Annotated in this window: 25 protein-coding genes and 1 pseudogene; 11 read left to right on the top strand and 15 right to left on the bottom strand. The window is 46.5% G+C overall.

Annotated features, from left to right (window positions below; translation table 11 throughout):
- From QUA03_RS01850 to carA, 4 genes and pseudogenes are all read right to left on the bottom strand, one after another.
- A pseudogene (locus tag QUA03_RS01850) lies at positions 1–346 on the bottom strand (23S rRNA (guanosine(2251)-2'-O)-methyltransferase RlmB); the annotation flags it as partial.
- A 259-nt stretch (positions 347–605) separates the two neighbouring features.
- A complete protein-coding gene (locus QUA03_RS01845) occupies positions 606–1,052 on the bottom strand; it encodes a ribonuclease III domain-containing protein (RefSeq protein WP_333209195.1) in 447 nt (148 codons plus the stop codon).
- A 383-nt stretch (positions 1,053–1,435) separates the two neighbouring features.
- Complete coding sequence (locus QUA03_RS01840; protein WP_333082737.1) at positions 1,436–1,792, bottom strand: STAS domain-containing protein; 357 nt, start codon at positions 1,790–1,792, stop codon at positions 1,436–1,438.
- Between the two features lie 149 nt (positions 1,793–1,941).
- A complete protein-coding gene (carA, locus tag QUA03_RS01835) occupies positions 1,942–3,099 on the bottom strand; it encodes a glutamine-hydrolyzing carbamoyl-phosphate synthase small subunit (protein WP_333209193.1) in 1,158 nt (385 codons plus the stop codon).
- Positions 3,100–3,424: 325 nt separating this feature from the next.
- On the opposite strand from carA, the gene QUA03_RS01830 reads away from it, so the two are divergent.
- Positions 3,425–4,069, top strand: a complete 645-nt coding sequence (locus QUA03_RS01830) for a retropepsin-like aspartic protease (protein WP_333209191.1) — start codon at positions 3,425–3,427, stop codon at positions 4,067–4,069.
- 216 nt (positions 4,070–4,285) lie between these two features.
- On the opposite strand, the gene trpD is transcribed toward QUA03_RS01830, so the two are convergent.
- Positions 4,286–5,401 carry an anthranilate phosphoribosyltransferase gene (gene trpD, locus QUA03_RS01825; protein ID WP_333209189.1) on the bottom strand — a complete coding sequence of 372 codons (1,116 nt, stop codon included), beginning with the start codon at positions 5,399–5,401 and terminating at the stop codon, positions 4,286–4,288.
- 875 nt (positions 5,402–6,276) lie between these two features.
- Between trpD and QUA03_RS01820 the strand changes: the two genes are divergently transcribed.
- Positions 6,277–9,258: a PAS domain S-box protein gene (locus tag QUA03_RS01820; RefSeq protein WP_333209188.1), complete on the top strand. Its 2,982-nt coding sequence runs from the start codon at positions 6,277–6,279 to the stop codon at positions 9,256–9,258.
- A 182-nt stretch (positions 9,259–9,440) separates the two neighbouring features.
- Here QUA03_RS01820 and QUA03_RS01815 read toward each other — a convergent pair whose 3' ends face one another.
- The 3 genes from QUA03_RS01815 to QUA03_RS01805 all read right to left on the bottom strand — a co-directional run bounded on the left by QUA03_RS01815 (position 9,441) and on the right by QUA03_RS01805 (position 17,696).
- Positions 9,441–11,210 carry an adenylate/guanylate cyclase domain-containing protein gene (locus tag QUA03_RS01815; RefSeq protein ID WP_333209187.1) on the bottom strand — a complete coding sequence of 590 codons (1,770 nt, stop codon included), beginning with the start codon at positions 11,208–11,210 and terminating at the stop codon, positions 9,441–9,443.
- Positions 11,207–11,602, bottom strand: coding sequence for a response regulator (locus tag QUA03_RS01810; RefSeq protein WP_333209186.1), 396 nt, complete (start codon positions 11,600–11,602; stop codon positions 11,207–11,209). Before QUA03_RS01810 ends, QUA03_RS01815 begins: the two co-directional genes overlap by 4 nt.
- 475 nt (positions 11,603–12,077) lie before the next feature.
- Entirely contained in the window at positions 12,078–17,696 is a 5,619-nt protein-coding gene (locus tag QUA03_RS01805; RefSeq protein ID WP_333209184.1) for an AAA family ATPase, read from the bottom strand.
- Between the two features lie 94 nt (positions 17,697–17,790).
- Here QUA03_RS01805 and QUA03_RS01800 point away from each other — a divergent pair, with 94 nt between their 5' ends.
- Entirely contained in the window at positions 17,791–18,969 is a 1,179-nt protein-coding gene (locus QUA03_RS01800) for an S-methyl thiohydantoin desulfurase domain-containing protein (RefSeq protein WP_333209182.1), read from the top strand.
- 168 nt (positions 18,970–19,137) lie between these two features.
- Here QUA03_RS01800 and QUA03_RS01795 read toward each other — a convergent pair whose 3' ends face one another.
- From QUA03_RS01795 to QUA03_RS01775, 5 genes are all read right to left on the bottom strand, one after another.
- Positions 19,138–19,821: a ribonuclease HII gene (locus tag QUA03_RS01795; protein WP_333209180.1), complete on the bottom strand. Its 684-nt coding sequence runs from the start codon at positions 19,819–19,821 to the stop codon at positions 19,138–19,140.
- Between the two features lies 1 nt (position 19,822).
- Entirely contained in the window at positions 19,823–22,177 is a 2,355-nt protein-coding gene (locus QUA03_RS01790) for an Rne/Rng family ribonuclease (protein ID WP_333209178.1), read from the bottom strand.
- Between the two features lie 394 nt (positions 22,178–22,571).
- Positions 22,572–22,700 (bottom strand): hypothetical protein, encoded by a 129-nt coding sequence (locus QUA03_RS01785; protein ID WP_333209176.1) that lies wholly within the window; start codon positions 22,698–22,700, stop codon positions 22,572–22,574.
- Between the two features lie 807 nt (positions 22,701–23,507).
- A complete protein-coding gene (locus QUA03_RS01780; RefSeq protein WP_333209174.1) occupies positions 23,508–26,381 on the bottom strand; it encodes a TIGR03960 family B12-binding radical SAM protein in 2,874 nt (957 codons plus the stop codon).
- 143 nt (positions 26,382–26,524) lie between these two features.
- Complete coding sequence (locus tag QUA03_RS01775) at positions 26,525–26,875, bottom strand: STAS domain-containing protein (RefSeq protein WP_333209172.1); 351 nt, start codon at positions 26,873–26,875, stop codon at positions 26,525–26,527.
- A gap of 383 nt (positions 26,876–27,258) precedes the next feature.
- Between QUA03_RS01775 and QUA03_RS01770 the strand changes: the two genes are divergently transcribed.
- Complete coding sequence (locus QUA03_RS01770; protein ID WP_333209171.1) at positions 27,259–27,453, top strand: hypothetical protein; 195 nt, start codon at positions 27,259–27,261, stop codon at positions 27,451–27,453.
- A 461-nt stretch (positions 27,454–27,914) separates the two neighbouring features.
- On the opposite strand, the gene QUA03_RS01765 is transcribed toward QUA03_RS01770, so the two are convergent.
- Complete coding sequence (locus tag QUA03_RS01765; protein WP_333209169.1) at positions 27,915–30,749, bottom strand: PAS domain S-box protein; 2,835 nt, start codon at positions 30,747–30,749, stop codon at positions 27,915–27,917.
- 1,132 nt (positions 30,750–31,881) lie between these two features.
- Here QUA03_RS01765 and QUA03_RS01760 point away from each other — a divergent pair.
- From QUA03_RS01760 to argH, 6 genes are all read left to right on the top strand, one after another.
- Positions 31,882–32,607, top strand: coding sequence for a DUF502 domain-containing protein (locus QUA03_RS01760; protein ID WP_333209167.1), 726 nt, complete (start codon positions 31,882–31,884; stop codon positions 32,605–32,607).
- Positions 32,608–32,957: 350 nt separating this feature from the next.
- Positions 32,958–33,590 carry a transcription antitermination factor NusB gene (nusB, locus tag QUA03_RS01755; RefSeq protein WP_333209166.1) on the top strand — a complete coding sequence of 211 codons (633 nt, stop codon included), beginning with the start codon at positions 32,958–32,960 and terminating at the stop codon, positions 33,588–33,590.
- A gap of 154 nt (positions 33,591–33,744) precedes the next feature.
- The gene (gene ftsY, locus QUA03_RS01750; protein ID WP_333209164.1) at positions 33,745–35,502 is read left to right on the top strand and encodes a signal recognition particle-docking protein FtsY; all 1,758 of its coding nucleotides are present in this window, start codon (positions 33,745–33,747) and stop codon (positions 35,500–35,502) included.
- A 729-nt stretch (positions 35,503–36,231) separates the two neighbouring features.
- Positions 36,232–37,719 carry a PP2C family protein-serine/threonine phosphatase gene (locus QUA03_RS01745; protein ID WP_333082720.1) on the top strand — a complete coding sequence of 496 codons (1,488 nt, stop codon included), beginning with the start codon at positions 36,232–36,234 and terminating at the stop codon, positions 37,717–37,719.
- Positions 37,709–37,948, top strand: a complete 240-nt coding sequence (locus QUA03_RS01740) for a hypothetical protein (RefSeq protein ID WP_333209162.1) — start codon at positions 37,709–37,711, stop codon at positions 37,946–37,948. Before QUA03_RS01745 ends, QUA03_RS01740 begins: the two co-directional genes overlap by 11 nt.
- Positions 37,949–38,236: 288 nt before the next feature.
- The gene (gene argH, locus QUA03_RS01735; protein ID WP_333209161.1) at positions 38,237–39,622 is read left to right on the top strand and encodes an argininosuccinate lyase; all 1,386 of its coding nucleotides are present in this window, start codon (positions 38,237–38,239) and stop codon (positions 39,620–39,622) included.
- A gap of 99 nt (positions 39,623–39,721) precedes the next feature.
- Here the strand turns inward: argH and QUA03_RS01730 are convergent, their stop codons facing one another.
- A complete protein-coding gene (locus QUA03_RS01730; protein ID WP_190738786.1) occupies positions 39,722–39,913 on the bottom strand; it encodes a hypothetical protein in 192 nt (63 codons plus the stop codon).
- A gap of 465 nt (positions 39,914–40,378) precedes the next feature.
- Here QUA03_RS01730 and QUA03_RS01725 point away from each other — a divergent pair, with 465 nt between their 5' ends.
- Positions 40,379–40,708 (top strand): peroxiredoxin, encoded by a 330-nt coding sequence (locus QUA03_RS01725; RefSeq protein ID WP_333209159.1) that lies wholly within the window; start codon positions 40,379–40,381, stop codon positions 40,706–40,708.
- Positions 40,709–40,776: the final 68 nt, after the last annotated feature.

Genomic DNA, 40,776 nt, shown 5'->3' with positions numbered 1-40,776 from the left:
GGAAATTGTTGCGGGTCGGCTGCGGGCTGCTGCTATCTCTGTCTTGGTAATAATTGCCCCTGGATTGCGGGCTGCTGTCTCTGTCTTTGAAATGATTATTTCTGCGAATTTCCGGTTGGCCGTCGGCATCGGATCTCCGTTTGAAAATTGCTCTCACGGGCATTTCTCGTGATTGCGGGGCGAAGGTCGATCGCTTTTGAGGCGCGTCTACTCCGCGAGTATCGGGACGGGGCTTGCGTTCAAAGCGGGGAGAGGATGGTTGTGAGTCCTGACGGCGGCCTTCGCTTTTGAATGGCTTGCTGTCGGAATTGGATCGCGAAAAGTTTGGTTTGGTAAATTTTCTCATTGGTTTCTTGTGGTCAAAATGTTTGGGCTGAAGGCTAGTCGATTGTAGATGTGAGATTCTTGATTGAGGGAGAAATCTTTGGGCTTTGAGATTTGAGATAGTCTAGCGAGGGAGCAAGGATTTTGCTGTGTTCAAATTGCTAGTTAATAACTGATCAATCCTGTTTTGTCGATCAAGATTTTTGCGGTTTTATGTTAGCCGGGCCAGGATGGTTAACTCATCCCTCCCCATTCCCAACTCTTAACTGCTAAATCATCCTTTAAGTCTCAAGATCTAAAAGTGCCAGAAGTTCGGTCAATCTTTCGGGATCGGTGAGATACAAATATCCGATCAAAGTTTCTAAGCTGCTGGCTTGTTGGTATATCTCTGGATCTGCTCGCTTAGAACGGCCCGCTGCAGCATTGCGGCCGCGCTTGACAATTGCTAATTCTGTACTGTTCAAGTAAGGAGAGATAGATCGCAAATGACGCGCTTGAGTTTCGGCTCGTACTTGCCCCACCACTAATTCGTGATAAGCTTGCAATCTTCTGGGTGGCACTAAGTACGAACTCCGAACGTAGAGTTCGTACACTGCATCTCCCAAATATGCCCAGGCTGCGGGCGAAATTCTTTCTATTTCTGCTGGTGTAGCCCTCGCAGGATGCACTCGATTTAAACTGATATCCCTCAGACTCAGTTTGAGTCCGTCATCTGCGATCGGCGACATACTTTTTTAAATAAAACTTCCGCACAGCTTGGTTTTTCTAGTCACTTACTTATTTCGTCTTTCGTTACTTCAGCAATTATAGCTTTCACAGGAGTGTTCGCTGTCCGATCGCGAAGCGAGATATATAGGCAAAGGTTGGCGTGACGATCGCACTCCTAAAAAAGGCTTTTTACCAGATCGGGATGCTCTAATTTTTATACCATTTTTTCGCGTGTTTGCCACACATATTTTACTGCCCATCCACCGAAACTCTAAGCATCGGGGAAATAGCGGCTGGCGCGTGTCGCAGCTTCTGGGAAAATCGGTATTATTTTAACCGCAAAAAAATAAAAATTTGCTATCCAGCGTTGAGAACCGGATAGCTAATTTAATCCACTTTGGCGTCAAGCATCCTTGACGTTTTTTACCGCCTCATCAACCGAAGGCTGCAAAGACAAAAATTTCTCTAAGCGAACCAGTTTAACAGTCTGAGTTACGCGGGGATTTGAGACAATTTGCAATGTCCCTTCCAAGGTTTGGGCTTTTTTGACAAGTTGCACAAGTGCGCCCAAGCCTGAACTATCCACAAAGTCTATCTGAGACAAGTCCAAAATTACGTGTTTTGGGCCGTCGTCAATACATTTGCTTATTACCTTCCGAAAAGTGGCCTCAGAAAAAGCGTCCAGCAGGCCCGTCAGGCGAAATAACTGACAGTTATTCCTGACTTCGCGAGTGCCTCTGAGGCTAACGGTCAGGGTCAATGACTCAGAAATGACACCCTCCTAGCTAGATATGGCTTAAAGTCGAGGCTTCATTATAGGAGTTTTTTTGTTTTTTGTCTACAATTTTTTAGTTGACTGTTGACTGTTGACTGTTGGCTGTTGACCTCTCACGGTCAACAGCCAACTGACTACTTACTGCTGGCTACTTTCTGATTGTCTCGCATTGACTGCACGAATCGATCGAATAAATAGTCGGCGTCGTGCGGGCCCGGACTGGCTTCTGGGTGGTACTGCACTGAGAACAGTGGCAGAGTTTTATGCTTCAATCCGGCTACGGTGCGATCGTTCAAATTGAGATGAGTAATCTCTACTTCGGGGGCTAGGGAATCGGGGTCGATCGCAAAACCATGATTTTGGCTAGTAATTTCTATTTGCTCAGTTAAACCCGCTGGATGATTCAATCCCCGATGGCCGAACTTAAGTTTAAAAGTTTCTGCACCCAAGGAAAGTCCCAAAATTTGGTGTCCCATGCAGATGCCGAATACGGGTTTGTCCGACTTTAATAAAGCTTTCGCAGTCGCTATCCCTTCTGTTACCGCCGCCGGATCTCCAGGGCCGTTGGACAGAAAAATGCCGTCCGGGTTGTATTTGAGAATTTCCTCCGGCGACGTGTCAGCGGGGACAACGATGACCCGACACCCGTAACTCGCCAGACGCCGCAGGATGTTGCGCTTGATCCCAAAGTCTAGCGCTACCACAGTCCACATTGTGCCGTTAGCAGGTTTGACTGTAGGACTGAACTCCCAAACCGAGTCCGTGGCTTCAGACCACTCGTAGACCTCGCGAGTGGTGACTTCCTGGACTAGATTCAGCCCGTCCATGCTGGGGGCGTCTTGCACTAGCTCCAAAAGCTCTGCCTGGTCGAGAATCGTGGTCGAAATGCCACCGTTGATCGCTCCCACCGTGCGAATTTTGCGAGTCAGGGCGCGGGTGTCGATCCCGTAAATTCCGGGGATATCGTACTGTTTCAGGTAGTCTTGCAGAGATTGCGAACAGCGCCAGTTGCTGGGGCGGCTGCATACGTTCCGGGCGATCGCACCCCGAATTTGCGGGCGCGAGGATTCTTCGTCTTCGAGATTTACCCCGGTATTGCCCAATTCTGGATAAGTAAAAGTTACAATTTGACCGCAATAGCTGGGATCGGTCAATACTTCTTGGTAGCCCGTCATTCCCGTATTAAATACTACCTCGCCAACGACGGTGGCGTCAGCGCCAAACGACCAGCCGCGGTAAGCAGTACCGTCAGCCAGGACTAGGAGAGCGGGTTTTGCAGTTGAAAGTGACATGGCATCCTTAATTACTTTCGTTTGGTTTCATTCTTACCACTGCCAGGGATTTGATGCTAGTCGGCAATATACAGATATTATTTTAATTTGTGCAAGGGTTCGGAAAAGCAAGGCACTTAGGCCCGAGGCAGAAGCAACAGGTAATCAAAAAGCAGCAGCAAGTGCAAATTCTCCCAATCCCCACCCTCCGCATCTCCTAGTCTCTCCATCTCCCTCCCGGTCAGCAATTGATCTGCCAGCAGCTTAGGATGCGGGCGAAAATTCTATATCTATACCAAAAGGCAGTTGTCGCTGTTACGATCGAGCTACAGCGTTTAACGAAACTATGGCTAGTAAATCTCCCTTGCCTTTACTCTCAAACTTATACAAGCATCTACTGAACTCTCAAAAACAGTGCAAACCGTTACTGGTTGTAACAACAGTTATTTCCCTGAGCAGTTCAATTTTAGTAGGGAATGTTGCCAACTCCTCGCGAGCAGTGGCTCAAGAAAGTGAGGGATGCTTCATGCGGAGCTCATCAGGTCGAACCGTCAACCTCAGCCAATCAGTCTGTGGTTTTCTTCCCGAAGCATTGAATCCCGCTACTTCGGCGGCCGCAAAGTCGGGAGTGTTTCAGGCAAAAATCAAACGCCGAGAGGCTAATATCCCCGTCATAGAAGTCACGTTTAACGGCAAACAAAAGTTCGAGATGATGGTAGATTCTGGAGCTAGTGGCACAGTAATTACACCAGCAATGGCTAAAGCCTTGGGTGTGGTTCTCCAGGGAACAGTGCAAGCACAAACTCCCAACGGAGTGGCTACTTTTCCCCTCGGTCGCCTGACTTCTATGGAAGCAGGTGGTCTGGCCGTTAACAATGTAGTTGTCGCAGTCTCGCCATCCCTAGAGATCGGACTGTTGGGTCACGACTTTTTTGGTAATAAAGATGTGACTATTAAGCAAGATGTCATTGAATTTCGATCGCGCTCTTAAAAAGAAGTTAGTCGTTAGTTGTTAGTTGCTACAAATAACAATTAATACCAAATCCGCGTTAAATATCCCGTTTATTTCTTAGTCCGCGAAGGCGGACTTTATTTGTTTAGTAGCGGTTTCAACCGCAGAATCAGAATGGGGATGGCAAACCAGGATGTGATATGAAAACGGTCAACTGTCAACTGTCAACTGCCAACTACCAACTGACAACTGACTTCATTTCAAAAACTCAATCAACTGCTGCAACTTCAACCAAGATTCACCGCTCAATAAAATGTCCTTAGCCAGAGAAACTCCTGCGGCGTGAGAACCCATAGGAATTGCACCTCCCACCTGAAAAGCCAAAGAGGCATTCAAAGCTACAACATCCATTTGTGCGGGCGTACCTTTGCCTTGCAAAATGTTCCGCAAAATCTCGGCGTTTTCCTCAACATTTCCGCCTTTTAACGAGCCGATCGCACTTGGTGTCAATCCTACCTTTTCAGGGTCTAAAGTAGTGAGTTCGACTTTGCCATCAGACAAAACCGCCAAATCAGTCACATCACCCAAACCCGCCTCGTCCAATTTTTCTCTGCCGTGAACGACTACAGCTAACTCAGTCCCCAACTCGCCCAAAGCTTGGGCAATAGTTGATACCAGACTAGGATCAAACACCCCGATTACCTGCCCTGTAGGGCGCATAGGATTGACAAGGGGCCCTAAAAGGTTAAAAATAGTCCGCACCTTCAAAGTGCGCCGGAGCGACGCTACAGCCTTAAGTGCGGGATGCCACCCAGGCGCAAATAAAAAGGTGATGCCCACGGAGTCTACCGCAGATCTTACTTTCGCGGGATCGGCGTTGAGGTGGACTCCCAGTGCTTCCAACACGTCCGCAGAACCCACTTTACTCGATGCGGAGCGATTTCCGTGTTTGGCGACTCGAACTTTGCCGGCGGCGGCCACAAAAGCTACAGCAGTGGAAATGTTAAACGTGGAAGCGCCGTCGCCGCCTGTGCCACAAGTATCAATTAATTTGAGATTGGAGATTGAGGATTTGGGATTGAAAACGCTCTCCGACTCGCCTGCAAGCGACTGAGAATGCAATACTTGAGCCATTCCTACCAATTCTTGAGCAGAGATGCCTTTGGCTTGGATGGCCGCTAAAATTGCTCCTGAGATGACGGGGGGAATAGCTTCGGCTAGCCATCCCTGCATCAAGTCGGCTGCTTGGGCGCGTGAGAGAGATTGTCTGTCTAATAGTTGCTGCAGGAGGGCTGGCCAGACAGGAGAATCCGGCGTCTGGGTTGAAGCAGGGGATAACTCTGGCGTTGCTAGTAGAGGAGAATCTGTCATTTATTAGTTTCTAGTCAAATTTAGCTTGATCGAGCTTTGTGGCCAAACCGAGAATCGATCGGGATTTTACCAGACTTGCCGACCACATTTTGCGCGATCGGGCCCCGATTTTTGCTCAAATGCCAGCACCGCTACAGAATTTTTCCGCCCGCAGTAGCAGAATATGAATTTTTTGATACAACAATTACCCTATTGTTGTGCCAACTTTACATAGAAACCCCAAATCGTACAACTGCTAGCAGTCTGCTGTATTATCTATCAGCAATAATACTTAACACTAACTCAGAGCAGCCAAAGACCGATAAAAGTTTCCGACAGGAGTTGTGGAGACCAAAAAATTTTAGACATTAGGGAGCCCAAGATTCATCTGTGGAGTCAATTCTTTAATCTCAAATCTCAAATCTCAAATCGATTGACAGCAAGGACAGCGAGCGTTTAGCTCTTGCAGGCGGGTTTGTGGTATTGGGTAAGAGTCGATCGTCGTACTCTCACCCAAATCCTAAAAATAGGATCTTGCGGTTGTAGAAGTCGCTGCCTTTTATTGTAAGAACATCCTTGCTACTAACTTATTTCAGGGTATTCAACTGCTAATATATTCAGGGAGATTTCAAGGAGCGGGTTTTGCTCGAACACCTGCACCGCAAGCCGATCGATGTGCCAATGCGATCGTGACAGCCAGTCAAGCATCAAATAAATACGGGATTAGCTAAACTTTCCGCAACTATCACTAATAACTAACAGTCCAGTAGGACAGATGAATAAACACACTCGTCTCCGGCTGCGATACACCATCTTTCAGCCTAAATAACGGCTCAAATTTAACAGGCGGTAGACCAAAAATATTCAACTCACACACAAGAGCAGGGTATTCACAAGTGGGAAATCAAAAATTAGGAAATAAAACGATAGAATGCCTGAATGTCGCGGAGGCACTGCACCAAATGGAAGCAAAATATTATAGTATGTTTGAAAATGCTGTGTCGGGTATTTTTCAAACAACCCAATCCGGTCGCTACATCAGCGCTAACCCAGCTTTGGCTCGCATCTACGGATATAATTCCGCCGAAGAATTAATGGGCTGTCTGACGGATATCAGCGATCAGCTTTACGTCAATCCCGATCGGCGCGATCAGTTTGTTTCTGCTTTGCAAGAACAGGGCATCGTATCGGATTTTGAGTCGCAGATTTATCGGCGGGACGGAACAATAATTTGGATCGCTGAGAATGCGCGCGCTGTCTGCGATGAAGCAGGAAAATTGCTCTATTACGAAGGTTTTGTAGAAGATATTACCCAGCGAAAGCAAGCAGAATCTGCACTTCGAGAAAGCGAAGAACGCCTGCGCTTAATAATTGAAGGCGTTAAGGATTACGCTATATTCATGTTAGATCCTGATGGGTATGTAGCTAGCTGGAATTCTGGTGCAGAACGCATTTTGGGATACAGATCTCATGAAATAGCCGGCAATAATTCGGAGTGTTTTTTCACTAAAGAAGATCTTGAAATCGGCAAGCACAAAGAAAAATTAATCCTGGCGGTGGCAGAAGGTCGATACGAAAATGAAGGCTGGCGGCTTCGCAAAGACGGATCGCGATTTTGGGCGAATATTATTGTTACTCCTTTGCGCGATGAAAGGGGAAAGTTGCAGGGCTTTTCTCAAGTAATGCAGGATATTACTGAGCAAAAGCGGGCGGCTGAGGAAAAGATGCAGTTGATTGCTTCTTTGCAGGCGTCGGAAAAAAAGTTTCGCACTTTGTACGAATCGACGACTGATGCGGTAATGCTGCTAGATGAAGAGGGTTTTTTGGATTGCAATCCGGCTACTTTAAACTTATTTGGATGCAGCACTGAGTCGGAGTTTTGCGGCAAGCATCCTTCGGAGTTCAGCCCGCCGTTGCAACCGGATGGACAAGATTCTAGGAATCTTTCTCAAGAGCGAATTAATACGGCTCTGCGATCGGGAAATTGCCGTTTTGACTGGCGGCACCGTCGTTTGGATGGTTCTGAGTTTCCGGCGGAAGTGCTGCTAACTTCTATGGATATCGGCGGCAAAATTGGGCTGCAAGGCGTGGTGCGCGATATCACTTATCGGGTGCAGGCTGAGGAGGCATTGAAGCAGGCTAATGAGGTATTGGAATGCCGGGTTAAAGAGCGGACAAGTCAGTTGGAAGAGGCTATTAAAAAGTTGAGTTTATCGGAAGAAAAGTTTTCTAAGGCTTTTCGATCGAGTCCTGATCCGATGATTATTACTACTTTTGCTGAGGGTCGTTTTATTGAAGTTAATGATAGTTTCTTGTCGATGACTGGTTACGATTTAGAAGAAACGACCTGGAATACAGTACCGGGGTTAAATATTTGGGTAAGGCCTGAAGACAGACTTAATTTTAGGCGAAGTTTGCACGAACAAGGTGTTGTTCGCAATCAGGAATGCGAGTTTCAGATGAAGTCGGGATCGGTGGTGGTATGTTTGCTGTCAGCAGAGTTGATTAATTTGGACGGCGAACTCTGTATGCTGGCGGTGATGACGGATATTACCGATCGCAAACACGCCGAAGAAGCCCTACGGGAAAGCCAGCGGGCCTTGGCGACGCTGATGAGCAATCTGCCGGGAATGGCCTACCGTTTTCGCAACGATGCCGATCGCAGTATGGAGTTTGTCAGCGAAGGTTGCTATCAGTTAGCCGGCTATTCTCCTGAAGAATTTATCGGCACTCGGGAAGTTTCTATATCGGAATTGACTCACCCGGACGATCGCGAGAATTTGTGGAATGCTGTGCAAGTTGCTTTGCAAGAAAATCGACCCTATCAGCTAAATTACCGAATTACTGCTAAAAATGGCGAATTAAAATGGGTTTGGGAGCAAGGTTTGGGAGTTTTTTCCGACTCGGGAGAATTGATAGCTTTGGAAGGGTTAATTACTGACATTTCCGAGCAGAAACGCAGTGAAGAAGCTTTGCGGCGATCGCAAACAGAGTTGACCCAACAAAAACTTCAACTCGAAAATACTTTGCACGAATTGCAGCAAACTCAAGCTCAATTGATTCACACTGAGAAAATGTCTACTCTCGGTCAAATGGTAGCCGGTGTTGCTCACGAAATTAACAATCCTGTTAGCAGCGTTTGCGGCAATCTCGTTCACGTCGGCCACTACACGGAAGATTTGCTGAATTTGCTCGATATGTACCAGCAGCAATGCCCGCAGCCGCCGGCAGCAATTCAAAATAAAATTAAGGATATCGAATTAGAGTTTCTGCTAGAAGATTTGCCGAAAGCGATGTCTTCGATGCAGGTTGGGGCCGATCGCATTCGGGAAATCGTGCGATCTCTCAGAAATTTCTCTCGCAAAGACGATTCTCAAATGAGCAAAGTTAACCTGCACGAAGGGATTGAAGGAACGTTGCTGATTCTGCAAAGTCGCCTGAAAGCCAGAGGTAACTATCCCGAAATTGCGGTAATTAAGGACTATGGAAATTTGCCTTTGGTTGAGTGTTATGCTGGGAAAATCAATCAGGTATTTATGAATTTGATCGGAAATGCGATCGACGCGATCGAGGAATACAACGAAGGGCGTTCAGTTGCCGAAGTCAAAGCTAACCGCAGCAAAATTAAAATTAGGACAGAAGTCCAAAACTCCCATGCTGTAATTAGGATTTCTGACAACGGCCCCGGTATGCCAGAAGAAGTTTCCCAGCAGTTATTCGAGGCTTTTTTTACCACAAAACCCGCCGACAAAGGCACCGGTTTGGGCTTGTCAATTTCCTACAAAGTGGTCCAAGAACACGGTGGCAAACTGAGCTGCATGTCTGCGCTCGGCCACGGAGCCGAGTTTATCATAGAATTGCCGATCGAACAACCTTAGTCAGCAGTCATTAGTCATTGGTTGTTGTTTATTTGTGACTGTTGGCTGTTGACTGATGACTGTTGACTGATGACGCTCGATCCCTAACCAATGACTAATAACTAATGACTAATGACTAACAACTGACAACTGACAACTGACAAGTGCCAACTGCCAACTAACAACTACCAACTGCCAACTAACTACTGACACCTTTCCCAATAAATTCGAGCCACCTTATCCCCCGGATTTTGACCCAAACAATTCGCAAAAAGTCCCGCAGCTTCCCTAAAATTCTTCATATTGTACAAAGACAAAGCCTCAGTAAATAGTTGCAGAGTCGCTAACTTCCCCGCTTTAACTTCCTGCCAATCCGCATCAAAAACTTCATAAACAGTCACCCATTCAGACTTACCCTTAACCTGAACCTTATCAATTACCCGAATTGCATAATCAGCAGGATTTGTCAAGCGATCGAAAGTCTGCTGAGTAATTAACAGCGACACCCCGTAATTCTTCGTCAAACTTTCAATCCGAGAAGCCAAATTAACCGCATCGCTAATCACAGTACCGTCCATCCGGCTTTTGCCCCCCACTATACCCAGAATCAAAGAACCAGTATTAATTCCCACCCCAATCTCAACTGGCACATAACCCAGAGAAGCGCGATCTCGATTGTATTCAGCAAGAGTATGCAGCATTGCAATTCCCGCTTTCAAAGCATCATCCGCCCCCTCGCTAAACAACGCCATAATTGCATCACCAATATACTTATCAATAAACCCCTGATTTTCCACAATCAGCGGTTCCATTCGACTCAGATAAGAATTGATAAATTTGAAATTCTCTTCCGGTGTCATCTTTTCCGAGAGAGTAGTGAAATCGCGGATGTCAGAAAACAAAACTGACATTTCCAACTCCACCGCTTCTCCCAATTTAATATCAACAATACTATCACATCCCAAAAAAGCTAAAAACTCATTGGGTACAAAGCGACTTGTCGCCTCCGCAATTTCTAATTCTGCCTCCAGTGAAATTTCCAAATGGCAATTGACTTCAAAGAGATCCTCAATAAACTTTTTGCGTTCTGCCTCAGCTTCTTTACGTTCCGTAATATCTTGAAGAGTGTTGATAGCATAAACAATATTTCCTTGTTGATCGTAGATGGGAGTAGCGAATATCTCTAAGGGAATAATCTTGGCGTCTTGATGAACTTCTGCATCGTCAGCCGTAGCACTTTCCCCCTTCAACGCGCGCACGATGGGCAAATTCTCCGTAGGATATTTTTGATTTGTACCTGCTTGATAGAGTTGATAAACCTCTGACAATTGCTTGGAACTGGTATCCGGCACAACTCCTTTACCAAATATCTCTTTTGCTTTCCGATTGATGTAGTAAGGTTGGCCGTCCGCATCCAAGACACCCACACCAATCGGCATTGCTTCCAAAAACTGTGTCAACCGATTTTCGTTGTCGTGTAGTTTAGCAATGAGTACGGTTTGCTGGCTGTTTAACTCGGCAAACTCCTGATTTATTTGCTGGAGTTGGGCATTTTGTTGTGCCAGTTGTTTATCTTGAATATAACTATTTAGCGCTTCTCTAATGGTCAATTTCAAGTCTTCAGCTTGCCAAGGTTTGGTAATATAACGATATAAGTTTGCAGAGTTGATAGCATTGGCGATCGCCCCAATATCTGCTTGTCCTGTCAGCATAATTTTTATAGTTTTAGGCGAAATTATATGAGCCTGTTTCAACAGCTCATCTCCCTTCATATCAGGCATAATGTGGTCGGAAATAATTAAAGGAATTTCATCCCCATCCTCTAGCAATTCTTCAATTAACTCTAATGCCTCTTGCCCACCTTCAGCAATTTCGATTATATAATCATTGCCAACAGCCTCTTGCAGTTCTGCTTTGAGGCTCCTGAGTACAGTTTTCTCATCATCAACACAGATAATTACCTGTTGGCTCATAGTTTAGATAAACCAGATTTAATAGTTTCTAGCAAATCGGATTCCAACCAAGGTTTAGATAAGCAACAATGAAGGTTAGCCATTTTTTTTGCTCTTTCTATTGCTACTTCATCCGCTTGACCAGTCAGCAGAATCTTAATAACATGCGGGTATTCCTTGTGGATGCGAATTAGTAGCTCATCTCCCTTAATACCGGGCATTAACCAGTCCGAAATAATCAGAATAACGTGGGTTTGTTCGTCAGAAAATTCGCTAATTACATCTAAAGCCTCCTCAGCATCTTCTGCTCCTTCGTAAGTGTAGGCATTGCCAAATTCTGCTGCTAGCTGCGTCCTGAGACTGTCTAATACCATTCTCTCATCGTCAACGCACAAAATAACTGGTTTAGACATCTATTTTTTCCCTTTTAAATTGTTATTAGTAGCAAAAGTAGCAAAAGTAGGAAACTGTATTAGTAGACCCCATCTTATCTTAAGATGTCACAAGTCAACGGCTCGCCAAATCCTCTTGCTCTCCCCAGTAGCCGCAACCAAGAAAATTATCTGCGTAGCAGCTTAGCTGAGCATAACGCATCGTACTGCTGTTTTACATCTGTTTCCTGTTGAATCGGAGTTAGGGGACTCAAAACACTTTAACTCTTAAAATCCTCCCAGTTGGGTAGATTGCAGGTTGGGTGTAACTGAGATATTGCACCATTCTCAAGAACAGGCTTTCCGGGCTGTTCCACAAGAGATAAATTTTTGTGTGGAACAGGTCGGAAAGCCTGTTCATAAAAGGTTTATTGACAATGGTGCAAGATGTGAGGTGTAACCAAGTAAAACCCGACCTACTTACTGCTTTACATCGTTGGCGAGATCCTTCACCTGCTTATACACTGCTCATTGGCAGGAAAACATTAAATGTAGTTTTGCCCGGAATTGATTCCACTTCAATTTTTCCCTGATGTTTGTCAACAATCTTCTTGACAATATCTAGTCCTAATCCGCTGCCTTCTCCTGCGGGCTTAGTAGTAAAAAACGGGTCAAATATTTTCCCTTTTATCTCTTCTGGTATCCCTTTGCCGCTGTCACTAATGGTAATCTTAGCCTGGTCATCTTGAGCCGTTAACTCAATTGTTAACGTGCCTCGATAATCCATGGCTTGCAAAGCATTGTGAATTAAATTCGTCCAAACTTGATTTAGCTCGTCGGGATAGCACAGTATCGGCGGGATGTCGGCATAGTTTTTGATGACCTCAACTCCCTGTTTTAGTAGATTTTGATACAAGGTTAAGATTGTTTCAATACCTTCTATAATACTTGCTACTATTTTTTCGCCCGACTGTTCGTAGCGGGCATAAGTTTTTAATGCAAAAACTACTTTTGATGCTCTATCTGTAGCTGTACTGATAGTAGCAATACCTCTTTTTAATTCAGAAATTTTGTAGGCGATTTCTAGGAGATGTAAACTATCCGATCTTTGGAACAAAGGGACAAAGGTATCAATTTCATTATAAACCCCCATGATCACTAGGCGATCGGCTACGGTATCAGCACTATAAATCTCTAATTCTTCGAGTTGGCTTCTCAAAGCTCTCTTCAATTTGCGTTCTTCTTTGGTTGATAAGCTTGCTTCTTGTTGGAGGGAACGCTGAAGTAAACTCAAGAAATTCTGTGCTTCTTCTGGGGATAGAGATTGAAAAAGTGCGGGCAACTGTTCTAAAGTTTGATTTAAGAACTTAGAAACATTTCCTGCCGACGAGCGAATTGCACCCAGGGGAGTGTTAACTTCGTGGGCAACTCCGGCCACAAGTTGTCCTAAAGCTGCCATTTTTTCTGATTGAATCAATCCTTCTTGGGTGGCTTCGAGATTGCTTAAAGCTTGTGATAATTCTTGAGTGCGTTCTTCTACTTTTGCTTCTAAGCTGGCATACAGTTGGGCATTTTCTATGGAGATGGCGGCTTGCGAGGATAAAAGTTTTAATACTGCCAATCTGTCGGGAGTAAATGCACCTGTCGCTAGGTTATTTTCTAGGTAGAAGATGCCGATCGCTTTTCCTTGATGTTGGATAGGGAGACACAATACTGATTTGGGTTGATGGTGAATGATGTAGGGATCGTTGAGATTTTGGATGGGAGATTTCGGGTTTTTGATTTCATTATGCAAGTCGTTAAAAATGACATACTCTTGAGTTCTGGCAACATAGTTAATGATGCTGTGAGGTAAGTCATTGCTGGTTTCCAGAGAAATTGATTGCAGCACAATTGTTTCTGAGATACCACTAATTGCAGTGGCTTCAATTATTAAACTGCCTGCTTTTTTCAAAATCAGAGCGCATTTTTCTGCTCCGAGATTTTCCATCACTACTTGCATTAATGTTGAGAGCAATTTATCAAGCTGAATTTCTCCTGAAAGTGCTTGAGATGCTTTCATTACTGTTCCAAAGTCGAGTGATTCTGAAATACTAGAACTGGTGGAAGTGATGGTAGCAGCGGTGATGCGAGCAATTGTCTGGCTTGTAGTAATGGTATTTTTCTGGTTGAGAATTGGGGTGAGCAATTGAGGGTAGCGTTTTTCTAAATCCGCAACTTTGGCTAATGCTCCCCAACGAGCGTAAGCGTAGTAGGCATCTGTTAAATAGACTGTGGCAATTTTTTCTTTACCCCATTCAAGATAAAACTTAGCTGCGAGTTCGTGGGCTAGTGCTTCTTCGTTTAGATATTCGTTTTCTTGGGTCAGGACAATCGCGCGATCGTACATTCCTATTGCTTCAATATGTTCGCCCGCAATCCGATGTCGCTCAGCCTCGACTAAATAGAATTTGTGCATAAAATTCATGGGTGCATGATGCGCCCATTGCTTTAGCTTTATTTGATTTGCAGCTACTTTTTTAAGAATTTGTTCTTGGTCCGATTTTGTAGCGTCGGGATATTTGGAAAGCAGAGTTAAAGAACCATAGAAATTTTGCAGGGGGAAAAATAGCGTTCCGGTTACTCCGTCTAGATTTTTTTCTGAGTTGGCCGTGCATTCAACAGCGCGATCGAATTCTTCAAACAAGTAACAGAGAACGAGTTTATGAAAATACAATACAAACAGAAAAGTTTTATTTCCCTGTTCTTGATACAGTATTAGTGTTTCTTCTTCATTATAGTTTTCGCCAATTAAACGATAGGGATTTTCGGCAGCACCACTCAAATTTATTACAACCTGATGGAGCAATTGATTTATGGGAAGGAATTTTTCTTGATTAATATGAACCAGTGCTTCATTATAAGAGTTAATTTCTCGTATCAGCTCGCTCAATTCTCTCCCCATTAAAAATGAATACAAGCTGTAATCCATCAAAGATAAAGCAGCATATTCTAAATCTCCCGTTTCTAGTCCGCTAGAGTAAGCTTCTAGCAAAGGTTTTAAAGTTTCTTTGGCGTGTTGATTCCAGTACGCAATATGAAAATAAACAATCGTATAAATCTTGGCTTTTAATTTTTTGGCATTAACACGTTCTAATAGACTTAAAGCTAGTTGTCCAAATCGATAGCCAGTGTCGATATCTTCTCCAATAACACACAGCAGTAAACCACAGTTAGCATAGGCAAACGCAGACAAAGCAGTATTCCCATATTCAAGCGATAAATCAACTTGTTTAAATACAATCAGCGGTAACAGTATGGGAACAGTATTGTAAGCAGCAGAAAAAATGCTGTTGGCAATTTGCATAGCTGCTAACTTATTTAAATCAGTCATTTCTGGCAGATCGATTAAATCTTCGATCGCTCTTTGTGCCAACTGCGATCGCAAGGTTTCCAGAGCAAGCTGGATATCCGAATGGCAAGGAGACTCTGGAAAAGTAATTCCTAATTGCTGCAACAGTTCCAAACCAATATTTATTGCTTCTAATAGTTTATTTTGAGCGATGTTGTTTTGAATTTTTACCAGATAGACTTTCACTTTATCTAGCAGTGTTTTAGCCTGTTTCAATACAACCTCTATCGCATATTCCATCTCCTCAACATCCCCTTTGAGATGTGCTGCTTCTGCGGCTTTTGAGTACAATGCTAAGCTTAAAGCGTACTGCTGCTGCCAGCTATTTGTTGCTAGAAGTCTCCTCCCTGCACTTAAATATTTGACCGCAGCAGCATAAGCTGTGGAAGTTTTAGCTTTACCTCCAGCAATTAGATTTAACTCAGCAAGTTCATCCCGTTCTGTTTGACTCTGAATTAACTCAGCCCCCATATTCAATTGATTGACAATATCAAAAATATTCTCTTCCCTTTCCGCAGCCGTAGGGGCGGTGCCTCCCTGCCCGCCCTTGTGCAGCAGCAATCTGCCGATCTTCAGGTGGGTTGACTGTTTCTGGTTTTCTGGAATTAGAAAATACGCTGCTTGTTGTACGCGATCGTGTAAAAACCTGTAAGCAACTAATAACTCCTGAGAGTTTTCCACTTCCAGCGTTTCAGATTCCTGAAAAAATTTGTAAACTTCGCCGATCGGCATAATTAGCCCGTCTTGTAACGACTTCCACAAGTCAGTAGCTGTTTGGGCATGGGATTTTTCATTGACAATTGCCAGTGTTTTTAAATCAAATTCGTTGCCGATACAAGCAGCTAATTGCAATACATTTTGAGTATTTACTGGAAGTTTTTGCAACTGGGATGCCATAAACTCGATAACATCATCGCTGACAGAAATTTCTCGGAGTTTAGCAATCTCGCACTGCCAATAACTGCTTTCTAAATCAAATGTGATTAATCTATCTTCCTGTAGGGATTTAAGAAATTGATTGCTAAAAAATGGGTTGCCTTTAGTTTTATGAAATATTATTTCTGTTAAAGGGAGTGCTCTTTCTGACGGGCAACTTAATGTATCGGCAATCAGTTTGTTTAAGTTAGATTGATCGAGAGGAGAGAGTGTGATTTGATTGACTGTTGCTTCGGCCTTCCGAATCTCCTCTAAAGTCAGCATCAGCGGATGTGCGGGAAAAACTTCATTATCCCGATATGCACCCAGCAGCAATAAATAGCGAGTCTCCCTATTGCCTAAGATCAATTGCATTAATTTTATAGAAGCCAAATCCGCCCACTGCAAGTCATCTAGGAAAATTACCAAGGGATGTTCGACGGTTGCGAACACTCGAATAAACTTTTCAAATACCCGATTGAATCTATTTTGCGCGCCACTTCCTTCTAAGTCTGGAACTGGTGATTGCTTGCCAATCAAGAGTTCTAATTCTGGAATTACATCAATAATTACTTGTCCATTTTCGCCTAAAGCTTCTAAGATTGTGGTGCGCCATTTTTTTATTTCTGCAACACTTTCTGTCAGCACTTGTCGCATTAAATTTTGGAAAGCTTGCACCCAAGCCCAGAAGGGAATGTCACGCTTGAATTGGTCGAATTTTCCTTTGATGAAGTAGCCGCGCTGGCGGACGATCGGCTTGTGAATTTCATTAATTACAACTGTTTTGCCAATCCCAGAAAAACCAGCTACTAACATCATTTCGCTGTTACCTTGACTTGCTCGATCGAATGCTGCTAGCAAAGTGGCTACTTCTGTTTCTCTGCCGTAGAGTTTTTCTGGAATAATGAAGCGATTTGAAATATCTCTTGCTGCTAATTCAAAGGGCGCAATAGTGCCATTAGCTGAATATTCTTCTAAACACTTTTCCAAGTCGTGTTTGATGCCGAAAACTGTCTGATAGCGGTCTTCGGCATTTTTTGCCATCAGCTTGATGGCGATATCACTTAACATCTTCGGGAGGGTCGGAGCGAGTTCTATCGGAGGCTTGGGCTTCCTCGCAATGTGGCCGTGAATTAATTCCATCGGATCGCTACTTGGAAATGGCAATTGTCCCGTGAGCAACTCGTATAAAGTTACTCCCAAAGAATAAAAGTCGGTGCGGTAGTCAATTCCCCGATTCATTCGTCCGGTTTGCTCGGGAGAGATGTAGGCTAAAGTGCCTTCTAAAATATTGAGGTTTTGAATTTCTTGGTTCTCTCTGACTAACAGGGAAGAAATACTGAAGTCAATAATTTTTATCTGTTTAGAAACCGGGTTGATTAGAATATTTTCTGGCTTAATATCTTTATGAATAATCTGGCGTGAATGCAGTTCGTGTAATATGTTGACAATTTCGATCGCGATTTTGAGAAACTCGCCGATGTTAAGAAATGTACTTTGGGCTTCCTTGCCAGCTAGTGTCTTGTTGGTTTCAGAATATGTTCTCAGGGAAACGCCACCGAAATCTTCCATTACCAGGACAAATCGATTGCGGTATGTTTCTAATTTGTAGGGTTTGACAATTCCTGGGAGATCAAGATTTTGAACTATATTATACTGATGTCGAAACTGAACCAATTCGGAGACGGTGGGGCATTCGCTGTTAAGAATTTTGAGGACAACGGGTGTGCCATCGGATTCTTGCAGACCTCGATATACTGAGGTTCGAGAGCCAGCGTAGATTTGCTGGGCGATTTGATAACCTGGAAGGGCGATCGGGGCATCAGTCATCTGTCTTTCCCGCCTAGTTGTACTTTTTTATATATTATCGTATAGTCAAAAATTAGCTGGCGAGTATATTTTTTATCCCGTTTGGAGGGTGCTGATGTCTGTTCGACTCGATAAGAATGGGATGAAGCTAGTAAATATTGGAGCCTGTGTCTTGGCTTCTGGGGGCGGAGGCTCTTATCTTGTCTCTAACAAAATCATTGATGATGGCGTTCTAGATGACACCGTTGTTGAAGTATTAGAGGTAAAAGAGATTCCAGGCGATCAATGGATTGCCGTGTCTGCAAACATGGGTTCGCCCGATGCGTTATTCAAAACAGCCAATCCTCATGCCCCCACAAATGCTTTTCTAGCTTTACAACAATGGTGCCAGCGTACAGGAAAATCTTTCTACCGTGGTTATGAGAATTTCGATCGCTTTAATTTTGTCCTGCCTATAGAAATCGGGGCAATTAATGCTGCTTCTCCTCTAACTGTAGCAGCTCAATTACAAATTCCGATTATTAATGCCGACGGTGCGGGTCGTTCTATCCCCACCCTACCGCTAACAACTTTCGCTGGCTCAATTCCGCTGTTTCCTAACTATGTAGCTAGCGAAGCTCCTCCCGACAGTAAATTTAATACAGGGCAAGTTAATGTTCCAGATGAAAATAGTTTAGAGCAAGCAATTATTGGTTTAGTTATGACTGAACCGTTTGGCGGAATTGCTGGCCTCGCGATCTATGCAATGAACGGTCAAACTTTGAATGACAACCCGCCTGTTTCTGGCACCCTAATTGATGCTTTAAGAATTGGCTCTATTTACAAGTCTACTGAGGGTAAAGAACGTGCGTATAGTATCGTTGAATATCTGAATGAAGGTGCTGCCCAACCGAGAAAGGCAAAGCCGATTTTTCACGGATATATTACGCAAATGGTTGAAGCAGAAGGAGGGACGGATATTGGTCAAATTGTGGTTAGCGCAGCGGATCAATCGGGAACAGACTTGTGGATATATAACCAAAATGAAAACATCTTTGCTAGTCTGAATACTCAAGGCGAACCATATATTATGGGACCAGACTCGATTTGCTATGTTCCGGCATCAGGCGATATGTTTGATAATTCCGATTTGTGGAATATGTATCAACAACCTGGTTACGAGCCTATCGAAGTTTATATTGTCGGGATAGATGCTCCTGATGTTGTCAAAGGTAATGCTAAACTTATGGCTAACTGGCAGGCAGTGCGGAGTCAATTTGGATACTCTGGGCCATACACCCAAAATTGGTTATAAATGATATCTTGCACCCTTCTCAATAAGCCTTTTAGGGGCGGGCAAGATGCCCAACCCCTACATCCCACAATAAATAAAATTAAATTTTTGTGAAACAGGCATATTGTCTGTTCTTGAGAATGGTGCAAGATGAAGTTTAACCGGAGTTGTATTATTCCATACAACTAACTATTTTTGACAAGGACTAAAAGATTGTCGGTGAAAGACAGATACACCGCAGCGTTCCAAAGCCAATTTATGTTTAGCAGTACCGTATCCCTTGTTATTTGTCAAGTCATATTCAGGATACTTAACAGCCAAACGTACTATTAATTCATCGCGCCAAACTTTCGCCACAATACTAGCAGCAGCAATCTGAATCGATCGCGCATCACCCTTGATCATCGTCTCTTGCTCGATCGCCAAATTGGGAATCCTTTGATTCCCATCAACCAAACACAAATCCGGCGTTACCTTCAACTTCAAAATCGCCCGCTTCATCGCCAACAAAGAAGCCTGCAAAATATTGAGGCGATCGATCTCCCGCACCGAAGCCGCACCAATTTGACAGTCAACCGCCACAGCCCGGATCTTCACAGCTAACCGACTCCGGGCTGCGGCACTCAACTGCTTGCTATCTCGCACCCCGCAACTTGCTAATTCATCGAGAACTTCGTCGGGCAAAATGCAGGCAGCAGCCACCACCGGCCCGAACAAAGCTCCTCGTCCGACTTCATCCACACCCGCAATTACCAGAGCGTTCGAGGGAGAGGGGGAAAGGGGAAGATGGAAAGATGGGAAGAGAGTAAAAATTTCTACTTCTTCCTTCTTCCCTCTTCCCTCTGACTCCTTCCTTCTTCCCTCTGACTTCATATCACTCATCCACAACGGCTGACGAGCGGCGGCGGCGGCGGCGGTTGATAGCAGGCTCCTCGGGTTCGCTGGGTTCGCTGGGTTGGCTGGGTTCGATCGGCTCATTAGATTCGATCAGCTCATTAGATTCGATCGGCTCATTAGATTCGATCGGTTCATAGGATTCGATCGGTTCATAGGATTCGATCGGTTCATAGGATTCGATCGGTTCATAGGATTCGATCGGCTCATAGGATTCGCCCATCACATCGCTGGGTTCCTCAATCCGATCAAAATCATCAGTTTCGTCGATCGAACTCTCGCCGTAAAGTTGGGCCTCATCATCCTCAGAAAAAACAGGCTCAACTACCGACCTTTCTGGATAATAATCCCGTTCCTGTGCATTCTGTGCAGGCGCCGTCGGTTCAAATTCAAATTCGAGCTGCTCGAAAGGCGGCTTGTTCGGCGCCGCTCCGGGGAGAGTCACCGAAACGATCGCATTCTTAGGATTTTTCACGCTGCGATCAGTAAGCACCAAAGGAGAAACCCCCATCAGAGCATAAACATCCTGCTCCTCCGCCGTCATTTCCACCGAAATCACCTCTGGAGGCTCAACCATCGGCTTCATCAACTCAGACTTAGCCGGCCGCACGCGATCGAAATCCTCGCGCCTGCCAACAGTCGCCATATTCACCAGCCCGAAGCCCTCCGAAGCGGCCCGGATGCCGGGGGGGGCCAGATACTCAGAGCGCGTATCCGCGACGGGCGCGCTCGAAGTATTCGGCAGCCGCAACTTGCTACGTACCGGTTCCTCCTCCGCCGGGAGAGCAAAAGGCTCTTCGCCAATCCGGCGGCGGCGGCGGCGTCTAGTTCCGTTCCCCAAATCCTGATAGCTGGGATGGTTGAGCAAGTCCAAAGGCGATGCGTTGCTGCCGGTCTCAAAATCCAAACTTTCGCTTTGAGGTTCCCAAGCAGCCCTAGCAGGTTCGGGGGGGCGTTCTTCCCGCACCGGGGCAGGAGTTGCAGCCGCCACAGGCGTCAAGCTGCGACGTTCCAATCCTTCTGGCAAATTCAACAAAACGCGGTTCGATGTAGCAACAGTACGATCGCCCGATTCCCGCACCGCTGCGGCGAAGTCTTCTTCCCCAGGCAAGTGCACCAGATGACCCAACCCGCTGCAAGTAGGGCAACTGTGGCCGAACAACTCGTAAATATTTTGACCTTGGCGCTTGCGAGTCAGTTCTACCAGTCCCAATTCCGACAGTTGAGCGATTTGCGGTCGAGCTTTGTCAGCTTTGAGAGCTTTATTGAAATGTTCCAGCACCTGCAACTGATCGCGGCGGGATTCCATGTCAATAAAGTCAACAATAATCACCCCGGCAATATTGCGTAACCGCAGTTGTCTAGCAATTTCCGTGGCTGCTTCGCAATTTGTCCAGAGTACCGTTTCCCGAGCCGTCGCCGATCGAGTAAACGAGCCAGAGTTGACATCAATCACCGTCAGCGCCTCAGTCGGCTCAATAATCACATAACCACCCGAAGGCAAATCAACCCTTGGTCTGAGGGCTTCTCGAATCGCAGCATTAACCCGGAAAAATTCTAAAATCGAGGCGCGCTCTCGGTGGTGGTCGATCAAAACTCCCGCAGGAAGTTTACCACCGTTCCAGCTCATCAACTGCTGCTTCACCCGCTTAATTCCATTTTGCGAGTCCACCACAATCCGATTCACGTCACCGCTGAACATATCTCGCAGCACCCGCTGGATAAAATCGTCATCCCGGTTGAGCAGTGCCGGCGCTCGCGAAGTACCGCCTTCGAGTTGAACGGCTTCCCATTGTTTTTGGAGGACTTCCAAATCTTCCATGATGGCTTCTTCAGTCATCCCTTCAGCCTCAGTGCGTACCAGCAGCCCCATCCCGGCCGGTTTCACCAAAATAGCCAGGGCTCTGAGGCGGTTGCGTTCGGCTTCCGACTTGATCCGCCGCGAGAGATTGACTCCCCTGCCGTAGGGCATCAGTACCAAATAGCGGCCCGGCAGGGTAATGTTGCCTGTCAGCCGGGGGCCTTTGCTGCCCGTCGGTTCTTTCATTACCTGTACCACCACTTTCTGCTGGGGGGTCAGGAGTTCTGTAATTGCTCCTGCCGAGCGTTTAAGGCGCAGCGGGCCGAGGTCTGTGACGTGCATAAACCCGTTACGTTCTGGGTCGCCAATATTAACGAAGGCCGCATCTATCCCAGGGAGTACATTTTCAACAATTCCCAAGTAAATGTCACTGACTTGGTGGCTGCCTGTGGCTACCACAAGTTCTTGGATTTGATCTTCTGAAAAGACGGCAGCAATGCGATGCTGCTCTGCTATAACTATCTGCTTTGTCATTCAATTTCCTCAAAAAACTGGCAGCAAGTTAGAGACACTTACGCACTCATAGTGCCTCTGACTTAGACTGTAATTAGTAGTAGCTTGAAGAGTTATTAGCTGTGAGTTGGTGCAGGGTGGAAGGAAAGTTATCTGTGACAGTTAACTGTTAACTGTTAACTGTCAACTGTTACAGATAAAGTAGTTAAACCCGCCCGTACAGAGTTATGAGTTATGCTCAGCAGATAAATCTGAGAGATAGAAATAAGGAGGCTTTTATCGAGTTAGCAATATTGAGATTTGAGTTGACAATTGCGAAATCAATACTCAAAATTCAACACTTACAACTCTTCCTTTGAACGAGCGCGAATAAATTCATTGACACCGTACCAATTTCTTAACACACAACTTAACACTACGAACTGATAACTCCGCTTGCGTGGTGGTTGAGGGCTGGTTTTGAGGGAAAGTAGGTAGGAGTGAAAGCGCCTACACTTTTGTTGAATTCTTGTGCGATCGCACTCAACACACACCAGCTTGGCATTCGACTGCAACCTCTGCCCCTGCGAACCCTAAAACCTCGTCAGTCGATTTTAGATTTTAAATTTTAGATTTTAGATTTACTCCACAGATGAATCTAGGAGATTGAAATTTAGTCTAAAATCTAAAATTTTGGTTTTCCACGAATTAAGTCGGGGGCTTATTTCTGTTTTTTGACGGGTCAGTCGATTTTAGATTTTAAATTTTAGATTTTAGGTTTTAGATTTACTCCACAGATGAATCTGGGAGATTGAACTAAAGTATAAAATCTAAAATTTTTGGTTCTTCACGACTTAAGTCGGGGGCTTATCTCCGTTTTTTGACGGGTCAGTCGATTTTAGATTTTAGGTTTTAGATTTTAGATTTACTCCAAAGATGAATCTGGGAGCTGGAACTTTAATCTAAAATCTAAAATTTTTGGTTCTCCACGACTTAAGTCGGGGGCTTATCTCCGTTTTTTGACCCGCCAAAAACATCTATTGTTGAATACCCGTTCTGCGGTTTGAACCGTGAGATTTTTGAATAAGCCGACCACCGACAACCAGTCGATCGATCGAAATTAATCGCTAAATTTGGTTCAGACGCCGCTCCTGCGGGTTTGGCGCTAGATTTAGCCCGTGAATGTACAACAAAAAGGCTTGAAGTCTTGAACAGAAGCAATTTGCACCCAGCCCGCGTTGCTGGTTGACGAGGGCGGCGAGCGACTAAAGCGCTCGAGCCGCCGCGGCTTCCATAACAAGCGATTATAGCGTGAAACGACACATCCCGATCGAGAGCCAAAGGTGAAATATTCCACCACGGCTTCCCTATCTTAACCATAACCCAGGATTAGCTGACTACGCTGAACCTGTAGAAGCTGAATTTCCTGCTGGCTGACTTGTTCGAGCATGAACACAATATGTTCTGGCTTTAGCAAGTTGCCATCGCTGCGACAACTGCCGGTAAAGCGCAAGACGGCTCTACCTTCGGATGTAGCACTCTTAGCAGAGGTGCTGTCTGGTTTCTGCTCTACAAGTTCTAGTTTGTGGAGCCGATCGCGCAAATTGACATCCTTCGTCTTTCCCGACTTAGTAGTATGCACCCGCCAAAAAGCCTCGGTTTCGGCGATCGTCTTAACCCAAGCTTCCCAATTGGCATCAGGAGCCACGGAGACAGGAGCAGAATTTTCATGGTCTAATTCGCCATTTTCTGTCAACGAACCCCCTACAGCCACAGTAATCACGTACTCCGCTGCTTCTAACAACTGGTTAGCAGAAGGAGCCTTAAGATCGATCGACTCAACCTTGTAAATCGGAATATTTGCCGGCAGCTTAGCGGCCAACTTTTCCCGAAAACTCTCAATATCGATCGACTCAGTGAGCTCAAAGTCGGCAATTTCCCCAGTGCTGGTAACACCCAGAGGCAGAGCATTTGCCAGAGAAATCCGAGGGTTCGGGTGAAACCCGCCCGTAAAAGAAATGGGCAAATCGGCTCTGCGGACTACTCGATCGAACAATCGGATCAAATCCAAATGACCAACCAAAGCCATATCGCCCACCTTCCCGAACCAAACCCGCACACGCTGTTTCCGCTCGGTATTCGGGACAAACTCCCCAGCAAACTCAGGAATGGGCAGGGCATCCACAACCACATTGTGTCCGAAATCGGTGCCACACACCCCGCAGCGCGAACACCCTTCAAAGGAACAGTCGGGAACCGTCGCTGCTTCTAAAGCCTTTTGCAAGTCAATTTTCAGCCAGTTTTTGTCGATTCCCGTATCTAAATGATCCCAAGGCAGGGCCTGATCGAGAGAGAGGGGGAGAGAGGGGGAAGGGGAGAGGGGGAGAGTGGGAGAGGGGGAGAGGGGGAGATCCGAAGAATTGGGAAAATCTTCCTTGATTTCTCTTCCTTCTTCCTTCTTCCTTCTTCCGACGGACATCGAACTGACATCCGTTACATCCGTTACATCCGTTACATCCGTTACAGAATCCGTTGCCGAACTTCCTTCTTCCTTCTCCTCTTCCTTCTCAAAAAGATTCCACTCGCCGCTTTCGACTTGGCGGTATTTCCAGGTAAGGCCCGACTCATCGATCGCCTGAGTCCAAGCTTTATATGCCTTATCCAAGCTTTCCCACCACGCATCCATACCCGCGCCAAGTTCCCAAGCGCGGCGGACTACAGCAGCCAAACGTCGATCGCCCCGTCCGACAAAATCCTCCATTGCCGAAATCCGCACATCAGTGTAATTCACCTTGACGCCCCGCATTCCCCGAAACTCTTCCTTCAGGAGTTTTTGCTTGCGGGAAAACTCAGCAGTAGAAACCGAGTGCCACTGAAAAGGAGTGTGAGGCTTAGGCGTAAAATTAGAAATTGTCAAGTTAAAAGTGAGTCCTCGCCTGCCATCGATCCTGCATTCCCTGTGCAGCCAGCGGACGGTTTCGGCGATGCCGAGAACATCAAAATCTGTTTCTCCGGGCAAACCGATCATAAAATACAGCTTGATTTTATCCCAGCCGCGATCGACCGCAGTTTTGACACCCCGAAGCAATTCTTCGTTGGTCAAACCTTTGTTAACGATGTCGCGCATTCGCTGACTACCAGCTTCTGGGGCAAAAGTCAAACCGCCTTGTCGCGTACCGCCGAGAATGTCGGCAATATTATCGTCAAATCTGTCAACCCGCTGGCTGGGTAGAGACAGAGAAATATTTTTATCTTTCAGGCGATTTTTGATTTCCATCCCAACTGCTGGGAGTGCCAGATAATCGGAACAACTCAGGGAAAGCAGGGAAAACTCGCTGTGCCCGGTGGCTTGCATCCCCTGTTCGATCGCCTCTACGACTTGCTGCGGTTCGACATCGCGCGCGGGGCGAGTCAGCATTCCCGGCTGACAGAAGCGACAGCCGCGGGTGCATCCCCGGCGGATTTCTACTGTCAATCTGTCGTGTACTGTCTGGACGTAGGGAACCAGGCCGATCGAATAAGCTGGTATGGGAGTTGCCACGCGGCGCAGAATTCGTTCTGGAACTTGCGGGCGGTTGGGATGAACAGAACCGTCGGCCGCCATATCGTAGAATTGCGGGACGTAGACGCCTGGAATTTGCGCTAAATCCAGCAGCAATGCTTCTCGGCTCAAATTATTTGTTTTGCCTTCTGCCAAAATCAAGCCAATTTCTGGCAGCAACTCTTCTCCATCACCCAAAGCGATGAAGTCAAAAAAGTCTGCGTAGGGTTCTGGGTTGGAAGTTGCCGTTTGCCCGCCAGCAAAAATCAGCGGTATTTGACCGTTTTGGGGATTTGTTGCTCTTTCTTGCCAAGTTAGGGGAATGCCGGCTAAATCGAGCATTTCCAGAATGTTTGTGGCTCCGAGTTCGTAGCTGAGGCTGAAGCCCAGAATATCAAATTCTGTGAGAGATCGCCTCGATTCTACGGCAAACAGCGGAGTTTTGGTCGATCGCAGTTTTGCTGCCAAATCTGGTGCGGGCAAATAAGCTCGATCGCACAACTGTCTCGGCCCTGCGTTCAAAATGTTGTAAAGGATGATGTGCCCCAGATTGGAAGCACCAACTTCATAAACTTCTGGGTAAGTGAGAACCCAGCGCACCAACGCCCCGTCCCAAGGCTTGTGCGTAGCCCCCAATTCATTTCCCAGATAACGAGCAGGCTGATTAATGTCTGCTGTAAGTAATTCTTCGACTTTTACTGCCACGGCTCGACTCGCTAAATATTTGCGACTCTTAAGCAGCCTACCTTAAAATCTGCCAACACGCCAACGACAGTAGTCTGTCTTTTCGGGCATTTAACCGAATTTGCTGTGTTTTTTTGCCTGTTCTCGTCGCCCAGGAGGCTCTATCAGTGTTGTTTTACGCAGGAGTTTTCGGCTTCAAAGCTATCGACATTTTCAAATATCTCAAAAACTCGATCGAGTTGGCTGAGTTCCAGAATCATCTTAATCCCGGGGGATACTGAGCAAAGACTAAACCTGCGCCCCATTTTTTTCGCCTGCTTCAGGCCCGAAACCAATGCCATCAAACCGGCACTGTCAATAAATTTTACTGCGCCCAAATCTACGAGTACCGCTACAACCCCGGGGGCTGCAATTGCTGTCATGAGTTGCCGTCCGAATTCTCCGCAGGTGGCTGCATTCAGGTGGTCTAGGGGTCGAATCACCGTAATTGGTTTATGGGCAAGAAGTGTCTGCATATGTCAAACCTATGGTTGCTACGTACTTTCAACTACTGTGCTGGACAGATGTAAGCCTAAACCTACTTGATTACTCTGAGCCTAACTTGCTCTGAGCGAAATCGACCAGTTGTTTTCAGTAATTTTACTGAATCTTTATTTATTGACTCTTTTTTATAAAATTTTGTGCAAGATTTGCGAAGGAAACGTAAGCTACTATACTATTTTTTATTTATGCGGGCAGGTTTAGTCTTGAGAATTCTAAAAAATGCGATCGACTGTCCCCTGGCTGTTAGATAAAAGTGAATAATGTAATTGAAATCACTTGTTAGTTCTGATTTAGATCACGCGCGCGATCGGCTGTTCAGATAATAATTAAATTGTACGGAGTTCTCTGAGCTACTATGCAAGCAACCTATGCTATTCGTAATCTTGTAGAAAAAGCCCTCTACATTAAGCAGTTAACGCCTGACATTGAAAACGAAATCAACTACGAGCTCACCCGTTTGGGCTACATCTCCGATATTGATTATGAGGCTTTAGAGTTATTAATGGATGAAATGGATGCCGGTCGGGTGCAACTGGTATCTAGTCGATAGTTGAAACCAGGGCCCAGAAAAATCCAAGAGCGACACAAAATCCTTGTAGGGCGCGAAATAGAGGAGTGCGAGAAGCATTGACCCCGACATGGCATTTTTCAATTGAAGCACGTATTTACTGAACTTGATATTTGAGGAGATACAGTTAAGGACGATCGTCCCTGCAACTCATACAGTTTTAGATTTTAGATTTTAGATTTTAGATTTTAGATTTTAGAAGTCGGACTACTGATGATGATCAGGGTTGGGAACTTTTCTACAGTTGCATTCGTTTTAGAAACTGCTATCAGTATCAAAAATTACCAACTTTGAGGCTAATTAAATTTATAACTGTTGGGGCTTGACAAGTTAGATAGAGTTCTGATTCCTACTAAGAAAAACGTTGTTCTGCCGAATTTTCCGATCGCTCGAATGCAAGAAAAATGATGTGTAGTTACGACATCCGTCATCGCGGAGTCAATCTAAAATCTAAAATCTAAAATCTTTGAGCGCGCCGCCAAACTTGCCACCACCGCCACCAACTCAGCAGGCTCGATCGGCTTGGGCACGTAAATTTGAAAACCTTGCTGCAGTGCCCGTATCCGTTCCTCTACCCTACCAACCGCCGTGAACGCCAACGCCGGAATTTCCCTGTCCACCATCCGCGATCGCACTTGCCGCAGCAGAGCCTCTCCGTCAAGGGCCTGTATCCCGATATCGATCGCCAACACATCCGGATTCAGCCTTTCAATCACCTCCATGGCAGCCATTCCAGAGTTAGCAGTCTCCACCTGGGCCCCGCAATCTTCGAGCACTGTACACGCAAAATCCAGGGAATCCGCGTCGATATCGACCACCAAGACTCGCACTCCAGAAAGATTGCTGCTGACAAAAGAGTCCTTTACAGGGGCTCGCGCCCTGCTTTGAGGAATCGCTAACTCCACAAGTCCAGCAACAGACAATCCAGCGTCGCAATGAAGCTGTTGAATTGGCAATCTCACTAAAAACCTCGACCCTTTTCCCTTCCCGGCCGATTCGGCTTGCACCGTCCCCCCGTGCATTTCCACAAAATGCCGCACTAGGGCCAAACCCAAACCCAATCCGTTGTACGAGCGCCTTGTAGAGCTGTCAGCTTGGCTGAACCGCTCGAAAACGTGCGGCAAAAACTCTTCTGAAATCCCTTGTCCCGTGTCACTAACCTCAATTTCGACACTAGCGGGCGACAAATTTTTACAGCAAGCGGATTCCTCACGGGCCAAAGTCCTCTCCATCTTTCGCACCGCCACCCTCACCTGCCCGCCATCTGGAGTAAACTTAATCGCATTCGACAGCAAATTCCACGCTACCTGCTGCAAGCGACCGGAATCGGCAAAAATCCGTCCTGCCGTTGGGTCGAAATCCGTCACAATTTCAATATTTTTGGCCGCAATCGCGGGCGCGAGAGTATCGATCGCAGCCTCAACAGTCGAAATCACATCCACCCAACGCAAATTCAGCGACAGTTTCCCGGTAATAATCTGTGACACGTCCAGTAAATCCTCGATCAGAGTTGCCAGCGCTCGTGTATTGCGGTCGATCGTTTCCAGAGCCCGAACAGTCGTTTTTTCGTCAAACTTGCGGTTTCGCAGCAGTTGTGCCCATCCCAGCATCGCATTCAGCGGCGTCCGCAATTCGTGGGACAAAGTTCCTAGAAACTCGTCTTTAATCCGGTTCGCCCGCGCCAATTCCTCGGCTCGATCTTGCAGTTCTCTTTCCAACTGCTTGCCAACCGTTAAATCGAGAATAAAACCCACAGATTCTTGCCGCTTTTGCGCCAGCAAAACATATCCGATCAACACCGGAATCCGGCTACCGTCTCTCCTCCAGAATTCCTTTTCGTAGGGAGTGCAAGCCCCCGTTGCTTGTGCCTCTGCCATCCCCTTCTTGTCGAGAGACTGGTACTCCGGCGGCGTGATGTCAATCGAGTTTAATTCACCGCGCTGCAACTGTTCCCGCGTGTAACCAACTATCCGCAAAAATTCATCATTGGCCTCGATGATACCGCCGTCAACATCCCCGAAGATAATTCCTATCAAGTTAGCTTCGGCTAACATTCTCAGCTTTTCTTCGCTAGCCTGGAGTGCAGCTTCTGTTTGCTTGCGATCGGTAACGTCTTGGATGTAACCCGACAAACCAGAATCAGAAGGATAAAAACGCATCTTCAACCACTTATTCCATAACGGTACGAATTCTTCATACTCGATCGTTACCTTTTCTGCTAATGCTTTGGTCGCCATTTTATAAAACTGTAAATCCACAGCCCAGGGAAATATATCCCACATTTTTTTACCAATCAGTTCTGCTTGTGGTCTGCCTAACAGCTCAATAGCTTGGTGGTTGAGATAGGTATAGTTCCAATTTAAATCAACAGCGATAAAAGCATCAGTAATGCTTTCGAGAATGTTAGTAATTTTATCGTTTGCCGATTGCAGCGCTTTAGCTGTTTCTTCTGCTTGCAACCTCGCTGCTTGTTCGCGGGACAAAGCGGCAGCGCGTTCTTGTTCTGCCTGTTTTCGATCGCTAATATCGATGTAAGAACCGATGTAACCTGCAAAAGTGCGATCGGGTCTGTACCGGGGTACGCCTGTACCCAAAACCCAGCGGTATTCACCGTCATAGCGTCTCAGCCGGCATTCGAGCCGGTACTCGCTGCCAGCGTGGAAGGCTTTTTGGTAAATATCCAGACATTCTGGCAAGTCATCAGGGTGCAAGTTTTCCATCCAACCCGTGCCCATTTCTTGCGCTAAAGTTCTACCGGTAAACTCCAGCCAAACTTTGTTAAAGTAATCGCCAAGTTGGTCAGTGTCCGACATCCAAATCATTACCGGCGCGGTATCCGCCATGATCCGAAATCGAGCTTCGCTCTCCTGCTGCTGTGCTTCGGCTTGCTTGCGCTCGTTCCGTTCTTGAACTTCCCGCAGGGCCCGCTCAATCGACGGCACCAGCCGTATCAAACGGCGTTTGAGAACATAATCAGTAGCGCCGCTTTTCAAAGTTTCTATCGCTACTTCCTCACCCAAAGTAGCCGAAACAAAAATAAACGGCACTCCCGGACAAGTAGTGTGGGCAATTTCCAGCGCAGCTATACCGTTAAAACAAGGCAGCATATAATCTGCCAAAATAATGTCAAAACGTTGTTTTTCCAGCGCCGTGGCAAAGTCTTCTCGATTTTCCACACACACCAGAGAAAATTGGAGCCCGCCATCTATTAGATATGCCTCAATCAGTTCGGCATCTAGGGGACTGTCTTCTACTAAGAGGATACTGAGCGTTTTCACAAAAATTCCTTTTACTTAAATATTAATTATCTGATACAAAATTTGATCTGGCTGCGGCTTTAAGTGAAGCCCACAAAAGTCTTGCGTTTTTAATGGCATAAAAAAATGTAAAAATCAATTGGTTTCATGAGTTGAGCATTCATATCTCAATCCTAGCTTCTAATCAAGTCTATTGCTGCTTGCAGCGGGGTAAATCCCCGCTCTGACTTGAGCGGCTAGTACGCTTGTTTTTCCTTAACTTTCGTCGGCTTCCAAGAAATCGGCATCGCTGGAGTCTTGCTTCTATGTAGCAGTTTAGCTATACCCTGTTAAACAAATAGTTTTGCGCTTCTGGCTAGAAACAACTAGCTATGTAGTAATTTATCTCGCTTGCTACTAACTACTGCTACCTCGTTTGGCAGATTATTTTTTTGTAGTGATGCCCAAGTTAATTCTATATTGCTTTGCCGCTCCTCTCAAGCTCGAATTCGGTTGAATTATGCCCTTATTTCCTGAATATCGATCAATCCTGTCAAAAAAGTCAAAGTTGCTGGTCTGTATGCTTTACTTTTTGCCGGATTTGCCTACCATGCAACAGTTGCATGGTAGGTAACTGTTGTTTTGTTTATCGCTGTCGCCCATCAAAAATCACCGCTTTCATACTAAGATATAGTTATACTGCATCTATCCAAAGATATATTTTGGCAGAGACTCTGTAGTCAACCTGCAGAGGTTCCCCTGAATTCGGTACAACGAAGTGCCACCCAGCCGAAAATCTGAGAAAGCTCGATCGACCAATTAATTTCCTATGCAAATCACAGAAAATTTGATCTGGACTCGCTACACTGCGACTCCCCGGCTGTCTCTGACCGATCGGCTTATTGATTGAACCGACCCAAAATGTCTTAAAATATACAATACGGTGAGCTGGTGCACAGCCCGCATATATTAAAACTAAGCGCCAACTTGCAATAATTCTTTAAAATAAAGGTACAGCACCGGCGATCCCTAACTCTTCCCCCTCAGAAAGGGTAGGGTTTAGCAGAATTGAAGACGATTGTCTATGGTGACATCCAGTAAAGCCCGTGCAGTTGCTTTAGTCTCAGGTTTATTCAGGTTATTGGCAACCAGTTACGAGGAGATTTGACCCGCCGTGCTCCAACGCATCAAACAAGACTTAAAAAACGACCTGATCGCAGGACTATTGGTAGTGATACCCTTAGCTACCACCATCTGGCTGACAATTACCGTCGCCAGTTGGGTGATCAATTTTCTCACCAAAATTCCCAAGCAGATCAACCCTTTTGACGGACTCCACCCGATTTTGGTGAATCTGCTAAATCTTTTAGTAGGGCTGGCTGTACCCCTGCTGAGCATTTTAGTCATCGGTTTAATGGCCCGCAACATTTTCGGCAAGTGGCTGCTAGACTTTGGCGAACGGGTGTTGCAGGCAATTCCCCTAGCGGGTTCGGTTTACAAAACCCTCAAACAACTGCTGGGAACCCTCCTCAACTCAAACGACAAATTTCGCCGCGTGGTGTTAGTGGAATATCCCCGGCGGGGAATCTGGACTTTAGCATTTGTGACGGGTACGATCGAGAGTAACGACATCCCGCCTCACCTTTCCGGTGAAACCCCGATCGGCATTTTCATCCCCACCACTCCCAACCCCACCACCGGATGGTACGCTATAGTCCCGGAGGCAGATTTAGTCAATTTGTCTATGTCGATCGAAGATGCCTTTAAAGTCATCATCTCCGGCGGCATCGTGAACCCCAACAACTCAATTGCAGTAACCCCCGAAAATATTAAGGGCAAAACACTCGAACCCTTGGTATCCGAATCAAGATACCAGGCTGTTCCAGTCGAAGAAGACTAAACGAAGACATCAATCTGTAGAGTCAGGTTTAGAGAGCATCTCAATGAGAGTAAAAAGCGTTTTTTAGGAGTGCGAGCGGGACGCCCGCTACATATATATATAGCGGGCGTCCCGCTCGCACTCCTGTAAAAGCAAAACTCAGATGCTCGCGGTTTAGCGGGTTTGAAACTCTAAACTTTACTTTCCCCATAACAGATAATATCTCTCCAAAACCTACCCAGAAACAATCGTGACTCAGGGCGGGTTTTTTGCGAGTTTTTCTGCTAAAGTCCAAGTCTATGCTCTGAACCAGCGCCTAGCAATCTCAAAAATTCCCAAATTCCTAAATTCTCAATTCCTATCTAAAAACTATGAAAAAAGCCCGCGAAACAGCACGCGAACTCGCCCTCCTCGGCATCAGCCAACTGCCGACGAATCCAGAAATCTTAGAAGCCAAGAAACTGCAAGATGTTCTCCTCGCCGCCATCCGTACCCTGACAGCAGAAGTTCAAGAATCCCTAGAAGCAGCAGCATCCGAAGTGCAGCGGAGTAGCGACAAACTGCTTGCCAGCGAAATCCGCGCCTCCGATATACAAAGTGCTAGAACAATGGTACGGGAAGCAGTCGAACTCACCCAAACCGCAATCAACCGTCTCGGTTCAGCAATGGAGTTTCCAGAACTAATCCAGCTAGCCAACCAGCAAGATGTCCGCACCTATGCTTTGCAAATTCTGACGAAAGTCAGCGCCAACCGTGTTCAAATTGATGAATTGCTCTCGGAATCCCTTGTAGACTGGCAAATAGAACGGTTGCCCCGGATCGATCGAGATATCATGAGAATCGCGATCGCCGAAATGCTATATCTCGGCTTACCCGAACAAGTCAGCGTCAACGAAGCCGTCCAACTGGCAAAACGCTACAGCGGCGACGAAGGACATCGCTTCATCAACGGAGTCCTTCGCCGAGTAGTCGATAAAATCAATGCAGAAGTTGTTAGTCCCTAGTCCTTAGTCATCAGTCCTCCGGGTGCTTGGTGGACACCTTACCCGGAGGGTGCAGGCCGGGGCGCGAACCGTACCCAGAGTCATTAGCAATCCGCAATCCGCAATCCGCAATCCGCTCTAAACTAAGGACTAATAACTATATTCCCAATTTCCTATGGTATTTAATTGGTTTCGTCGCCAGTACAGCGAAAACAAATCTTCTGAAACAGAGGCAACACCCGAACAGCCGCAAGATGAGTCGGCAAAATCCGCACCGGTTGAGCCTCAAACAGATACAACAGAGCAAGCTTCTCCTGCTGTAGCCGAAGATTATCTTAATTGGGCAAAAGCTGCTTACAAAAATATTCAAAAACAGCAAAAACCCGAAACAGAAGTTTCCGAGACAGCAGCGCCCGATGTTCCAGCAGCCGAAGCAGAAATCGCGACAGTTGCAGAAGTTGCAGAACCGGCGATTATTGAAGCAACGGAGACGATCGAACTTGAACCAGCACCCACAGCACCAACTGTTGCAGAAGTTCCAGAAGTTGCAGCACCAGCAACAGTTGAAGCAACCGAGGTTTCGGAACTCGATGCAGCAACGCCTGCAGAAATTGCAGAAACCCTGCAACCCACAGCCGGGGCGATCGACATTGCACCGATAGCTCAACAATTAGAAGTTACAGCAGAAAATATAGAAATTGCCGAACCTGCAACCGAGGTTGTAGAAACCGAATCACTCGCATCCGACGGCGAAGCAGCCGAAGCCTTGCCCTTTTGGGCCAGAGCTCAGGCCGATCGCATGGAGCGCATCGAACGCCTCAAAGAAACTGCCATTGAAGAACCAGACGTAATTGCAGCCGCCGCCGAGAGAGCCGCAATTATCGAAGAAATTCCCGGTTTCGCCTTTGACGAAGGCTTCCTGTGGTCTTCAGAAATCTTAGCCAGTCAAGGCCGCCGACCAGACCAAGTATCTGTCGAAGAAATCACTTGGCTGCAAAAACTGCGGAAAGGCTTAGAAAGAACTCGTCGCAGCTTAATTAATCGACTAAAAGCGATCGTCGGTCAAGGGCCGCTCAATCAAGACGCAGTAGCCGAAATTGAGACTTTGCTCCTGCAAGCCGATGTCGGAGTCGCAGCCACCGACATCATTATCAGTCGCCTCCAAGAAAGACTCACACAAGAAGTGCTGCCCCCAGAACAGGCTCTCGCCTACCTGAAAACCATCCTGCGCGACATTCTGGACGCTCCCTGTGCCGAAACCGCCGCCGGTAATCCCGCCTACAGCCTGACATTTGCCCCGGAAAAAGACACTTTTAACATCTGGTTAGTCGTAGGAGTCAACGGTGCGGGCAAAACTACGACGATCGGCAAACTTGCCCATATTGCTCAAAAATCCGGCTACAAAACCCTGATTGCTGCCGCCGACACTTTCCGCGCCGCCGCCGTCGAACAGGTGAAAGTTTGGGGTTCCCGCAGTGGGGTCGAAATTATTGCCAACCCAGGGAAAAATACCGATCCGGCTGCTGTCGTGTTTGATGCGATCGCCGCCGCCAGCGCCCGCGGCACAGAACTGCTGATCGTAGACACCGCAGGCCGCCTGCAAAACAAAAAAAATCTGATGGACGAATTAAGTAAAATCCGTCGCATTGTAGACAAGAAAGCCCCAGGCGCTACCGTAGAATCTCTACTGGTCTTGGATGCCACACTGGGTCAAAATGGTTTGCGACAGGCAGAAGTGTTCGCAGAATCGGCAAAATTAAGTGGAGTAGTATTGACAAAACTCGACGGTTCTGCTAAAGGTGGTGTTGCCCTAGCAGTAGTGCAGCAGCTTGGTCTGCCCATCCGCTTTATTGGAGTCGGGGAAAGCATCGAAGACTTGCGCCCGTTTTCTAGTTACGAATTTGTGGAAGCCCTACTCGATTTTAGATTTTAGATTTTAGATTTTAGATTGATCAGGTATCTGTGGTCGTCCCGATTGTTGGAGGCGGGTACAGAGGTTCAAAATCTCAAATCCTTAACCTCAAACTACCATCGCAGGACTTGCGCCACCACGGGCGGCGAGTGAAAACTAAATACCTAGAAACAATACTTTCCCCTGTTCTTGCTGGTTTGGATTCAAAGTGCCAGTAGCGTGTCAAATTAAGCTCAAATTGAGTATCAGTCTGCTGTCTGATTGCACAATCTTCCCGATACCCCTAGCCCTCCAGGGCTGTTTCATTCTCTTGTAGTGGCTGCCCCCCGTGGCTGCCCCGATATCTGAAACCCCGACTCGTTTATAGGCTGGGCGGACACAGGGGCACCGCCCTACAAAACCTTGGTTTTCCGTAGGGGCAATCCCCCCGTAGTTGCCCCGAAACAGCCCTGCCTGGCCCTACCCTTAAGAAGGGCGACAGCAAATGGTTAAAGTCCCCCTGCTTAAGGGAAGCCGCTGCGGTCTTGGGGCCACCCAAATAAAGCAAGCGGCGTGGATTTAGGGGTATCTAGACTCAGCTATAAACCAGATTTCTTAAGAATTTTAGACTTAAGTTTATACTCATGTCCTAGTGCCCAACTTACTCGATCAAACTAAACTACTTGCTCGAAAAAAAAACGGGTTTCTGTTCAAGTGGCCCGTAAGTCCTCAATCATTACTCCGTCTAAGATCGAAAATCACACATTTACAATGACTGCTGTGCCTTTGCCTCGCCCCTCACCTCAACCTGCTGACCGCCCTTCGGGTCGCAATTCCACCGACGCGACGCCAGTATTTGCCCTCAAAGAACTGGTGGCGCGTTTGCACCGATATCAGCACAACGTTCAAGATATGTTGGGCTCGCTGGGATTTGCCCTGCGAAGTTTTAACAATCTCAACCAATTTTTGGAGTTGGTGCCTTTGGTGGCGACTCGCGTTACGGACGCCGACGGGGGAGCTTTAGTGCTTTTCAAACCCAACGGTCAAGTCAGGTTCCAGCAGTTGCATTGTCAGGAAGGACGGCAGTGCCAAGATATGCGAAAAGCGCTGGAAATAGCCACCAGACAAGCTACAGCAGGTGTGGGTGCTACTGCTGCATCGTTTTCGGAAACCTCTGGGCAAACTTCTAGTCTAGACTTGCAAGTCGGTCGTTATTTGGGCCCGGATGTTCATTTGTTTGGGGCGCCAATTTTAGTCAACAATTTGGAACGCGGACGGCTGTATGTTTTTAGCAGTGATCCGCAATATCTCTGGACTCCCAGCAGACAGAAATTAGTTCGGTTGGTGGCGGATCAAACCGCTGTGGCTATTTGCAAAGACGAACTTACTGTTAAGTTGGCGGAAAAAGACCGCTTAGACAGAGAGTTAGAAATCGGGGCGGAAATTCAATTGCGGCTGCAACCCCGTAGTTGTCCGAAAATTCCGGGCCTTGACGTGGCCGCCCGCTGCCAAACTGCGAGCAGAGTCGGCGGAGATTATTATGATTTTATTCCCGCTGACTATGACCCGATCGGCAAGGAAGATGAGGGGGAACACCCCCCATCCCTAATTAAAAATCTCAAGTCCAAAATCGACAAGGGCCGCTGGAGCATTGTGATCGGCGACGTGATGGGCAAAGGAGTACCGGCTGGCCTGTTGATGACGATGACACGGGGTATGCTGCGGGCGGAGGTTTTGAACCGCCACTCGCCGTCGAGAATTTTGCAACATTTAAACCGGGTTATGCACGCGGATTTGGAAAATTCCCACCGTTTTGTGACTCTGTTTTATTCGGAGTATGACCCGAAAACTCGCGTTTTGTCTTACAGCAATGCTGCTCACCACCCGCCTTTGCTGTGGCAAGCTGCCACTAATTCGATTCTTCAGCTTGATACTTTGGAGGGAATGTTAATTGGGCTGGATGCTGATTCGCTTTACCAAGAAGCCCACATTCAATTGCAGCCAGGAGATACTATTATTTATTACACAGACGGATTTACCGATGCTTCTAATCAAAGGGGCGATCGGTTTGATGAGGATAACTTGACCTCGGCTTTTCAGTGGGCCTGTCAAAATTATCAGCAGTCTGAAGAAATTTTGGATTATTTGTTCGATCGCGTTCACCAGTTTATCGGCATCGGCAATCGTAACGAAGATGACATGACACTGGTTGTACTCAGGGTAACACCTTTAGCAGGAGAAAATCACCATGATAGTTAATTTAATGCCGGAAATTACTGCTGGATTAATCAACTCGATTAATTGGCACGATGCTGCTCACATGGTAGTTTTGAAATCTCATTTGAGTTCGTCGGTGCTTTTGGGTCAAAGTTACGAAATTTTTACGAATTTCCAGAAAGCTTGGAACAATTTTGTTTCGACTGGTCAAATAGGAGCTTTTTTTATAGGTATTTTTGTGGGCTGGTTCTTTAAAGGGATTTTTCGTTAAAATTCTTGTCGAAGAAGGTATCGGTAACAGATTTAAAAGGTTTGTCGCCCCAACCTCAGTTCTTTCGGATGCAGCAAAAGTTTCACAATTTTGTAGTCCAGACTTCAGTTTTTTCTGGTAAAAAGATGTATAAAAAGTTGTTAGTCAGGACGTGAGTTTTTTCTTGGTGAATTGGGAAGGGATGACTAAAGTCCAGACTACAAACCGGAGGAAGGACTTTAGTCTTTGCTACAAATCGGTTTTTATAGACTTCTGCAAGAGAGATACAATCTAGTTTTAGCTTGAGCAATGACAACACAACAAAAAACTTGGAGTCAAAGATTTGAATCGGCGCTGCACCCGGCGATCGCCCGATTCAATGCTAGTATTGGCTTCGATATTGAATTGATTGAGTATGACTTGACTGGTTCTGTCGCTCACGCTAAAATGCTGGCCAAAACCGGGATTATTTCCGCAGCAGAAGGCGAACAGTTAGTTAATGGTTTGGAACAGATTCGCCGCGAATACCGCCAAGGACTTTTTGTTCCCGGAGTTGATGCAGAAGACGTTCACTTCGCTGTAGAGAAGCGGCTGACGGATATCGTGGGAGATGCTGGGAAAAAGTTGCACACTGCCCGATCACGCAACGATCAAGCCGGCACTGATACTCGCTTGTATTTGCGCGATCGCATCGCAGAAATTCGCGAGCAATTACGGGAATTTCAAGGGGTTTTGCTCGATCTTGCCGATCGTAACGTGGAAACTTTAATTCCCGGTTACACTCATTTGCAGCGCGCTCAGCCGATCAGTTTGGCTCATTACCTTTTAGCTTATTTTGAAATGACCGATCGCGATTGGGAACGTCTCGGCGATGTCTGCAAGCGGGTCAATGTTTCGCCTTTGGGTTGTGGCGCGTTGGCGGGGACGACTTTCCCGATCGACCGACATTATACTGCAGAACTCTTGCAATTTGACAAGGTTTATGCTAATAGCTTAGATGGAGTGAGCGATCGAGATTTTGCGATCGAATTTCTCGCTGCCGCCAGCTTGATTCTGGTACACCTGAGCCGCTTGTCAGAAGAAATGATTTTGTGGTCTTCTCACGAATTTGGATTTATTACGCTCAAAGATAGCTGCGCTACTGGTTCTAGCATCATGCCCCAGAAAAAAAATCCCGACGTGCCGGAGTTGGTGCGAGGCAAAGCGGGGCGGGTGTTCGGTAACTTGCAAGCCTTGTTGGTAGTAGTGAAGGGACTTCCTTTGGCCTACAACAAAGATTTGCAAGAAGATAAAGAGGCTTTGTTTGATACTGTCAAAACGGTACAAGGTTGCTTGGAAGCAATGACCATTTTGCTGCGGGAAGGCATCGCCTTTAATGGCGATCGCCTCGCCGCTGCCGTTACAGAAGACTTTTCTAATGCTACAGACGTAGCCGACTACTTGGCCGCCAAAGGCGTTCCCTTCCGGGAAGCTTACAACCTTGTCGGCAAAGTCGTCAAAACTTGCCTTTCGGGGGGCAAACTCCTCAAAGATTTGACACTTGAGGAGTGGAAAGACTTGCACCCAGCTTTTGAGACAGACATTTACAGCGCGATCGCACCTCAGCAAGTGGTGGCGGCTCGCAATAGTTACGGGGGTACCGGGTTTGAACAAGTGAGAAAATCACTTATCGCTGCGCGCGATCGGATCGCCTAAACATCGTTGAATTATTCGACAAATTCCGGCTGGCTATCTCTCCTTAGAACGATCGTGCTTTCCACTCTGGTTCTAAGTTCGGCAGATAGCCTGACTCAATTAATCTTCAGCAGCAGCCATGTCTTTGTCTCTGCCGCCACCGCTCATGGCGCCCATGCCACCGCCGTTACCGCCGTCAAATCGTCTTCTCTTGTTGGAGAACATATCTTGATTTCTCCGCTTGCGAAACTTGCGAGCGTATGCTTGATTTCGTTGTGCCTTCTCTTTCTTGAGATTGCGGCGCTTAGCCATTCTGACCTCACTAATAAACATTGACAGTCCCCGGGCTTTCACGCCCAGGGATTCTTAAGTTTGACACTCTGTGCACTCTTGGTGACTGAGATTCTTGGTTCAGCGAAGTCACTTACTGGCGACAGGATTTCTCCAGCCAAAATATAGGTGTCTTCTCCCCAAGCGTTAATTCCGGTATGCCCTACCGTACTCGATCAGTTCTCTTTATGTAGTTAGGTTTTCTTCAAATTTAGCTTTCCTAAACCGCAACACCGTTAGGTGTGACTACGCACTCAACTAATCCAGTTAAGTTTTTACGTTGGCTAGTTATACTCAATTTTAGACCGATGACGATCATAGCACACCCGGTACAAGACCCAGAAAAAAGAACACGGGGATTCAAGTCGCTGGGAATCTGGGTTTGATCGGGACGCAATGTTGTCAATCTTCCAGAAGATTTCTATAAACTCTTGACAAATACGACCAATGACTATACAACCCGGTGACGTAGCTCCTGTCTTCAGCCTGCCCGACGCGCAAGGCAATATCGTCAGCCTTGCAGATTTTCGAGGGCGGCGAGTTGTACTTTATTTTTACCCTAGGGACAATACCCCTGGCTGTACCAAAGAAGCTTGCGGCTTTCGCGACATTTACTCATACTACCAGTCGCGCAATATAGCAGTCCTCGGCGTCAGTACAGACGGGGCGGGGGCCCACGCCAAGTTTGCAGCTAAATATCAACTGCCTTTTCCCTTGCTGTGCGACTCAAACGCCGAAGTTGCTACCGCCTACGGCTGTTACGGACTCCATTGGTGACAAGTTAAGGAAAAAGGGAAATTGTCAAGGGTAGTATTTGCATGGGTCTGGGATCGTGGGAAACTTAT

The organism is Microcoleus sp. S36b_A4 (assembly GCF_036700645.1).
In the GTDB taxonomy this organism is placed as follows: Bacteria; Cyanobacteriota; Cyanobacteriia; order Cyanobacteriales; family Microcoleaceae; genus Microcoleus.
The sequence above is the reverse complement of the archived record's forward strand: the minus strand, read 5'-3'. Positions and strand labels throughout refer to the sequence as shown.

What these genes read in the sequence shown, in the direction of transcription:
- QUA03_RS01785 (WP_333209176.1), bottom strand. Translation starts at nt 22,700, where the DNA reads ATGCCAAGCTGGTGTGTGTTGAGTGCGATCGCACAAGAATTCAACAAA.
- ftsY (WP_333209164.1), top strand. Translation starts at nt 33,745, where the DNA reads ATGGTATTTAATTGGTTTCGTCGCCAGTACAGCGAAAACAAATCTTCT.
- QUA03_RS01810 (WP_333209186.1), bottom strand. Translation starts at nt 11,602, where the DNA reads ATGTCTAAACCAGTTATTTTGTGCGTTGACGATGAGAGAATGGTATTA.
- QUA03_RS01745 (WP_333082720.1), top strand. Translation starts at nt 36,232, where the DNA reads ATGACTGCTGTGCCTTTGCCTCGCCCCTCACCTCAACCTGCTGACCGC.
- QUA03_RS01770 (WP_333209171.1), top strand. Translation starts at nt 27,259, where the DNA reads ATGCAAGCAACCTATGCTATTCGTAATCTTGTAGAAAAAGCCCTCTAC.
- QUA03_RS01845 (WP_333209195.1), bottom strand. Translation starts at nt 1,052, where the DNA reads ATGTCGCCGATCGCAGATGACGGACTCAAACTGAGTCTGAGGGATATC.
- QUA03_RS01830 (WP_333209191.1), top strand. Translation starts at nt 3,425, where the DNA reads ATGGCTAGTAAATCTCCCTTGCCTTTACTCTCAAACTTATACAAGCAT.
- QUA03_RS01740 (WP_333209162.1), top strand. Translation starts at nt 37,709, where the DNA reads ATGATAGTTAATTTAATGCCGGAAATTACTGCTGGATTAATCAACTCG.
- QUA03_RS01815 (WP_333209187.1), bottom strand. Translation starts at nt 11,210, where the DNA reads ATGAGCCAACAGGTAATTATCTGTGTTGATGATGAGAAAACTGTACTC.
- QUA03_RS01790 (WP_333209178.1), bottom strand. Translation starts at nt 22,177, where the DNA reads ATGACAAAGCAGATAGTTATAGCAGAGCAGCATCGCATTGCTGCCGTC.
- carA (WP_333209193.1), bottom strand. Translation starts at nt 3,099, where the DNA reads ATGTCACTTTCAACTGCAAAACCCGCTCTCCTAGTCCTGGCTGACGGT.
- QUA03_RS01795 (WP_333209180.1), bottom strand. Translation starts at nt 19,821, where the DNA reads ATGAAGTCAGAGGGAAGAAGGAAGGAGTCAGAGGGAAGAGGGAAGAAG.
- QUA03_RS01775 (WP_333209172.1), bottom strand. Translation starts at nt 26,875, where the DNA reads ATGCAGACACTTCTTGCCCATAAACCAATTACGGTGATTCGACCCCTA.
- QUA03_RS01800 (WP_333209182.1), top strand. Translation starts at nt 17,791, where the DNA reads ATGTCTGTTCGACTCGATAAGAATGGGATGAAGCTAGTAAATATTGGA.
- QUA03_RS01730 (WP_190738786.1), bottom strand. Translation starts at nt 39,913, where the DNA reads ATGGCTAAGCGCCGCAATCTCAAGAAAGAGAAGGCACAACGAAATCAA.
- nusB (WP_333209166.1), top strand. Translation starts at nt 32,958, where the DNA reads ATGAAAAAAGCCCGCGAAACAGCACGCGAACTCGCCCTCCTCGGCATC.
- argH (WP_333209161.1), top strand. Translation starts at nt 38,237, where the DNA reads ATGACAACACAACAAAAAACTTGGAGTCAAAGATTTGAATCGGCGCTG.
- QUA03_RS01805 (WP_333209184.1), bottom strand. Translation starts at nt 17,696, where the DNA reads ATGACTGATGCCCCGATCGCCCTTCCAGGTTATCAAATCGCCCAGCAA.
- trpD (WP_333209189.1), bottom strand. Translation starts at nt 5,401, where the DNA reads ATGACAGATTCTCCTCTACTAGCAACGCCAGAGTTATCCCCTGCTTCA.
- QUA03_RS01725 (WP_333209159.1), top strand. Translation starts at nt 40,379, where the DNA reads ATGACTATACAACCCGGTGACGTAGCTCCTGTCTTCAGCCTGCCCGAC.